A 43,414-nucleotide genomic window follows, 5' to 3' on the forward strand; every position below is an offset into this window, starting at 1 on the left:
ATTACACTGATGCCCGCATCAAGAATATCGGCCACATCCTGCCAGCGCTTCCCGTTCTTGCTGCCCTCTACATTGGTATGTGCAAGCTCGTCAACAATTACCACTTCAGGATGCAGATTGATGACCGCCTGCACATCCATTTCTTCGAGTTCCTTACCCTTATAAAAGATCTTTCTTCGTTTGATCAGCGGAATACCGTTCAAAAGTGCATGGGTTTCCTCACGGTTATGGGTTTCGATATAGCCGATCTGTATATCAATCCCGTTTTTCAACAGCGCATGCGCTTCCTGAAGCATCCGGTAGGTTTTTCCCACGCCCGCGCTCATGCCGATATACACTTTAAACTTTCCCCTTCTGGATTTCTTTACCAGATCAAGGAACTTCTTTACAGATCCTGCTTTATCGTCTTCCATCCTATTCAATTTACCATTTTAAAATAACGTATCCTTCTCTGACCAGATAACAGATGACGCCAAAAAATAACCCTATGCAAATGCATAGGATTAATTTCACAAGGGGTGTTTTTAAATATCCGGGTACCATTACTCATTGATTAAAATGACACTGCTATACTCGCTGTGAGCGTAGCACTATTTTTTACGGGATCCATATCCCTGACAAAGATTTTGTCTTTACTATCGTATACTTTACCTTCCAGGCGAACAACCGCATTACTTATCGGAGCATAATCAATGTTCATGGAATATCCGGTAGTTTTAAACCCATTCGGTGTACCTGTAGCTATGATCACGCCGTTTTTATCCTCATAATATTCAACCCTGCCAGCAAGTGCCCATTTGCTGTTGATCCTGTACTGGGCAATTGCTACCGGAGACATTACTTCGTTTTTGTCATCACTGCCTTTCGCTTTCTGTTGTGTTCCGTAATCAAGTCCGGCGGTTAAGCCAAAGTGGTCAGTAAGCTGGAATATGCCATATACATTGTGATAAAATCTTCTTACACGTACAGAGTCTGCTCCTTCGGTACCCAGGTAATTACTGTAATTGACTGTGATTTTACCTGTTGGTTTCCAGGTCAGCTGCAAACCACCGGCTGGCTGGCTGTTCCCGTTCTGGCGGGTAATCCTCTGCCATCCATTCAGATATAAGGCAGTGGCGGTAAACTTACCATCTTCCGTTACATACGTCATCTTCGCACCTGACTCATAGTACGGCGTATTATCCGAAGCTATATTTCTGGTGAGCACCCAGCAATCTTTTGAAACAGCACCTTCAAAACCGATATGCGAAGCGAAGATCCCGGCATCAACCCAGACGTTAGCAGTTTTGGAAAGTTTCAGTCCGGCGTTGGCTTCAAAAATATTCTTTAATACACCGGGCTCCGCTGCAAGATTGGCATTGGCATAAGTTCCCGCCATAACTGCAATGTTAGCTCTGATCATGTCACTTTCGTAGCTGCCTTTAATGAAACCGAGATTCAGGTTTACTTCGTTATGGCGGTTATGTGAGTAGACAAATCCGGGTCTGTTATTGTCGGCCGGCTTGTTAAAATCAAATCCGTAATAAGCTTCAAGATATCCTGTTACTTTTATTTTAGGGGCATCCTGTGCGTATGCAGCGGTACCTATGGTTAATCCTAAAGCTAGTACTAGTAGTTTTTTCATTTTCTATTAAGATTTTTATTCCTTGAAGCTGCCTGTTCCTGAGTTGGCAAACGCATATGGATCAGGCAGCGTGCAGGAAATTTGTTTTTAGATTATTTTTTTAATTCGTCAAGTGCGAGGTTTAGTTTCAAAACATTTACTGATGATGGGCCAAACAGGCCAAGCAATGGGCCCTGGGTGTTTTCTACAACCAGTTCAGCTACTTTCTTTTCATCGAGTTTACGGTAAGCGGCAATCCTTTTGATCTGTATAATTGCCCCCTGTTCGGATATATTTGGGTCAAGTCCGCTTCCCGATGCAGTGACCATATCGGCAGGGATATCAGATTTCCTGATACCAGAATTATATTTTAACAGGGTATCAATTCTGTCTGACACCTGTTTCAGGTAATCAGGATTGGAAGGGCCTTTGTTGGAACCGGCCGATCCGGCAGCATTATAACCTATGGCTGATGGCCTTCCCCAGAAATACTCTGGTTTGGTGAAAGACTGGCCAATAAGTGCATAGCCAACCACCTTACCATTTTTAGTGATCTTCTCACCACCTCCTTCACCTTTAGAGAATCTGCCGGCAAAGGCTACTAAGAGCGGGTAAACAACGCAAAGCAGTACCATTAAGACTACGGTTAAGCGTATAGATTGTATGATGTAATTTTTCATTAGTTTATATTTTTTTTAATGGATATGAAGCATGCAAGAACTTAGTTTCAAACTGAGGTATTCATATAAATTTTAAACAAATAAGCCTACTAGTAAATCGATGATTTTAATACCGATGAACGGCGCGATCACACCACCCAGACCATAGATAAGCAGGTTCCTGCGCAGCAATGCACTTGCACCAATTGGCTTGTACTCTACACCTTTCAGCGCCAGGGGGATCAGGATCGGAATGATGATCGCATTAAAGATCACTGCCGATAGAATCGCACTTTCAGGACTGTGCAACCCCATAATGTTTAGGCTTTGCAGGGCAGGAATAGACGCAATAAACAGCGCAGGAACGATAGCGAAGTATTTAGCCACATCATTGGCAATCGAGAAGGTGGTCAGCGTACCGCGGGTAATCAGCAATTGTTTACCAATCTCAACGATCTCGATCAGTTTGGTTGGGTCATTATCAAGGTCAACCATATTCCCGGCCTCTTTTGCAGCCTGTGTACCACTGTTCATTGCTACACCAACGTCTGCCTGCGCAAGAGCCGGCGCATCATTTGTTCCGTCGCCCATCATAGCAACCAGTTTACCCAGCGCCTGCTCATCCTTGATGTAATTCATTTTATCCTCAGGCTTGGCTTCGGCGATAAAATCATCCACACCAGCCTTTTCGGCAATAAATTTTGCAGTCAGGGGGTTATCACCGGTAACCATTACCGTTTTCACACCCATCTTGCGGAGGCGTTCAAAACGTTCGCTGATACCGGGTTTGATGATATCCTGTAATTCGATTACCCCCATTGTTTTCTCATTTACCGCAACTACAAGTGGTGTACCGCCGTTATTGGAGATTGCTTTCACCTGGTCCTCTGTTTCTGCGGGGAAAGGGTTCCCGGCAGTAAGCACAATATTCCTGATCGAATCAAAAGCACCTTTACGGGTTCTCTTACCGTCTAAAGTATCCAGACCGCTGGAACGGGTCTCCGCTGTGAATTTGATAAAAGCTGACCCTGCAGGCGCTGGCATCACTTTAAAATTCTGTGCTGTGGCCAGTTCCAGGATCGATTTTCCCTCAGGGGTTTCATCTGCGAGGGAGCTCATTACACAAGCTTCAATAAATGCGTTACTGTCAATTCCCGGAGCGGGATAAAAGTTGGTCGCTTTACGGTTACCGATGGTAATCGTGCCTGTTTTATCCAGCAATAATACGTCAATATCACCTGCGGTTTCTACTGCTTTACCTGATTTGGTAATTACATTGGCCCTTAAAGCCCTGTCCATACCCGCAATACCTATGGCTGATAACAATCCTCCGATAGTTGTAGGGATCAGACATACAAACAGTGAGATCAGCGCTGCAATTGTGATCGGTGTATTAGAGTAATCTGCAAATGGTTTTAGGGTAACGCATACGATAATAAACACCAGAGTAAAACTTGCCAGCAAGATCGTTAAGGCAATCTCATTAGGTGTTTTCTGACGGGATGCACCTTCTACCAGAGCAATCATCTTATCCAGAAAACTTTCACCCGGCTGGGTATTTACCTGCACTTTGATCTGGTCTGAAAGTACTTTTGTACCGCCGGTTACTGAGGATTTATCACCTCCGGACTCCCTGATTACCGGGGCAGATTCTCCTGTGATCGCAGACTCATCGATAGTAGCGATACCCTCAATGATCTCCCCATCTGTTGGAATGGTATCACCAGCCTCACAGATAAATACGTCGCCTTTTTTTAGTAAACTGGATGAGCGCACTTCTATATTTCCGTTTGGCATAACCACCTTTGCAGGAGTTTCTTCACGGGTTTTTCTTAATGAATCGGCTTGTGCCTTTCCTCTTGCCTCGGCTATGGCCTCAGCGAAATTTGCAAACAGTACAGTTAAAAATAAAACCAGGAAAATCACAAAGTTATAAGCAGGAGAACCCTGTCCGCTATGGCTCATGGAATATACCGTCACATAAGCCATCACGGCTGTTCCTATCTCTACTGTAAACATCACCGGGTTTTTGATCATCACCCGTGGATCAAGTTTGATGAACGACTCTTTAAGTGCAGTTTGCACTAAAGCAGATTCAAATAATTTATTTGATGAAGATTTCATTATAATCTATTTAAGCATAGTAAAATATTCTGCCAGAGGACCTAAGGCCAGTGCAGGGAAGTAAGAAAGTGCGTTGAGTACAACGATTACTGCGAAGGTCATCAAACCGAAAGTCAGCGTATCAGGTTTTAAGGTACCGGCAGATTCCGGGATGAACTTTTTAGCTCCCAGTAAACCAGCAATGGCAACCGGGCCAATAATTGGCAGGAATCTTCCGATCAGCAGAACAAAGCCGGTCAGCACATTCCAAAGCACGTTATTGTCACCCAGGCCTTCAAAACCAGATCCGTTATTTGCATTGGACGAAGTAACTTCATAAAGCATTTCGGAGAACCCATGGAAGCCCGGGTTATTGAGCCAGTTTTTAGGCTGTACCGCCCATGCCGCATCACCGTAGCTGGTAAATATGAAACTTGCAAGGGCAGTTCCTGCCAGAATCAGGAAGGGACTGAGCAAAGTGATCAGTGCTGCAATTTTCACCTCTCTTGCTTCTACCTTATGCCCCAGGAACTCCGGCGTTCTTCCCACCATTAATCCGGATATAAATACAGCAATAATCAGGTAAATAAAATAGTTGAGTATCCCCACACCGCAGCCTCCGTAAAAGGAGTTGACCATCATTCCCAGCAGCTGCCATGCACCTGTTAGAGGCATTGAGCTGTCGTGCATGTTGTTTACAGAACCTGTTGATATAATTGTAGTTACTGTACTCCAATAGGCTGATATTGCCGGTCCGAAACGGACTTCCTTGCCTTCCATAGCCCCGGTAGTCTGCGAAATTCCCATTTTTGCCAGTGCGGGATTACCGCCCAGTTCCGAGCTTATTGTTGGGATCAGCAGCAGGAACATGCCGATAGTCATCACTCCAAAAATAATCCAGCCAAGTTTCCTGCGCTTAATGAAAATACCAAAGGCGATAACCATAGCTATAGGGATAATCATCTGTGCAACCAACTCAACCGTATTAGTGAGGTAGTTGGGATTTTCCAGCGGATGCGCTGAGTTGGCACCAAACCATCCGCCTCCATTTGTTCCCAAATGTTTAATGGCGATCATACCCGCTGCAGGTCCTCTGGATACGTTTACCGTATCACCCTGTAGCGAAATAAACTGGTCTTTGGCTTCATAACTCGTCGGACTGCCATTGAAAGCAAGTATCAGGGCCATTATCAAGGATAAAGGCAAAAGCAACCGTGTGATCGCTTTCACGAAAAACTCCCAGAAGTTACCCAGCTTCTCACTTGTTTTATCCCTGAATGCTTTGAAGAATACCACTGCAGCAGCAATTCCTGTAGCACAACTTACAAACATCAAAAACATCATCACCACATGCTGTGTGAGGTAGGTAACACCACTTTCGCCTGAGTAGTGCTGCAAATCACAGTTCACTACAAAGCTGATGATCGTGTTAAATGACAGGTCTGGAGTCATACCCGGATTTCCGTCAGGATTCAATGGTAATTTGTCCTGGTAGATCAGGACAAAAAATCCGTAAACCAACCATACGAGGTTGATGGTAAGCAGTGCTTTCATATGCTGCTTCCAGTTCATTTCTTCTTTGGGATTGATACCCGAAAGTTTATATATTCCGGATTCAATAGGTTTTAAAAAGTCTGTCCAGACTCTTTGTCCGGCAAATACCTTAGCGAGGTATGTGCCCAGCGGAATAGCGATCACCAGCGTTAGCAGGAAGGTGGCTATAATTCCAAGTAATTCAGTGTTCATGGCGTTTAATTAAAATTTTTCGGGTTTAATGAGCACGTAAATCATATAAATGAAAACGGCGACGGCGATAATGAATAATGCGATCATAATTGTTAGATTTTTTCGAACCAGTCGATGGATTTGTAAACTACCCAGCAGAGGATCAGCAGGGCGAGAAATAATACGATTGTTAGCATGATATTTTTATTTTATAATCCCCCTATGCCAATCGGGATGCCACGATCCATCATAAAATGATAATTAACTCATCATCAATACGTTGAGGCTATAAATATTAGAATGAACTCCTGTTAGACGATAAAGACCCTTTCATAATGGAAGGGTCTTTATCATTTCGGAACTGCGCAGCATAAATTCAGTTTTCTGACTCATGGCAAAGGTTTAGCTGTCTGAAACCAGCCCTGATCAGTATCCGGGATTTCCTGCAGCTCTTCTCTGTAGCTGAAAGTGCAGAAGGTTTTCCTTTTGATCGTAGCCAGTATTTCATCACTGGTGTAACTTGCGTCATGACTGATTTCAACGGTAAACCTGCAATTGTCACTTTCTGTGATTTTTCCGGCATCAACCGAGGTAACTTCCATATGAACGGGATCGGTACAGTCAGGCGCTGAAGGGAAAATATATTCAGAAAACCACCGGATATCATTTAGACCGCTGCAGATAGCTTTGGTGCCTTCTGCGCCTTCAGCTAAGGCTAATCTTGGACGTGCGGTACAATCCAGGATCAGTACTGTCTTCTTAAAATTTAGAACTTGATCTTGCATAAAATACGTATTAATGGTGTTGTGATTGATAAGCCTGTATATTCAGCACAGGGTTATTCGCGAGATATGGAAAGATAGATTCCAGCAGGTCAATGTAAATGGCAATGCCCTCACTGATCTCTGAAAGGTAAATGTATTCATCAGCGGTTTGTGCGCGTGCCGGGTCACCGGGGCCCATCTTTAAAGAGGGCACATGAAGCCAGCCCTGATCGGAGCTGCTTGCAGAAAGATAAGTTTTCCTCCCAATCGCGATGCCTGTTTTTACTACCGGATGCAAAAGATCGATAGATGAAGGCAAAAGCACATTGTGCCTTAAAATAGTATCACAGAAAGTGTGGTTTTTAATTGTGTTGAGTATTTCTTTGGTAGTATAGCTGTGGTCAAACCTGATGTCTACCGTAAAGCTGCATTCTCCCGGGACAGCATTGTGCTGCAGTCCGGCCCTGATCTCTGTAACGGTCATCTTTACGGCCTGAGGCCTGTCTGGCTCTGTAGGGAAAACAAAAGTGCTGAACCAGTGTATATCAGTGATGGCCTTATAAATTGCATTGTCACTTTCATCTCTCGATGCGTGGCAGAAACGTCCTGTTGAAACGCAATCCAGCACCATTGCACCTTTCTCAGCAATAGCCAGATCCATATTGGTAGGTTCACCTACAATCGCGAAGGCAATAGGCATCAGGTCTTTTAAAATGCATCGGATTCCCTTCCGTCCCGCATTCTCTTCTTCTGCTGTAACTGCCAGACAAAGGTTAAAGGGCAGATCCTTTCGTTCATAAAAGTGCATGAATGTTGAAATAAGCGATACCAGCGCCCCTCCTGCGTCATTACTGCCCAGGCCATAGAGCTTCCCTTCTTTGATGAGCGGCTCAAAGGGATCGTTCCTGTACTGAGAATTCGGCCTCACTGTATCCAGGTGAGAGTTTAGCAGAATGGTAGGCTTTTTCTGACCGAAGTATTTATTGTAGCACCAGATGTTGTTGAACTTGCGAATGGTTGTTACTGAATGCGCTTTCAAAAAGTGTTCTACCTCAGCTGCAGCGATACTTTCTTCTCCGCTAAAAGAACGGATGCTGATCAAATTTTCAAGCAATATTATCGCCTGATCATATAACATTTTCATAGGGTATTATTGGTTTTTAAGTAAGAGAGAGTTGAATGTAGATTTGATTGATGCCAGCATTCAATTCCAATGCCCTGATCAGTAAAGCAGGCGAAATGGTCATTTAAATCAAATCACGCAACTATTGCAGATTGTTCATCCTATAACAACCCTTTCATTTTGGCAGGGTAAATTTCATATTGAAGGGAATGCTGATTAATTCTTTAATACGGGCTACCACTAAGTTTGCTAAATACAATTGCCCTGAGACAATTTAACTGATTGGCAATCAAACTAAACATCAGCGTATCCTGGTGGCCTGCATCTTTTAGTTTAATAAGCTGCTCAAGGAATTCCAGATCCTCCCTGATCTGCAAATAATGTAAATCTAAATTTTTATCAAGAAGTACGTCTGCCCAGATTTCTGCATATGCCGCAACCAGCTTATCTAGTTTCTTTTTCCTGTCTGTTGATTTGATTTGCTCCATAATACCGACAGTCCTATCAATTGAAGAACCTGATTATGATAAAAGCTGGAAATGTGGGAATAGAAGCTAAAAAAGAGGTATAAAATTTATTCAGCCCTTTCTGTTAACCGTCTGCATGCATCATAATGAAAGTACGTTTTTCATTTCGGAATGTTTACTTTCCCAATACTTGTGATGATCTGCAGAGCGCAGCTTTGAATATAATTTTTGAAGCACAGGCTTTAAGTCTACAAATTTAGTAGTAGTTTTGAGGCTTAAGCCAGTCTGCTTGAAATATAGCCGGATAGGATTAAATCAAATAGAGATCACATGACCAACAGAGTTAAAGTTATAATCAACCTTGCAATAGCAGCTTCAGTAATCTTGCCTAACAGGGGTTTTTCACAGATCAGTAAGGAAGCAGCTAAACGACCCAATGTTATCGTGATCTATTCAGATGATCAGGGTTCGCTCGATTTAAATATTTATGGTGCCACAGACCTGATCACCCCTAACCTCGACCGTTTGGCGCGCCGCGGAACAAGATTTACCAGTTTTTATGCTGCATCCCCTGTTTGTTCACCCTCCCGCGCATCTTTACTCACTGGCAGGTATCCACAAAGAGCAGGCCTCGATAACAATGCACCGAGCAGTTATGGCGATGGCGGCGGTATGCCGGGCAGCCAGTTTACAATGGCAGAGTTATTTAAAAGCGGCGGATATAAAACTGCCCACATTGGCAAATGGCACATCGGCTACTCGCCAGAAACTATGCCCAACCAGCAAGGGTTTGATTATTCATTCGGGTTTATGGGTGGCTGTATTGACAGTTACTCCCATTTCTTTTACTGGAGCGGCCCTAACCGGCACGATCTCTGGCGCAACGGTACAGAAATTTGGGAGGATGGCAAATATTTTCCTGACCTGATGGTTGATGAAGCCGGAAAGTTTCTTGAAGAAAATAAGAGCAGTCCTTTTTTTATGTACTTTGCTGTCAACATGCCGCACTACCCACTTCAGGGCGAAAAGAAATGGCGCGACTACTACAAAGATCTGCCGGCACCCAGAAGAATGTACGCCGCTTCTGTATCTACGATGGACGAGAAGGTCGGAATGCTATTAAAAAAAGTAGATGACCTGGGCCTTACTGACAATACAATCATTATTTTCCAGGCTGACCAGGGATACTCTAAAGAAGAACGAACCTTTGGTGGTGGCGGTTATGCCGGAGCACACCGCGGCTCAAAATTCAGCGTTTTTGAAGGGGGTGTGCTTGCACCAGCAGTTATCAGTTGGCCGGGGCACATACCCGTAAATGCCGTTCGTGAACAATTCTCTACCAATATCGATTGGTATCCCACACTCGCGGAATATTGCCGCCTCACATTGCCACAACGTAAGATAGACGGACAAAGCTTAGTGAAAGTGATCGCGTCGGCTAAAGCTAAATCAGTGCATCAGGATTTTTACTGGCAATTTGAAGGCACTAAAGAAAATCCGCAGTGGGCTGTACGTGAAGGCGACTGGAAGCTATTGCACAGCCCGAGGGAATCCAAACCGGAAGAGCTGGACGCAAATAAATTTATGCTGGTTAATATGAAAGATGGAGGTACCGAAAGTACCAACGTGGCAGCAGAGCATCCGGATATTGTGAAACGCCTGCAGAATAAGTATCAGCAATGGATCACTGAAGTATTTACTCAATAGAAGATCTCTGATTTATACTTATCATTTCTTTGATAACACTTATGATTTAGTTCATTTGTCGTATCTCTGCCTTTAACCTAATTTTGAGTAGAAGATATAAATGTAGATGCCAGCTGATAAAAGCGCTGGTCAAAAAAAACAGTCAAAGATGAACTATTCGGAACTGGCCTTTACGGAGGCTATCAAAAAACTACAGGAGAAGCTTGGAAGCCGCTTAAGTTATGAGCGAATGGAGAAGATGAGTGATGTGGATGGCTTAACCGATTACGAAACTGACTATATCGCACAGATTGATAGCTTTTACATTGCGTCATCCGGTGAAAATGGTTACCCCTACATCCAGCACCGGGGCGGCCCGAAGGGTTTTATCAGGGTGATCGACAAATCAACGATAGGGATAGTTGATTTTACAGGAAACCGGCAGTACATTTCTACCGGGAATATCTCCCTGAACCCTAAAGTTTCACTGATCTTGCTCTCCTATCCCTTAAAGGCAAGATTAAAGATATATGCAGAAGCGGAGATCGTTGAAATTGGCGAAGACAGCAATTTCTATGATTTCATGCGCCCTAAAGATTATAAGTTTAAGCCGGAGAACATACTTATCTTTCACATTAAAGCGTACGACTGGAATTGTTCGCAGCATATCAACCCGAAATACAGTATAGAAGAAGTTCGCGAATTAATGGAACCACAGCAGCAATACATCAGTACTCTGGAGCAGCAGATCAGGGAGCTAAAAGAAAAAATAACCCAATAACACGCATTTCAAATCAAATCTCTTTTTTATAATTCGCTGCTGAACTGTCCTGTCATCAGGCTGCTTCAAATCAATCAGTTCACTCTGATATTATTGGAGTTATTTGATCATATCTCCATGATTATCGGAGATATTTTGCAAAAATTAGCTGCGCTCCTGTTTATTAAAGAATTGCAACCCATTGATTCTCAAAAACTTATTTACCAAACGTTTTCTTCTTACTGCCATCAGCCATTACTGGCACATATTTGATACAAGGCTTGGTCTAAGCAACAGAAATTAAGCGTAACCATAATTTATCAAATTAATATTCAATGATGAAAACTAAACTTTTTTTAGCTGCCGTAACCGTTGTGCTTTTGGCCTGTAATTCACCACAAAACACACATTTACCTGTTGGTTCCCTGAAAACGGATAGTATCAAAACTGGTGGTAATAAAATGATCAGTATTGATGGAAAGTATAAAGTGTGGACCAAAAAGGTGGGTGACGGAAAAATTAAGGTGCTGCTGTTACATGGCGGCCCGGGTTTCTCGCACGATTACCTGGATTGTTTCGACGATTTTCTGCCGAAAGAAGGCATGGAGATTTATTACTATGATCAGCTGGGCTGTGGAAATTCTGATGTCCCAGCAGATACTTCGTTATGGACTATCCCACGTTATGTTGAAGAGGTAGAGCAAGTACGAAAAGGACTGCAACTGGATAACTTTTACATCCTTGGACACTCCTGGGGAAGTCTCCTGGCTATGGAATACCTGTATAAATACCAGTCGCACGTTAAAGGTGTGGTATTATCCAACATGACAGCCGGCATAAAAGATTATGTTGATTACTCAGCCACGCTGAAATCAAACCTGTTTACCCAAAAGGACAAGGCGCTTTATGACTCCCTCGACAGGCAGAAAGCGTATTCTTCGCCACAATATACCGACCTGCTGATGAACAAACTTTACACACAGGTAATTTGCCGTATGCCCGTAGAGCAATGGCCTGAGCCATTGGTACGTGGTTTTAAAAAGCTTAACCCAACCATTTACATGCAGATGCAGGGCGTTGATGAATTCCATGTTACCGGGAACTTTAAGAACTGGGAGTTCTGGGATAAACTGCCCGGTATCAAGGTACCGGCATTAGTTCTTGGCGGCCAGTATGACGAGATGAATCCTGAAAGCATGAAAAAGGAAGGCCGGCTGCTACCCAACAGCCGTACTTATTTGTGCCCTGAAGGCAGTCATATGTCCATGTATGACGACCAGCAGCGATATTTCAGAGCCCTCACTAGCTTTTTAAAGGATGTGGATAAAGGTACATTTAAGGCTGATGCCCGATAAACAGATTGCTGCTGATTAACGCTCAGTGCGGCTCAAAAATCATTTTTTTCATGCGAAAGTGCAATTAAGGCAATCGATAATAATAGATGGCCGCAAACGCGCCTTCGCTTGTTGTAAAATAACCTTCGCCGTCCGTCGTGAAACCAATGGCTTCGCCCTGCCGCTGAATATCATAAGGTAATGCTTCCGGCTTACGTTTCATGGTTTCCCAAACTGCTTCGTTTTCCCATCGCTCCCAGTAATATACTTTCCCATAACTTTTGAGTAACACTTTTTTTCCATCTTTTGATATATCACCGGCAGTAATATACTTAAAAGGTTTTAGGCCCGGAAAATGGATTTTGCTTCGCAGTGTAAGAATCCTTTTTTCATTGTCCTTAAAATTCAGTGGCGTGCTATACACCCTTATGGTATCTGTACGTTTATTCACTATATATAGGAGTCTTTCCAGTGGATCTACCATCAGCGTTTCTGCGTCCTGTGGACTGTCGGGATAAGACAGATGAAGCTGCACGGGACTAACATGGTTAACCTTAGTGTTTATCCACGATGGCCTTTCCTCAAAACGATAAACCGTTATGTATTTCCTTATGTTGTAATTATCACCTATATCGCCAAGATATACATAGCTTTTGCCAGATTTGGGCCCAACACTTACTGCTATATCTTCACAATCCAGCTGCCAGTTGGGTAACTGTTTATCTTTTTGAAAATAGAATGTAGAGACAAGATTTCCTTTTGGTGTAACCGCAAAAAAACGACTGGTATCACCACTGTCATTGTGGATATAATAGATATCACTAAAAATTCCGGACGATGCGATCCCTGACGTTTCTTTGGTATCCGGACTTTGCAGAAAGCCGGAAGTTTCTTTACTTCTGCGGCGTTTGATTTTATAATAACCATATCCTCCCGAAATGAGGATGGTGATCACCAGAAATAAAATGAGAAACCTCTTACTTTTAAGCATCATGAATTGCAGCTGAAATTTGCATCGTATGCCGGCAAAGATATATCATTTCGTAAAAACACCTGCCTAAAGATGATATTTACAGCACAAACTGAATAAAAAAGCGACTAATATATTATAAACAAGAATATTTACGGAATAACTCATAACTATTGCCACAAAAACTAATAATATGCATTTTTATCCTAACAATGCACATGTGTGTAATGATGATTGGTATCAATTCCAGTAAACAAATGAAAAAAATTATATTCTTAAGCATAACGCTACTGTTATTGAGCATAACTGCATTCAGTCAGATCCTTAAACCTGTTGCATGGAGTTATGCTGCAAAAAGAACCAGTCCTACCACAGCAACTTTATACTTGAAGGCGACTATTGATGAAGGATGGCACCTCTATTCACAGTTTGTAAAGGACGGCGGGCCAGTAAAAACAACTTTTACTTTTCCGTCATCAAAAGAATACACACTGGTAGGAAAAACTATTGAACCTAGACCAATCAGCAGGTTTGAGTCAACATTTGGAATGAACGTGGGTTTTTATGAACACTCGGTAATCTTCCAGCAGAAAATCAAATTGAGTTCAAAAAGCACGCCTGTAAAAGGAACCGTTCAGTTTATGGTTTGCGACGACAAGCAGTGCCTGCCTCCAGAAGATATTGACTTTACGATCACTGTTAAATAAACAATCTCAAGTTAAATTTCTGAAGAGCCTGCGAAGGAATCCTCAGTAGAAAAGCACTTATGCCGGGTTCATGCCTGCCAGAGTTAAATAGGCAATAATAGTTAATAATCTAATGGGCAGTACCGGATGGTCTGCCCATTTGTTTAATATTTGATCATCTTTAGCTTCAGCGGCTCCAGCAATCCTGAAGGTTGCAGTTTACTGTCAGACTTATAAGGATTAACACTCAGCCAGGTTCCCTTTTTATTGTCCGGTAATTTACTATCCCCAATCAGGCGGTTTACCCATGTGTTGATCACTTTGATTTCCAGTTCGTTTTTGCCCGACTTCAGTAGTTTCGTAATATTCACTTCATAAGGTGCAGTCCACACGCCGCCAGCATCTATACCATTAACTTTAACTTTAGCTATTGCAGCCACCCTGCCCAGATCGAGCATTACCTGCATCCCCTTTGCCGGCAGTACCAGATTAACAGTAGTCCGGTAAACAGCAGCACCAGAATAATACTTAACACTATCATTTGTACTTTGCGTCCAGTCTGTTAAAGTTTTCAAAACAAGGGGCTGAGCAGGCCCGCGCATACTTTTATCAAAAGTAACCGTCCATGGTGATGTAACCGTCATTGTTTGAACAGCTTCAGGATAATTCACTTTTACCTGACCTGCAGTAGTTTTTACCACATCCTTTCTAAAGATCACAAAAGCACTGCCTGTAGCATCCAGTTCTAAAGGAACCGAAGTTGTATTTGAGTTTTGGGTGTAGGCTGGTAGATTGCGGATACTGCCTGCTACAGGATCCCACAGTTCCGGAACTTTTCCTCCTAAGCGGAAAGTCGCGTCAAGCTTCACAGGGGAATTTTTTTGATTAGAAATGAAATAGATATCCCCATCCGGCAAAGTTCGGTGGATAAACAATATAGAATCAGCCTTTAGATCAGGTTTTACTTTTATCAGGTCAAGCACCTCCTGCAAATCCATACCATTGATCACCATTCCTTTGCCAACTCGATTTACTTTCGCATTTGTATTTCCCCACAACTGCGAAGCAAGTTCCTGCACCTCTTTATCAGCTTTGCCAAAGTTCTGTAAGCTGGGTGACCTCAACGGTTTAGCGCCCAGCACAACTGCTCCCTGGTTTACCAGTTCTTTGATTTTCAGCAATACTTCAGGACGGATGCTTTCCATTTTTGGAAGTACCAAAACCCCATAGCTCAATCCATCCGGCAATGTCAGTCTTCCGTTTTTAACTGTTAGCCTTGATTTAATTACCTCTGCATTGATATAATCGAAGGAATATCCTTTTGGCATTTGCGGGTCTTGTACACCGGTCATTTTCGGTGCATCTTCGCCAATGAAATAAGCCACATCAGCCACATATCTGCCTTGCTGAAGCATCAGGTTACAGCGTTTCAAATATCTGAGGAAGATATCCATATCATAAAACCAGGTATTATGCCGGTTAAATTCATTCCCAAAGGGAGCATTTACACCTGGCAATCTTTCATCAGGCTGTTCAATAAATACATGCAGCAGCGTGTTGTTGATACCTTCAGTAAAAAACCTGTCCGCCCGCTGCTTCATCTGCGCAGGATAACGTGAAAAGGCGGGATCACCACTGGTAAATGATTCGGCAGAAACTTTAGTTTTACCATAGATATGTGCACTCGAAGACGCAGCCCTGTTTTCGATATTTCCAAGATCGCCCACACTCCAGAACTCGCCACCTATCTCATCACTCTGACCTCCATATTGAAGGAACTCGCCGGGGAAACCCCAGTGTCCATAGTTTTCCAGCCATGTGGTTAATCCGTTCTGGTGGCTTACCTCACGTAAGCCCGCTACATATTCATAGGCTACTTTATCTGCAACAAAACGTCTCAGATCCCATAAAAAGCGATCGGACATATCTGTACTGCCAACAACTTTCCCCTGCAGTACAGGAAGATATGGAGTCGGATCGTAACCATAGCTTGCTCCAAACTTTTCAATTAAGCCATCCGTCCAGTTTTGTCCTCCGGTTTCGTAGCTGTCCTCGACAGTAACTTTCCAGGTTTTACGGTCTTCGGCAGGGATGCGTTTGATAATCTGACCCAGAAAGGCATCAAAATGCGCGCTTATATGCTTTTTACTCATTTTATCGGCTTCCAACCCTGTGCCTTCAGGCGATGCTGGACTATTACGAACTCCTGTAGGGATCATTCCTGTACGTTCAATGATCCAATTACCTGCTGGTACATTCCAGCTTAAAGTACCGTCAGCATTCATATAACTGGAAATATCGGTCACTTTTCCGGGATCAATTATATATTTCTGATCCGTGCTGACCGGTTGCGCCTGCCATTGATAGGCTGTCCACAATGGGAAGGGTGTTTGCCACATCTTGGCCAGTGTTTTCTCGATATAGTCTTCTACAATGGGGCTGGACGAAATTTTCAATGAGGCAATACCTGGTCTTTGCGATACTTTAGTAAACACGATCCTGAATTCTTTTGCAGACGTTTCAGGAATGGAGATTGCAGCAGGTCCGTAAGGTTTGAAACCTACATTTAGCTGATCGTTGCTGCGGTCTACTATGAAATGTTTGATGGTGGCGTATGCCCCGTTTTGCTTTATCTGGATGTCACCTTCCAAAACCATTGCTGATTGCAGTGGTGTGATAGTTACGCTTCTTGCTGTGTATAACTCTTCAGCTGATATATCAATCGTGTATTGCTGCCCTGGTTTCAGTTTAATCCCAGTCTGATCATTATCATCGCCGATGCTGGCAAGGTCTTCTATCCCAGGACTGGCACTTAATTTTGGCTTTAATTTAAATATATCTGTCCCAAAATCTTCTGCCACCGGATAGGCTATTACCCGCACATCCTGGAAATCCTTAGCAGGGCTTTTCAGTTTATCTGTGTAGTGTAACGGCCCTTTCACAGTAATTTGCGAGGAGGTCAGATAGCGCATGGACTGCTCAGGTTTTACCCATGGCCCGCCCGACTGGCTCCAGCCGGGGCTATTGAAAATCCCTATTTCGATGTTCAGCCGCGTTGCAGTTTTCAAGGCTGTATGCATGATTTCCCACCATTCTTCTGAGAAGATTTTCACCTTTCCGCGGGGCACTTCATCGATCAGGACATTACCTATAAAAGCACGGTTGATGCCCACTTTCTTCATGGCTTCGAGATCTTTTATCACCCCCTCTTTGGAGATATTGTCAGACATCCAGTACCAGTATACACTTGTTTGAATGTTATCAGGCACAGTGATAAAGCCTGTTTCCAGTACCTTCATTTTTGCAAATGGCTGATTTATTAAACCAGTTGGGCTTGTAGCGGCAGCCTGTTTTGACGTTGCAGATTGTGCTGGGAATGAGGGTTCTTTTGACGCAGCCGGCTGTTTTGATGCAGTGGTGGACGATTTCTTTGAAACACCATGCATCGCGCTCTGCGCAAATACCCTACCATTGAACGGCGGACTAAGCGCTGCAGAAATGAATATGATGCACTGTAATTTTTTATAATCCTTGAATAACATGCTATTGCTTTTGAATCCTATCTCAACACTTTTACGCCCGCGGGTGCTTTAACGGTAGTTTCTACCTTACCGTTCTTTAATTTTATGTGTTTAATCTTCACAATTCCATAGGGCGTTGGAAAGGTTCCCTCAGCAAATGTAAGATCGCCCAGATTCGGTTTCACCCTGATGACCCTGCAGCCTGGCTCAACAACCTGCACACCGAGCACATGCTCAGTTAACCATGGCGTAGGGCCAGATGCCCATCCGTGCGCCAAACTGTGCCTGAAACCTTTGTAACAATACGCTCCATAATTGCCGTGAATATCTATTTTACCTTCGGGCACGAGTTCATCAATTCGCGAGCTGTTTGGCAGCCAGTCTATATTAAAATCTTCCCAGAAGGTAGTTGCGCCCAGTGCAAGCATTGGCCCCCAGTAATTTCGGATATCGTTAATCCCACCCTGGTAATCACCAGCTTTTGCCTTCGCCTGCAGCATATAATAGCCAAAAAAGGTAGAGTAGTCATGCACTCCATTTTCAGAGATCATTTCATTTGCTTTTTTTGCGGGCATCAGGCCGGATAAGCTGAGCATTGCCGCTGCCTGTTTAGAATGGTTTGCATCAGGTACATTTTTCTTTAAGCGGGCAACTGCCTCCCTGCATTGTTTTGCAGTTGCAGAATCTTTCAGCAAATCTAAAAGTTCCGCTCCTGTGGTTAGTGTCATCACTAGCATTGACTGCAGTCCTGCGTGGACAGCAGGGACATTCTCGCTTGATGGCCAGTCCAGAAACCTTGTACCATCATTTAATACTTCGCTGTTATTTGCATCAATTTTCCCTATATAGTGTTTGAGGAGTTGTTGCAAATAAGCTTTTTGCTGAATCAGATAGGTTAAATCGCCATTGTGCATGTACCAATCATGCTGAATGAGTACCCACCACATCGAGTAAGATACCATTCCGTTCATATAAGAAGGCAGCGGGGTAATATCACGCGCAAAATCCATTGTTTTTGGTACTACATTATTGTAGCCGAAAACAGCAGCTATAGTAGATGTTTCGGGATGCATATCCCCCACCCAGGCCAGGCGGTCGCGCTTAATTCCGTCCCACAGGTAATCCTGCATATTCAGGTGTACTGTGTAGGCACCGGTCATCCATATCTTATTGAGCAGTGTATCACTGCATTTGAATGATCCGAGATAAGGGATATCTCTGAAGATAAATATCGCGTTTACTTCTTTTAATTTCAGTTCCGTATTTTCATCAACGAGATCGATACGTACAAAACGGAAGCCTGTATTGCCTATTTCCAGTTTGCCCAACCAGGGTACAGAGATGATCATATCACGCATGGCGTGATCATTTGTAGCATTTTTAGCGGTATCCGCGATATCTGACATCGCTTCAGCGGCAGATTCACCAAATCGGACTCTTATCCTTATGGGTTTTCCGCCTCTTGACTGGTCTGTGATCAACTGCAGGCCTCCGTGTAATTCCTTTCCGTAGTCAAGTAAGATACCCGGTTTTCCTTTTCCTTTACTGCTGAGTATGCAGAGGTTTTTGCCCGACAGGTCTGCCTGGCCAGTTCCTTTTCTCAACAGGGTGTTCAGGTTTTTGATCTGTCCGTCAGCATTTTCCGTTTGCCAGAGTACGCGTACTGGCGGGAGATAGCGCCTTACTGTTTCTTCATTTCGCGATTGTGCTGTGCGCTGGCCGCTGAAAACTGGCGGCAATTGTGCTTTGCCAGTCATGGTTATGGCTACAAATAGTATTAGGAAAGCAGTATATCTTCTCATTTTATATTTATTGATATTGACTGATGATACTTGCGAATTGCATTATGCAGGTTCCATTATTCAATATTGTCAGTTAAACGCTATGCTAAATTGATAAAGCATTGCATTTGACTTTAAAAATGATGATTATAAAGTTCACTTCCGCGAAGGTTAGTACTTTTTTTACAAACAGTAGCTTCGGTGTCAGTCTATTTTGATTGGAATATTTTAAACTAAATTTTTGAATAGTTTATATTAAACCGCAAATTGTACTATGAGTACCGATAATCAGTCCAAAATAAACCAAATTTGCATTCTCAACCTTCGGGGACAGTATTCGCAAGTTCATGGCTGACAAATAAAGGTTATAAGAGTAATTTCTTAGCTCGATAGATCTCAAATCAGCTCACCCTATAAGCTTTGGGCACCTTTCCCGTCATTTTCTTAAAGAAATTACTGAAATAATTGGCGTATTCAAATCCCAGCGAGTAAGCGATATCTGCTACACTCCAGTCAGTATGTTCCAGCATGGTCACCGCTTCCATAGTCACACGGTCAGCAATATGCGCTGTTGTAGGTTTTCCTGTGATGCCTTTCACGGCACGGTTCAGGTAATTGACGTGTACAGACAAGCGGTCTGCATAATCCTGTGCAGTTTTCATCTTTAACCTTGCCTGCTGATTCTCCACTGGAAACTGTCTTTCCAGTAAATCAAGGAACATATTAGTTAATCTTAAAGAAGCATTCACTATTTCCGGGTCCTGATCCTGCGACTGCATACGTAACGCTTCGTGAATGATCAGATTGATGTAATTGCGCATCAGGTCTTCTTTATACTGATAATCTGATACCTGGTCGGCAATCATATTCTTAAAAATACCCGTTATCTTATTCTGCTGCTCGTCATTCAGTTTAAAGGCGGGCATACTGCTCACTTTAAACAAAGGCGATTGCTGCAAACTCTCCGAGCGTTCGAGTGGTTTGATGAACTCTTCAGTGAAAGTGCAGGAATATCCTGTTTGCCTTTCGCCGGGCATATCAACCGCAAATGGGATATGGGGATTGGCGAAAAACAGGTATGTACCATTAAGATCAATAGTGCGGTCAGCGAAATGCACTACTGCATGACCTGTGCTAAGCACAATCTTGTAGTAGTGCCTTCGGCTGAATGTTGTTATTGAGGTACGCGGGATATCAGTTTTGTATGCCTTAAAACCTTTCAGCTTCAGTTCTGCGGTAAATTTTGTAGCGGGTACCAGGACAGGTGCTTCCATATCAGCAAATCTATAAAATTCAAAACACATATACCCCATATCAAATGATTAGGCGAAACGTTCACCAGCGCCTTTCATTGATGTAAGGATCCCTTCAATTTCAACAAGCTCTGCTGCAGAAAGCTCAATGTCCACGGCGCCAATATTCTCTTCCAGACGGTGAAGCTTTGTCGTACCCGGAATTGGCACCATCCAGGGTTTCTGATGTAATACCCATGCCAGTGCAAGCTGAGCAGCTGTCACATTTTTCTGTTGGGCAAACCCAGTTAGTAAATTGATCAACTGTCCGTTAGCCTTTCTGCTTTCTTCAGAAAATCTTGGGATCCTGTTTCTTATATCGTTACCGGCAAACTTTGTATTGGCATCGATCGTTCCTGTCAGGAAGCCATGACCCAACGGCCCATATGGCACAAAACCGATACCCAGTTCCTCAAGCGTAGGTAAAACTGTAATTTCAGGCGCCCGGTCCCAAAGCGAATATGCACTTTGCAAAGCCGTAACAGGTTGTACAGCATGCGCCTTGCGAACGTTCAATGCATCTGCCTCAGACAGTCCAAAATATCTCACTTTACCTTCACTAATAAGGTCTTTTACTGCACCAGCCACATCTTCAATAGGTACATTAGGATCAATACGGTGTTGATAAAGCAAATCAATGTGATCTGTATTCATCCGCTTTAGCATAGCTTCGCAAACTTCCCGGATATGCTCCGGGCGACTATTGAAACCCTGATTTTCTTTCGTTGCGGGATCAAACTGAAACCCAAACTTGGTAGCTACCACTATTTTATCACGCATTGGAGCTAAAGCCTTACCTACTAATTCTTCATTGATGAATGGCCCATACATTTCTGCGGTATCAAAAAAGTTGATTCCCCGCTCTACCGCCTGGTGGATCAGCTTAACCATTTCCTGATCATCAACTTTATTACCGTATCCATGGCTCATACCCATGCAGCCAAGTCCTATAGCCGATACTTCCAATCCGCTGTTACCTAATTTTCTTTGCTTCATTATCTTAATCCTTTAAATTGTCAGATATGTACTGAATCATAATGATGATCCGGTGAAACAAAAGTAAGCAGGTAATCATTTTCTACAGCTAAGCTATTCAAACCAAAAAGTATAAATTTCAAACCTACATTAGATTAATTTTTGACGCCATCTGGGTAGCATTACGTCCAAATCAAACATTCGGCAAGGATGACTGTTTATGAGCAAGATAATCCAACCGAATATGAAACTACAGCAATTCAAAATTCTGCCGATCAGCTTATTGGCGATAGCAACACTGGCCCAGGCCTGCAATTCAAACCAAAAGAAAGACAGTGCTGACTCCACTACCATGACTGCTCACAGTATGGGACATGGTGCTGCTACGGGAGATACAACAGATAACATGAAAAATGGAACTCCGGTGAACCGTTTTTTTGAAGAAGCCTCTATCAGCGGAATGGTAGAAGTTGAAATGGGCAAAATCGGACAGAAGAAAGCTTCGATGCCAAGGATTAAAGAATTTGCTGCCATGATTGAAAAAGATCATACAGAAGCTAATGAAGAACTTATCAAGCTAGCCACATCGAAAAATTTCAAATTGCCTGTTGAGCTTCCTGCTTTGAAAAAGGAACATTTAACAGATTTGAACAGGGCTACAGGGAAAGACTTTGATAACTATTATATCAACATGATGGTTGAAGATCATATCAGCGACATCGCTTTATTTGAGGGGGCAACTAAAAGTCCTGATGCTGAAGTTAGCGCATTTGCAAAGAAGATCTTACCTGTATTGCAAAAGCATTATAAACAAGCCCGTGAGATTTCTTTGCTCTTTGATCAGAATAAAGACAGGAAATAAGCAGGAAAAGGACCAAAGTAAATAATGAAAGGGCAGCATATAACGTTGCCCTTTCATTTGCTAGTTGTTATCTAAACCTCTCCCGGTTTTATGCTGTAGTTCATCAATGCGTTTTGATGCTTCAGATTTACTGAGTGTTTCATCAAATTCTTCTTTTGCTTCATCAGACAGTGTTTTCAGATACGAATGCTGCGCACCGGTCATCGGCTCATCTCCGGTAGTCCATTCATCCGGATCTTTTACTGTGTTAGATCCTTTTAAATCGGCTTTTTGGTTTTCATTATCCTGTTCGTCGAACAGTTCTTCTTCTTGGTTTATCATATGCTTTTCAGTGTGGTAAATATTGGAGGATAAACAGATAGAATTGGGCATTGTTTTACTGATAATTTCATCTTATTGAAATATGATGTGGAAGGTGAGATATCAGGCCGATTTTAACAAACGTAATCCAATCAGGTAATACATTACAAAAGGGATTGCGGGGATGGAAACAATGTAACCAGCAGTGGCCAAAGGCTGTGGCCATGAGGATGGTACCAGCACCAGCAAAATCGCAAACAAACCACATACAAGGTACCAGCGAAATGCTGTTTTGCTGATTACGCCGGTAATTTTTAGCGAAGCTGCAAAAAGAATAGCACCCAAATAAATCAATATTACTTCTACTACGCTAATCACATAAAAAAGACTTTTTACAGGTAGATACCAATCCGGGCGCTCGGATGCAGCATGAGACGCAAAACTCCTAAAAGCAGCGGTAAGATAGTAGCCCCAAAACGCCATGTTAAATATAAACAATGGTATAGCTATACTCAGGGCGGCAAACGCCAATGCGGAATAGAAAGTTTCGCCCCTCGCTTGTAGCTGCACCTTCAACAGAGCTGTACCTGACAAAGCTGAAACGCCACCTCCTATGAGAATAGTGTATCGTGTTTGCTGTTCGGCAGCTGTGTTAAGCCAACCGGCTATCGTTACGGGCGGCGGCCCCATCCCCGCGAAAACAGGAAACAACAACCATGGTGTACATAATAATAGTGCTGTAACAGCGCATTGCCGACCATCCTTATTCCCGTACCAAAGTTTCTGCGCACCAAGATGATATGAAGCAAGAATCATTAAGCAGGAATTCAGCCCCCACAGGGGTAAATATAATTTATAGCTTACATGCCCTATCCCAAAACCAATAACAGCTGTTACGATTGGTACAACCCATAGGTACAGGAGGCTTAGTCTTTGTTTATAAAGGTAGAAATCTCTATTCATCACTTCTATTTTATTCCTTTTCAGGCTTTGCATTCTGACAGGCGAGTATCTTCTATGAGCCATCACTTTTATCAATACGATCAGCTTACAAAGTTCCGAAGTTTTCCGGAAAACCCTCTGTCTCTACGCATCCCAATTAATTCGGGGTGAATGGCGGTATTCAGGTTTCCTTTACAAGTTAGTTTTAAACGAAAGAAGGCTGCTTTCAGGAGCAGCCTTCTTCAATTCTAATGTAATCTGCTAGCATTGCCGATACTATAGTTAACCAAACCGTATGTTGTGCCTGCCCTTCGCGGATCACCCACTCACAGGACTTTTTTTCTATTTGAATTACTTATTACCAATTTAAGAATTGATTTCTCATCTTCCTATTTTAATTATTAACATTTATCCTCCATTGTGGAATACTCATTTTTCTGTTCTAAATAACTTCGATTTACACCCATTTCATTTTTTCCTGCGCAACAGACTGGAAATAGAAGGCAGTACTGAACACACATAAGATGATTGTAAAGCGAAATAACTACCATTTAACAGGCAGCCGTGGTTATGCATTAGCATTTCTTTAGAGGATTAAATGAATAAATCGGCCAAAAGCTCTCAAAGGCTAAAACTTCGCAATGCTTTAAAGAAAAAGAACCTATACCGGTTGATGAAGAAATAATTAAAGAACTATAATGCGGCAAACTTAGGCAAAAGTTCAGCCCGCTAGTTTTCTGATTTTAAATTATCGGATCAATCAACTAAATTACCTAAAATTAAGAAGTTATGGCGCTCCCTTCCATCCAGAATTTAGTACAGGATATAAAGTATGTACTCCTGCGTTTCCCGCTGGAAATATTGTTTGCCATCATAGGCACAACTGCAGCGCTGATCAGTATTAAAAATGGTTATCCGGATAATGCTGTATCCAACTGGTATACAAGAATAATCCTGACGGCCAATCTGGGCTTCCTGTTTAGTCTTTCTGCAAGCCTGTACCTCGAAAACAAAGCAGTAAAAGGCTTACAGCTGTATCTGTTCAAAGTTCCTGTTGCATTGCTGGCATCTTGCCTGATATTCGTACTGAACCCTTTTGAACGAAGTGATGATTACCTGAGGTTCTTGTTATTGAGCCTGGCAGGACATCTGCTGGTATCGTTTTCTGCTTATATCCATGCAGATTCAATACAGGGTTTCTGGCAGTTTAATAAAACCATCTTCATCCGCTTTTTAACAGCTATGCTGGATAGTGGTGTGCTCTATCTTGGGTTGGCCGCCGCATTAGGCGCTATAAAATTCCTGTTTAATCTTGATATTGGTTCTAAATCTTATACGACATTATTTGCACTCATCGCAGGAATTTTCAGCACTACATTTTTTCTTGCAGGTATTCCTAAAGATCTTGATACACTGAATGAAGATTTTACCTACCCAAAAGGATTGAAGATCTTTACACAGTATGTATTGATTCCGCTGGCAACTATTTATGTAATGATCTTACTGGCCTATGAGGTAAAAATCCTCATAGAATGGAACCTTCCTAAAGGACTGGTATCCAATTTAATATTAGGGTATGCCGTATTTGGCATTCTGGCGCTGCTGATGATATTTCCTATCCGTGATCATGAAGAAAATAGATGGATTAAAACCTACGCCCGCAGCTTTTACTTTTTGATGCTACCGCTGATTGTTTTGTTGTTCCTTGCAGTGGGCACACGGGTGTTTCGCTATGGCATCACAGAATCCCGGTACTTCCTGATCATGCTTGCAGTCTGGCTACTGATGGTAACAGTTTACTCGCTCCTGTCACGTAAACAGAATATAAAACTAATACCCATCTCTTTGTGTCTTTTTACGCTGTTTTCCATCTATGGGCCGCAGAGTGCATTCTCAGTTTCTGAATACTCGCAGATTAAAATCCTCACTAAGATTTTCAAAAGGAACAATGCTTTTAAGGATCATAAGATGATTGTGCCGAAGGACATATCGGTAAAAGATGGCAACCAAGCAGCCCGAACGTTAAGATATATTGTTGAGAACTACAACTATAGTGCACTGCAGTCTTATGTAAATGTAGACTTGCATCATGTAGCAGATTCACTGGCTAAAACAAAAGAAATAACAAAATCTAATGCTTATAGCCTGAAGTACGATCTGGGAAATCTAAAAATAAAATGGCTGCAAAATCACCTTGGCCTCCGACGGTTCAGCAGTTCCAATTTTAAGGACGAAGCAACTATTCAATATGTGCAGAACGATGAATGTTTCTTTGAAGACAGTGAATCTGACCTAATGGATATCGAAGGATATGACCTGTTACTGGATGCCACCTCACAGGAAACAATGGAAATTACTGCAAACGGTAAAATAAATGCTAAAAAAAGCATCAAGAGTAATGGAATGTTAACGCTCCAGCTAAACAACGACAGTACCTCATTTAATGTCAAAGCATTGCTAAATGGGTTGATCAAAAACCCTGAGCAATTGGAAAACTATAAAAAAACTGATGGTAACGCTTCAGCAAATGATTATAGCCTTCCTTCGGCGAAGCTAAGTTTAACACGGGAAACTAAAAATTTCAGGGTCACCTATAAAATAAAATATATCAGATTTGAGCGCGGTAAAGACAAATCAATTAAAGCTATTACGTTTCAAACCGGGATATTTTTGATTAAGCTTAAATGATCTGCATTTTTTGATATGGAATGTTTAAAGAAACAGCATCATGATTTAAACTAATCCTTACGATCATGGCCGAATTAAACACCACTTCCAGAGACAGAAAAGAAATTCCAAAAGTAGATCTGACAGCAATGGTTGATCTTGCTTTCCTGCTGATTACTTTCTTTATGCTCACTACCTCCCTGCAAAAAAATGAAGCAATGGACATCGTGAAACCAGATGAGAATGACGATTTTGCTTTTACTGAGTTGCCCGCCTCAAGAACGATGACAATTCTATTAGGAAAGAAGGATAAAGTTGCCTGGTATATGGGCGAAGCAGGAAAAGCTAGTCCACGCATCGCAGACTATAAACAAATCAGACAATCAATCCTGGCGAGTCAGTTAAAACTTAACTCAGGCAATAGAACCGGCAATAAATCTCTGATCGTGGTAATCAAACCAACATCCGGGGCAACTTATAAAAATTTTGTTGATATCATGGATGAATTACATGTCGCAAAGATCACCTCTGCACCAGCAATTGATGATGACCACATTACTCCAGAAGAGCAAACTTTTATGAAAGAGAAGAAGATCTTATAATCACAGAGCCTCGCATTAATATCAGTTGATATCCTCATTTAGAAAATGATAACAAGAATGACTATGCGATAAGGTTAAACCCCAGGTTTCCCTTCTCTTGCCCATTAACGATAATGGAAACCTGGTGTTCGCCAGGATGAAAAACACGGGTAGTAATCAATCTAAAGGATTGCTTCCTGTGAATGTTTACCGTTACACCAGGCTCATAAACCTTTTCGCTGATTTTGAAGACTTTCCTGGCAAGATGTCCCTTTGATTTTTGATAGTATATCCCATATTCCAGTCTCACAGTATGTTTTGCCAGGTTCTGGTTCGTAATAGAAAATGCAAATTCAACACTGTCCCCGATTTTTACTTCCGGGGTAAGTATCCTGAAATCCTGCACAGCTATATTTTCACTCTGCAGTCCGTACTGCTTTAAAATCTCTGAGTGTCCCTGCTTTAACAAGGTGCGGCATCCATGCTTAATAATTGCATCAGTTTCTTTACTGATCCCCCGCCAGCGCTTCGCCAGGGCAATCACTACATCAGGATGATCCTTAGCAATATCATTGATGCTGTTGGCAACGCTCCTTCTCACTGATTCCGAGGGATCTGTTTTGAGGTTTTCCAGGATAGGCATGATCGGTTCAGGATTGAGTTTCAATGCAGGAATTGCCATTGCCCATGGCAGCCTTGGCCGGCTACCCTCACTGGCAAGCCTCCTAACGGTATGCTTTTCATGGGTAGACCATTTGAGCATCTCGCTGATCATCAGATTCCCATATTTCAGGATAAACGGCCGTACGGCAAACTCGCAACTGATAAATTGGGTGATAAATTCAAAGGCTTGTACAGAATGGTCCAAATCATCAAGCCCATAAGTTTCAATATAATCCGGCAGAAATATATATTCCAGTCCGCCCTCCCCCGGTCTGTCTGCTCTTAGTTTTCCTATAATTTTCATGATCAACCGCACAGCTTCAGGAAAATCCACAGCCAGGAACTGATGGAAAACCCTTGTAGTATGTTTCATCCGGTCTTTCCACTCTTTGTCATCAAAGTTATCTCCAGATATTCCGTTGATAAACCCTTCCTTATCGAAAGCAGGAACTACATACTTAACGGCGTCTCCGAATTTATTGTAGAAAACAGGAGAATAGATATCTTTAATTAAGCCCATAAAACAAAGTTATCTTATTATCTTAAAATATAGAACAAAGGGACTGCAAAAGGGGTTTAGCATCAAATAGATATTTAAATACTACCTTGTGGTAAATAATCCCCCTCGGTCATTTACCACAGCAGCATGAATACAGATATCAATGTAATATTAAGACAACTCACAGATCAGTCGGACGAAATTTGTTTTATATACAATATAATTGACGGACGTATCGATTACGTCAACCAAGCATTTGAAACCATTACCAAAAGAGAACGCAAAGGACTGATTGAAGATCCAAAGGCTCTCCTGAAAATTGTTCATAAAGAGGATTTGGCTTATTTGAAAAATGCTCTTCAGCATTTGCTGGAAAAGAAAGAAGCCAGTCTATTAAACTTCAGGATCTTGCAGCCAGACCACAATGAGCGGTGGATCAGGCTAAAGATTTTGCCGATTATTGAAGAAGGTGAGCTCATGTACCTTACCGGTAAGGGCGAGGATGACTCTGCAAGGAAAGCAAGCATCTTCAACATGCAAAAAATAAATGGCTGGAAAGATGCCAATCTGGAAATCCTTTCTCATGATTTACGTGGTCCAATAGGATCAGTGCAGATGCTGACTTCCATTATCGACAAGAAAATACCCAATAACCCCGAACTTCAAAAGCTTACCAGTATGATCACAGATATTTCTAAACGTAATATCGATCTCATACAAACATTACTGACAAACGAGTTCCTGGCAACAGCAGAAGTAGAATTAAGCAAAGAGCGTTTAGATGTAGTTTGGGAGATCAATCAGGCTATGGATATATACATTCTGTCGAGAGAAAATATGCAAAAGCAGATTAAGTTTACGCATTCCCATGATCAGATCTATGCTGAGGTTGACAGTATGAAATTTCTTCAGATTATTAACAACCTTGTTTCTAATGCTATTAAGTTCACCGCTGAGAACGGGCATATAAAAATTCATGTAGAAAAACTGGAAACTTCATTCCTGGTTACCGTGCAAGATAATGGAATAGGCATTCCCAAGAGCCTTCAGCCTATCCTCTTCAAAAAATACACCAAAGCAGGAAGAGAAGGCTTAGAGGGCGAAGAATCCGTTGGTCTGGGTATGTGGATTGTAAAAACGCTGACAGAAGTTCATGATGGCAAAGTGTGGTTTGAAACGGAAACCAAAAAGGGCACTACTTTTTATGTCGAGATCCCTTTGGGCAACTTTCTACTTTGATATCGGCTTATAACTGACCGCCTCATTCTTTGGCGTAAAGTTTTTCCAATTTTTATTCAGCTCCTCTCCCTTTTGAACAGTTGCAACAATATCGCCTCAAGGATACGATCAGAAAATTTGCAGGAATGAAGCGTACATCACAAATTTTAGCTAAAGCGTTAACCCATCCTTTCAGATCAGATACCTGTGGCATTTTAGATTACCCTTTTGAATCGATTCTAGCCAAGTATCCCGATTTCAATAGAGTTGCCGGGATTATCTCATTGCCAGCGGCATTCGACGTTGCGGCGGAGGAAATGCCTGATCTAGCAGTGTAATCTCGTCGGTGGAAAGCACAATATCAAGCGCTGCCCGGTTTTCACGGATGTGTTTTGGGTCACTTGCTTTCGGGATGACTACTACTCCCTGCTGAATGAGCCAGGCTATGGCTATCTGGGCCGCGGATGCATTATGTTGTTCGGCGATTCCGGTAAGGGCAGGCCGATCCAGAAACCCTTTCTGATCACGAGGCGAACTCTCAATAGGTGAGTAACTCATAATGGGCAGGCCATTCTCTGCAGACCAGGGCAGCAGGTCCCATTCAATGCCGCGGTTTACCAGATTGTACATCACTTGATTTGTCGCAATCTCATAACCGCCCGTCAGGGACATAGCTTTCTGCATCCCTTTCAGATCAAAATTACTTACTCCATAATCCAGGATGAGCCCTTCTTTTTTAAGGGTCTGAAAAGCCGCAAGTGTTTCTGAAAGCGCAACTGATCCTGGCCAATGCAGCAGATAAAGATCGAGGTAATCTGTTTTTAACCTTTCCAGGCTTCGCTTGCAGGCTTCAACAGCCCCTTTCGCAGAAGCGTTATGGGGATAAACCTTACTTACCAGAAATACTTCCTCCCTCCTCCCCTCTATGGCTTCTGCAACTACCTTCTCGGCACCTCCTTCCCCGTACATCTCAGCAGTATCAATAAGGTTCATACCCAGGTCTAAACCGAGACTTAGACCATCTATCTCTGTCCGACGCTTTGCAGCATCTTCTCCCATTCGCCATGTACCCTGACCCAGAACGGGGATTGATTTTCCTGAAGGAAGTTTTAGTGTTTTCATACCAATCGAACAACAGCAATATGGTTTTGTTTATTTTTCTAATCAGGACATATGATTTCCATAATAAGTTGTCCGCGATCCAGAAGAAGTATAAGAACAAAAGGAATATGACCCGCCCCCTCTTTGCAAATAAATTTAAAATAGCGCAGCTGATACCGGAAAGGGAATTATCTGATGAAAAGAAGGGAATGCTATGAAATTTTTGTTTTATTGTATAAACTCTGAATTTCAGGAAGAGAGTAACAAATTTTATTACAAAGTTAAATTATCAATAAACAGGAATACCTAAGAAATAACATTTGATGAAATTATAATAGCACAGGTCAGATTACAGGGGAAAAGGCTTGGTACAATAGAAGTAAAAAGGCTCAGCTTCAAAGAAGCAGAAACAATAGCGAAAAAGATGAGATCAAAAGGATGATTAAAGATCAAGGATTCAAAAATGAAGAAATCGTTGATTTCGCAGAGACATCGTGAAGCCTGGTGAAAAGGCTGAAAAAAAAATGCCTCTTCTCATCAGTTACATTTCTGAGATCTATAGAAATCAGCAGATCAATGCTTACCTCAAAATAATGAGAGATCAGCTTTAGAATATCAAGCGGCGGTTCAGACTTCCCTTCTTCATATTTCGCATAACGGGCCCTACTAATAATCAAATCATTGGCTACACACAGCTGAGAGCATTTTTTCTGTGCCCTCAGGTATCGTAGATTTTCTGACAGTATTGACATATTGCTAATATTTATAGTACGAAAATAGCAATTAATACTAAATTAGATAGTATTTTTGTGAGATATTTTATTTACCTGTTATGGAAAGGGCGATTGTACACATGGACCTGGATACATTTTTTGTATCCTGTGAGAGAAAGATGAATTCTGAATTGAAAGGTATTCCCCTTATAATTGGCGGAGGCGACCGCGGTGTAGTAGCTTCATGCTCCTATGAAGCACGCTTTTTTGGCGTAAGGTCGGCCATGCCGATAAAAATGGCCATGATGCTTTGCCCCCAGGCTAAAGTTATCAAAGGAGATATGGGAGAATATTCAAAATTGTCCCACGATGTAACCAAGGTCATCGAAGAGAAGGCTCCTATAATGGAAAAAGCAAGTATTGACGAGTTTTACCTGGACATCACGGGAATGGATAAGTTTTACGGAGCCTATGCCTGGACGGATGAGCTATCGAAATCCGTCACTAAAGAAACAGGACTGCCTATGAGCTTTGCCCTGTCTGTCAATAAAACAGTATCAAAAATCGCTACCGGCGAAGGGAAGCCCCTGGGCAACCTGGAAATCCCGGAACGGAAAGTGCGGTCTTTCCTGAACCCCCTTTCCATCCGCAAGATCCCCATGCTCGGAGAGGTCACGTTTAATCTCCTCTCCAGGATTGGAATAAGGAACATTCAGACCTTGTCTGAAATGCCACCAGAAGTGCTGCAGCAGATGATCGGAAAAAACGGACTGGAATTATGGAAGAAAGCTAACGGTATAGACCACAACCCTGTAGAGCCCTACACGGAACGAAAATCCATTTCCACTGACCAAACCTTTGAGCAGGATACCATAGATATCCACAAAATCAGATCGCTGATGGTGGGCATGGTAGAAAAACTTGCTTTCCAGCTGCGCTCAGAGCAATGGCTCACTTCAACGGTAACGGTAAAAATCAGGTATGCGAACTTTGATACAGAGACCAGGCAATGCAAAGTGGCTTACACTTCTGCAGATCACACCCTGACAAGGGTGGTGAAGGAATTGTTTGAAAACCTGTACAAACGGCGCATGCGCATCAGGTTAGTCGGTATTAAACTCAGCGGATTAGTGAGGGGAACCTACCAGATCAACATCTTTGAAGATACAGTAGAGATGATGGCCCTGTACCAGGCTATGGACAAAATGAAAAAAAGGTTTGGCGAGAAAGCAGTGATGCGCTGTGCAGGCTTAAACACTAAAACGAAATAGCATGTATCTGAACTGTCACTCTTTCCATAGCCTGCGCTACGGCACAATCCCCTTGAACGAGTTAATAGCACAGGCGCTCGCCAATAAGGTTACTGCACTGGCTTTAACGGATATAAATACTGTTACCGGGATCTACGAACTCATTAAATTCTTCACAGATATCAGGAACAAGCTTGATGACATAGCCAAAAAACGGGCAAGAATTGGAGCCGACTATGACAAGTCGCTGAGCGAAGAACAAAAGGCAGAACTTTTGTACATGGAGGCTGCAATTCAGACAAAACCCCTGGCCGGCATAGAATTCAGGTATGAAAATCAGCTCCGCTATATCGGACTTGCAAAAAATCAGGCAGGACTTGGCGAAATGAACCGTTTTCTCACTCAGCATAATTTCGAAGGCACTCCCCTGCCCGCTGCTGCCCCTGATTTTGAAAATGTAATTATCATTTATCCGGTGGAAAACCTGCCTGAAGAGTTAAAATCACATGAATACGTGGGTATCAGGCCAGAGCAGCTCTTGTTATTGTATCATACAAAATGGTCTGCACTGCTTGATAAAATGGTGATACTCCAGCCCGTTACTTTTCGCAACAAAAAGGAATTTAACCTGCACAGAATACTCCGCGCAATAGATACAAACGTAATACTTTCGCGGTTGACCGAGGAGGATTACTGTAAAACAAGCGAGTTTATGCAGCCTCCGGAGATTCTGATTGCGCAGTACACAGATTACCCACAGATCATCGCCAATACCCAAAAGGTAGTTGAAGACTGCAACTTTGAATTTGATTTCAAAACACCAAAAAACAAGAGATTCTACACCCAGGACAAACAAAGTGATATTGACTTACTGCGCAACCTTGCCTATCACGGATTAGAAAAAAGATATGATAACAAACTCCCCGAAGAAAAACTAAGAGCCAGGGAAAGGGTAGACAAGGAACTAAAGGTAATAGACGAACTGGAATTCAGCGGTTACTTCCTCATTAACTGGGATATTATCAGGTATAGCAACAGCATGGGTTTCATGCATATCGGCAGGGGCAGCGGCGCCAACAGTATCGTGAGTTATTGCCTGGGGATCACTGAAATCTGCCCTCTCGAGCTGGATTTATACTTTGAGCGTTTCCTTAACCTGAACCGTAAAAGTCCGCCCGACTTTGATATAGACTGGAGCTGGAAAGAAAGGGATACGATCCTGGAATATATCTTCACCCGCTATGGGCGCGATCACGTGGCTTTCTGCGGTACAAATGTAGAATTCAAATACCGGTCGATCTTAAGAGAAGTAGGCAAGGTTTTCGGCCTTCCTAAAGAAGAACTGGATGCGCTGGCGATAAACCCTATGCACCTGCACGACAAAAACTCTATAGTGGCCCAGGTACATAAATATGGTGAAATGATGGAGAAATACCCCAATCAGCGGAGCATGCACTCCTGCGGGATCCTTATTTCTGATGAACCGATCACCAACTACACCGCACTGGAAATGCCGCCGAAGGGCTTCCCCATTGTACAGTTCGACATGCATGTGGCAGAAGAAATCGGCTTTGAGAAATTCGATATCCTGAGTCAGCGTGGTATAGGCCACATTGACGACAGTGTGAAGCTAATCGAAAAAAACCAGGGAGTAAGGATAAACATTAGAAACAACGCCATCTCCCTGAACAATGCCAGATGCAACACCTATCTTGAAAGCGGCAAAACTATTGGCTGTTTCTATATCGAAAGTCCAGCCATGCGCGGGCTGCTCCGCCGGTTGAAGTGTAACGACTACAAAATCCTGGTAGCTGCCTCTTCTATCATCCGCCCAGGAGTTGCCCAAAGCGGGATGATGAAGGAGTATATTTTCAGGCATAACTATCCGGATAAGTTTGATTACTTCCACCCTGTGTTTAAAGAACAACTTGGCGAAACCTATGGGATCATGGTTTACCAGGAGGATGTAATCAAGATAGCCCTGTACTATGGAGGCCTGCCAGCCGAAGATGGCGATATCCTGCGCAGGGCGATGAGCGGCAAGGGAAGGTCTAAAGCTGCACTGCAAAAGGTGAAAGACAACTTTTTTGATTCCTGTAAAGCACAGAGTCATCCCTTGCTACTGAGCCAGGAAATCTACCGCCAGATTGAGTCTTTCGCAGGATATTCCTTTTGCAAAGCGCATTCCGCATCCTACGCAGTGGAAAGTTACCAGAGTTTGTACCTCAAAGTACATTACCCGATCGAGTTTATGGTGGCGGTGATCAATAACCAGGGAGGTTTTTACCGGACAGAAGTTTATATACACGAGGCAAGGATGTGTGGAGCGGTGGTCCTTAACCCATGCGTTAATAAAAGTGAATACGAAACCACTTTATACGGAGTGGATGTTTACCTCGGGTTTATGCACCTGGAGGGTTTACAGTCGAAACTCGCAAAGCTAATTATCGAAGTCCGTGAGCGCAATGGCTTCTACCTCTCCCTGGAAGACTTCATTAACCGCGTGCCTATTGGAATTGAGGGGATCCAGATCCTGATTTTTATCGGCGCCTTCCGCTTTACCGGCAAAACAAAGAACCAGCTGCTGGTAATCGCAAGGTTGATCCTTGTGAACTTTAAACCAGAAAACCGGGGACTGATGCTGATCCAGGAACCACTGAAGGACTACAAATTGCCCGTACTGGAGCGTTCTATATTTGAAGACGCCTTCGATGAGATTGAACTGCTGAGTTTCCCAGTGTCCTGCAGCCCCTTTGACCTGCTGCAAACGAAGTTCAGGGGCGATGTAATGGCGAAAGACCTTGTGAACCACAAGAAGAAACAAGTGAAGATGATGGCTTACCTGATTTCCAGGAAACATGTCCCTACCAAAATTGGCGCAATGTATTTTGGGACATGGATAGATGTAGAGGGCGAATTATTTGATACTGCCCATTTTACAGACAGCCTGGCAAAATATCCTTTCCAGGGAGGCGGGTGTTACCTGCTGCTGGGAAATGTAGAGGTTGATTACCATTTCCCCACGGTGACCATTGTGAAAATGGCCAAGATGCCTTTTATTCCAGACCCGAGATTTTCTAATTCTGACGAACGGCAGTATAAGACACATCAAAATATTAAGGAGGATGTGAGCATGACCAACAGGGCACCTTATCCTCAGGCTCAGGACATCAATCTGCCGCGACAGAAGATGAGATAATGAAAGAACAGGAACTTTGGTTTAAACTATCCGCAGTGAATTGATGGCCATCACCCACTCGTCTTTACCACAATTTGGACAAGGCTGAGCGCTGGCAATAGTAAGCACATTGCCACAATATGTACAGGCATAGTTTCCTGCAAGGCTGATGTCTTTTGATTTTTCACTGTAAACCTTTGGAAATATAGGCAGTCCCATTTTCACCTCGTCCTGATCGAAAAAGAGAAAACTTACCTGCCCGTTAGATTCAAGCAAAGCAGTCTTTACCTGGCCCAAGTGTTCGATGCTTTGCGCCCGCATCTCAGCAAAGAACTCATCCTTCGCAAAATTTGAATCGCCTCCTTCTTCAAGACTAAATTTACCATCTTCAACGATGTATACAGGTTCTCCTTCCAGCAAATTTTCTATTTTCTCATTTTTAGCTGCCAGGTAAGTGATAACACGATACATTAACAGGATCACCACAAAAACAAGTAAGGATGGCAAAATCGCCGACTCACTATTTAGCATAGGATCACCGGCTGCAGAGCCCAGTGCGATAATGATAGCAACCTCAAAAATGCTGAGCTGCCTCACACCTTTCTTCCCCGTAGAACGGAGAAAGATCAGCACAAATAAAAACATCACAAATGTTCTTGTAATGATTTCTATCAGAAGGGAAAAATCAAAGTCCTTCAAAAAAACGTTATTCCAATCAATATTTAACATTTGATAATTTTATAAATTAATACCGGATTACAACACTATTTTACCAGGGTAAACAAATCTTTCCTGCCATCTTTATTGGCAGTGAGCAATCCTTTACTTTTTAATGAAGAGAGTACTGCACCTATTTGTTTGACAACTTTTGTAACATCGTTATCATCATAGACGGCCAGGACTTCTGCAATCTCATCTTTAGATAATTCCTTACCGGCTTCATCTAATATAAATGCTATCTTTTCATTCAGAGTTAGATTTGAATGATATTCCTCCGGTACAACCAGTAACGGATGTTCTTTCAAAACAGCTTTGGGTTTTTCTAATTTCACACCCAATGCTGCCAGGGCAGCGGTTAAATTTTCAATTGTTTTTAAATCGCTGTCAACATCTTTCTGAGATTCCTTCTTTATTTTATTGGCATGTTGTACTGCTTCTTTATATGCAGTTTCCAATTCACTTTGTTTAACAGCAGCAGCACTTTGTAATGTAAGTATTTCGCTCTTTATGAGTTCTGCAACTTTATTTGTTGATTCCATAACTTTGATTTATGGTTCAAGTATAAGGAATATAAATGACAATAAAAAAGAAATACAATGATTTTGTTTTACATGTTAAGTCCACATTGATTATATTACTTTTTAAAAGTATAAATCCAAAGTTTAGATATCTATAGAACCACAACGAAGATCAGGTGAATTTCAATATCACCTTCCAGATAAAACTTAATACAACAACTTATTATAAAATATAAAACGCAGAATAAGGTTATTCAATTCCACATATTAGATTATAACATACCAGCAGTAGTATGTTTTAATAAAAAATAATAAACTAAATACATCTTTTTATATTATATCATATAATATGTTTATATGATTTCTACTTACTCATTTATATGAGTTTTATAGTGATTTATCATAAACTAAATTACAAAATAACATAACAAAATAAATTCCATTGATTAACAACTACTTATAATTATAAACAAGATTTATATTTATATCAATAAATACATGTTTAATGAAGTTTTGATATCAATATAATTGAATATAATTACCTCAATAACATTCATAAAATCTTATTTTAGCACTACCCTACCCTATCAATCCTAGCTATATTTCCCGTCAATACACTGATTTAAAAAGGAAAATATGCTGCAGCATAATCAATCATTTCATTTATATAATAAAATCTATCAACTCAGAAATGAAAACAACATAAACAATACTTTACATGATTTTTTTAAATTCATAATCCTCATAATTAAGATCTGAAATACCGGTTCTACTATTGTCATTCCATATATATAACTATGTTAAATAATTCATATATTACAAATAATATATCAAACTTAAACCAATAAATTTTGTTGCTAATTAAGTATGACCAAAAAGCAAACCCCATCCTATCTTAATTTTGATATAGACAAATATCCATGGAAATCTGGAATTGATTACAGGAAAAATCCTGAAGCCTACCGTGTTGGAAAAGGTGAGCAGGGCGTATTAATATGTGAGCCCTATAAAACTGAAATTGGAATTCACTGGCGCTTTAAAACTCCGGATATTGCTACCGAAAGCAGTGAGTTTATATTTAAACTTTTTGAACAGTATATAAAAGACAGTGACTTTGTTGGGGCTGATATGGCAAGAAAGTTTTTACAGATGGGTTATACACGCGCGAGAAGATATGCCAATTATAAAGGTGGCAGGAAATATGATAAAACTAATGGATATGCCGAACTGGAACGCGGTACCGGCGAAGAACAGAAAGCAGCATCAGCTGCTATCTTTTACAAAAGATGGAAGGATGCAGAAGCTGATCCTTTATATATAGAAATGAAAGCAGACTGGAAAAACCAATGGGGATAAAATTGTAACTTTTTGCTCAGACACCCCCGCCCTACGTAGGTCAGACAAGACCATTAAGTGTTTCTTTATATTATCACTTAGCTTCAATAAAAGAGTCGTAATCCCCCTCGGACACCTTCTTCCGGCTCAATGCAATTTCAAAAAACTTATCGGTTACTATTCCGGCAAATTAATAAAAACCATTTCCTTAGGAACAGGGTTGTCTTATCAGTTTTAACATTAATTCAAGACAATGACTAATCAGCATATAAAAAAAGCCGCCAGGATCGCTTTAGGTGCAAACCTTGTTTTCGCCGGCATCAGCCATCTTACTTTTGCCAGAAAAGCTTTCAGGGCGCAGGTTCCCGACTTCGTTCCACTTAAGAAAGATGACACAGTAGTTTATTCTGGTTTCGTAGAAATAGCCATGGGGGCTGCACTTATATTCACACCTGAAAAACATGCACAAAAAGTTGGTCAGGTTGCTGCCGCTTTTTTCACCGCAGTATTACCGGGAAACATAGCTCAGCTTACCCATCACAGAGATGCATTTGGTTTGAACACCGATGAAAAACGTTTTTTGAGATTATTTTTTCAGCCCGTACTGGTTTACTGGGCGCTTAAAAGCACCTCGCCCGCCAAGCCTCTTCAAAGACTAAAGAAACTGTCTTAATGCAAAGCATGCCGCTTTGGTCAGCAAGGCTAATACAAGGTATTGAAGTCTTCCATCCGGCTGCCTTCGGCCACCAGCTGTTTAATCAGGTTACGGCCGCTCATCCACCGTTTTAAACGGTTGATTGTCTGAATCCCCGTCCTGTCCTTCAGCTCATTGTCCTGCAGGTAATAGTCTGGCATGAAAGTCTTCATTGCATTATGAATCTCGGCTATATTTCCATTTAATATCAGCTCGGGACTGACTTTTACCAGGTCAGCCAGCGCTTCGGCCATTGCTGCTGCATAATAAGGACAATTCCAGTCGTGCCTGTACGGCTCATCACCTTTGACATTTACCTTCTGAAGCGGATGTGACAGATCTTCTACAATTTCTATTATTGCCTCTCCAAATACCTGCGTGTATTCTGTAATAAAATGGTTCCACCATCTGGGATGCTGGGGTAGTTCTTTCAGCAAAGTATCGCATACCATCACCCTGCAGGGGAAGTCGGGCCGGGAAGGATCCATCACCAGAAGGGATACTCCAAAGTGGCCTTCCTGCGGTGAATGCCTGCTGCAGATCACAAAAATCTGAACTTGCGTTTCTCCGGCTTCGCCTAATACTGCAGTAAGCTCTCTTACTTCTTTCAGGCGGTCTTCCAGAAATCCGCGCTTAAAGACCACATGCAGGTTCCCCTCAGATTTCGCGGTACAGCGCTTACTGTGCTGATCAACTACATTTCCATTAGCTGATCTGCTGGTAAAGTGGTTGCCACTGTTGTAACGGATTTCTTCAGATCCAGCTGGATAGGTATTGATATCCGCTGTATCTCCAGCCGGTGTCTGTTTGTTTGGCTGCACCGAACGGAAGGGGATATGCATTTGTTCACTGTCCATTCTGCGGGCCAGGTTATATATCCGCTGTTCAGTACGCGAAAGTAATGGATCTCCGCTAAGGGGATCAAAATGCACAACTTCCACGCGCCTGCCCAAATGCCTGGCAATACACTTGTTTTCCAGGATTGCCTGGATAGGATGTGCCGTATGCAGGAAGAAGTCCCGCAAAGCATCATTCTCAAGGTACTGTTCAAGTGTCTGGTCGAACCGCAGGAGCGTTAAATCCCCGTTAAACTGAATCCAGGACCGCAAAAAGCGTTGGATTTCCCGTTCAAAACGACGATTAGCTGCTTCCGCAACGTGTTTGATGCAAATTTTTGGCTCCATAAAATTTTTTGAGGGAATAAAACAGACAGCAAGGACAAAAACTTAGTGACTGTGAGAAATCCACATCCAATATAACCAAGTTTTTATAGAAAAACCAATAAGAAATAAACATTTTTTATGATCTGCATTCATTATTCAGGACAAATAAATAATAATGAACCGGTTAGCTTTCAGAGGAAGAATTTGCGGAGTTTTTTGTATCTTATTGGTCATATGTTGCGAAATTTTGACACTTTCCAACTTGATCATGTTTTTCTTCAATTTTCCAAAATGCACATATAGCACTGTCCTCCAAAACAACAAGGGCCAAGATGTGTGCAGCAGGAGGTAGTTATAGCGTTCAGGAAAAAAGAATTTAATAGCTTTGCATCAAAAGCGGTTTTAAACATCAACGGCTTATTGAATTTATTTAACCAACATATGAACTGGATACTATTAATTATCGGTGGTTTGTGCGAAGTAGGTTTTGCCTTTTGTCTGGGCAAAGCGAAGGATACAACAGGCACCGGAATGTATGGCTGGTATGCCGGATTTTTGGTCATGCTTTTCTTAAGTATGGGCCTGCTGATCAAAGCTACGCAAACACTGCCTATCGGTACCGCTTATGCAGTTTGGACAGGAATTGGTGCGGTTGGTACAGTATTGGTTGGTATCCTCGTATTCAAAGAACCTGTCACTTTCCTGAGAATTCTGTTTCTCCTCACGCTCATTGGCTCAATTATCGGACTGAAAGCGGTCTCGCATTAGCAGCAGATTATGATTTTTCTACATTTAGGTTCAGACTTGCCCGCATGCCCTTTTCATAGCTTGTTGGTGTAAAGGAAAATGTTTCACAGAATTTGGTGCTGTCAAAAAAGTAATCCTGTTTGTTCTGATATTGCATCTCTACCAACTCTTTCATCGTCTTGTTAAAAATACCGATCAAAGACAATATAAATGTACTGAGCAGCAGATAGGAGTTCTTCACATGCGCCATTTCTGCGGCCATTTTTATAAACTGCCTTCCCGTAAGCCGTTCTGCGGATGTAGGCAAGTGCCAAACCTGACCGTATGCACTATCAGTGTTTCCCAGTAAAGCAGTTGCTTTCGCAGCATCAGGGCTATAAGTAAATGAATGAACTTTGTCAGCACTGCCCTGCCACATAGCCTTTTTACCAGTAGCTACATTATCCAGGACTAAAAGGTTGAGTATTCCATTCTTTGCATCAGGACCGTAAAAATCTGCGCATCTTGCAATCACTGCTTTCAGGTTTTTATGCAGAATAGCGTCATTGATCAGCGCTACATTCTGCGCCCTTACTTTCCCTTTTTCAGATGGCGGATTGATCTGGCTTTCTTCGGTCATGTAAGGAATAGCATCCTTATCATACATATATACATTGTCGAAAAAAACCAGTTTTGCATTGTATTGAAGACAGCCCTCAATCACATGCGTCACCAGAGTGTTCCATTGCGATTGCCACACCTTTAAATCATATCTGAAGCCCACAGTAAGATAAACTACGTCCGATCCTTCTATAGCCTTCAGTACATTTTCTCTTATTGATAAATCCAGCGCCATGAGCTCGTCATCTGCATTTACTATTTCAGGATGGCGAGAAACTAACCTGATTTGATCAGTGTACTGTTTTAATTCTTTTGCCAGGTAGCGCGAAATATCGCCTCCGGAACCTAATATCGTTTGCATAAATCTAAATTTTGATACAACAAAAGTAGCGGAAGCCCCCTGCTCAAAACGATGACTTAAGTTAAGCTTTTTCAGTAATTATAATTCTTTTGCGGATCCGGCTCAGGCTTTCAGGAGCTAAACCCAGGTATTGGGCAATGTACCTTTGCGGCACCCTTTGCAGCAAATGGGGGTTAAATTGTACCAGTTCCCGAAACAGGTTTTCCGGAGAAAGCGAAAGCATCGATTGTATTCGTTTGATATTATCTGTTGCTACCTTTTCAATAATAGCCCTGCAAAGCCCGGCGATTGCAGTGGATTGATTGAGCACTTGCATTAAATCTGAACACTTGATGACCAGGCATTCCGTCGGCTCCAATGTGATGAAATTTGTGACCGACCGGGATTTGCGCGAAAAGCTTTCTATATCAGTGAAAAATTCCGATTCAAAACTAAAACTAGATGTTTTATCCACACCGTCTTCCTTTGAAAAGTATTGTCTGACAGCTCCCTTCAGTATAAAATGAAGCTCATAAGCTATTTCTCCCTCCCGTAACAAAATGCTGTTCCTTTTATACTTACGGGGTTGAAATAAAGAGAATAACGGTGCAGCTTCCTCCTGTGTGATATCCGTCAATTTTCCAATGGCATCAAAAAACAACATGTTCATCCTGCAAAATTAACGTATTATTTTCTCGCCTGGACCAGAAGTTCGGTATTCAGTCGCACATACTCCGGAATTTTAGCTTCAGTTGCTAATTTTATGCCTGCAGCTGCACTCTCTGCTGCACCTTTTTTATCACCGTTTTTCAGTTGCATACGTCCTTTCCACAGTTTGGTCCATGGCCCTTTGGGATCTGCGATTTCGGCCTGATTCATCCATTCCAGCGCTTTGCTCAAATCTTTTCCATTTTCATAATAATACTGTGCAGCCTGGAAGTAAGGTTTCTTCTCCCCTTTCATCGCTTCATCAATGCTTGCCATTACTTTCGTATCAATCTCAGTAGTCAAGTCTATTTTTACAAGTGTAGTTTCCCAGGCCAGCAGCAACTCAGCTTTTGTTGGAAAAACACTGGCAAAACCTATGGTGAATGTTTCCACTTTATCTTTACTATCATTCGCTTTTACCTTAACCCTTAAAAAATCCTCCGCTTCCTTGTACTCATATGCGCCCCACTGTTTGGTGTTTTTGTTCAGGATCACCGTCCATTCCCCTTTTTCAGGAACGGTAAACAAAGCATATTCTCCGGCAGGAACGGGCTTTCCTGCAAAAGTAACATCATCGGTAAAACTAATCACTGTAGCACTGTTTGCACCTGTACGCCATACTGTTCCATAGGGTTCCATCTTACCAAAAATAGCGCGTCCCTTAGTATTTGGACGTGAATAAGTTATTGTAATCTTGCCCAGGCCAAAATCCTGAACGATAGTTTGTCCTGAACTTGCCTGAGGCATTTTAACTCCCTGTGCCTTTATTTTAGCATTGACACACAGGCATAATAGCAATAAGAGTGTGGTTTTGAATGTAGTTTTCATGATAGATCTTATTTGGTTGACACGAAAATACACATCTGTTTCAAGCTTATAAAATTTTGATCGTACATTGCGTATACCGGTAGATTATTTTAGTAGTTCGGGAGTTGAAAAACGTGCAGTTGCGAAACCGTAAAGCCGCTTGAGAGTTGTAGAGCTTACCCTTTGACACGTAGTGTTGAGGATCGCCATGGAAAGTGTTTCAAAATCTTTGGGTGCAACACTTTTGATTGAGGCCGTTGCTAACCTGAGTCCTAGCAAATCAATATTCTCTTCCTCGTTCATAGGTTAAATACTTGGTTATAAATAAGACAACAGACCCCTTAAGGTCTGTTGAATAC

General features: G+C 42.1%; 38 protein-coding genes. 13 read left to right on the plus strand and 25 right to left on the minus strand.

Annotated features, from left to right (window positions below; all coding sequences use genetic code 11):
- The 9 genes from ABWY16_RS20200 to ABWY16_RS20240 form a co-directional block, all read right to left on the minus strand.
- A partial coding sequence (locus ABWY16_RS20200) for a histidine kinase (protein ID WP_502931003.1) occupies positions 1-413 on the minus strand: 413 nt, incomplete at its 3' end.
- A gap of 140 nt (positions 414-553) precedes the next feature.
- Positions 554-1,624, minus strand: coding sequence for a porin (locus ABWY16_RS20205; protein ID WP_353906475.1), 1,071 nt, complete (start codon positions 1,622-1,624; stop codon positions 554-556).
- A 92-nt stretch (positions 1,625-1,716) separates the two neighbouring features.
- Positions 1,717-2,283: a K(+)-transporting ATPase subunit C gene (locus ABWY16_RS20210; RefSeq protein WP_353906476.1), complete on the minus strand. Its 567-nt coding sequence runs from the start codon at positions 2,281-2,283 to the stop codon at positions 1,717-1,719.
- 72 nt (positions 2,284-2,355) lie between these two features.
- Positions 2,356-4,386 carry a potassium-transporting ATPase subunit KdpB gene (gene kdpB, locus ABWY16_RS20215; protein WP_353906477.1) on the minus strand — a complete coding sequence of 677 codons (2,031 nt, stop codon included), beginning with the start codon at positions 4,384-4,386 and terminating at the stop codon, positions 2,356-2,358.
- A gap of 6 nt (positions 4,387-4,392) precedes the next feature.
- Complete coding sequence (gene kdpA / locus ABWY16_RS20220) at positions 4,393-6,111, minus strand: potassium-transporting ATPase subunit KdpA (protein WP_353906478.1); 1,719 nt, start codon at positions 6,109-6,111, stop codon at positions 4,393-4,395.
- A 9-nt stretch (positions 6,112-6,120) separates the two neighbouring features.
- Complete coding sequence (gene kdpF, locus ABWY16_RS20225) at positions 6,121-6,198, minus strand: K(+)-transporting ATPase subunit F (protein ID WP_133575248.1); 78 nt, start codon at positions 6,196-6,198, stop codon at positions 6,121-6,123.
- Between the two features lie 281 nt (positions 6,199-6,479).
- Complete coding sequence (locus tag ABWY16_RS20230) at positions 6,480-6,875, minus strand: zinc-binding metallopeptidase family protein (protein ID WP_353906479.1); 396 nt, start codon at positions 6,873-6,875, stop codon at positions 6,480-6,482.
- Between the two features lie 10 nt (positions 6,876-6,885).
- The gene (locus tag ABWY16_RS20235) at positions 6,886-7,998 is read right to left on the minus strand and encodes a M20/M25/M40 family metallo-hydrolase (protein ID WP_353906480.1); all 1,113 of its coding nucleotides are present in this window, start codon (positions 7,996-7,998) and stop codon (positions 6,886-6,888) included.
- A gap of 203 nt (positions 7,999-8,201) precedes the next feature.
- Positions 8,202-8,465, minus strand: a complete 264-nt coding sequence (locus ABWY16_RS20240) for a hypothetical protein (RefSeq protein ID WP_353906481.1) — start codon at positions 8,463-8,465, stop codon at positions 8,202-8,204.
- A gap of 309 nt (positions 8,466-8,774) precedes the next feature.
- On the opposite strand from ABWY16_RS20240, the gene ABWY16_RS20245 reads away from it, so the two are divergent.
- The 3 genes from ABWY16_RS20245 (at position 8,775) to ABWY16_RS20255 (ending at position 12,245) form a co-directional block, all read left to right on the plus strand.
- A complete protein-coding gene (locus ABWY16_RS20245) occupies positions 8,775-10,151 on the plus strand; it encodes a sulfatase family protein (protein ID WP_353906482.1) in 1,377 nt (458 codons plus the stop codon).
- Between the two features lie 148 nt (positions 10,152-10,299).
- Positions 10,300-10,911, plus strand: coding sequence for a pyridoxamine 5'-phosphate oxidase family protein (locus ABWY16_RS20250; protein ID WP_353906483.1), 612 nt, complete (start codon positions 10,300-10,302; stop codon positions 10,909-10,911).
- A 314-nt stretch (positions 10,912-11,225) separates the two neighbouring features.
- Positions 11,226-12,245, plus strand: a complete 1,020-nt coding sequence (locus ABWY16_RS20255) for a proline iminopeptidase-family hydrolase (protein WP_353906484.1) — start codon at positions 11,226-11,228, stop codon at positions 12,243-12,245.
- A gap of 64 nt (positions 12,246-12,309) precedes the next feature.
- Here ABWY16_RS20255 and ABWY16_RS20260 read toward each other — a convergent pair whose 3' ends face one another.
- Positions 12,310-13,218 carry a lactonase family protein gene (locus ABWY16_RS20260; RefSeq protein ID WP_353906485.1) on the minus strand — a complete coding sequence of 303 codons (909 nt, stop codon included), beginning with the start codon at positions 13,216-13,218 and terminating at the stop codon, positions 12,310-12,312.
- Positions 13,219-13,451: 233 nt separating this feature from the next.
- Between ABWY16_RS20260 and ABWY16_RS20265 the strand changes: the two genes are divergently transcribed.
- Positions 13,452-13,901 carry a protein-disulfide reductase DsbD domain-containing protein gene (locus ABWY16_RS20265; RefSeq protein WP_353906486.1) on the plus strand — a complete coding sequence of 150 codons (450 nt, stop codon included), beginning with the start codon at positions 13,452-13,454 and terminating at the stop codon, positions 13,899-13,901.
- A gap of 143 nt (positions 13,902-14,044) precedes the next feature.
- Here ABWY16_RS20265 and ABWY16_RS20270 read toward each other — a convergent pair whose 3' ends face one another.
- From ABWY16_RS20270 to ABWY16_RS20285, 4 genes are all read right to left on the minus strand, one after another.
- On the minus strand, positions 14,045-17,422 hold the full coding sequence (locus tag ABWY16_RS20270; RefSeq protein ID WP_353906487.1) for a glycosyl hydrolase: 3,378 nt from the start codon (positions 17,420-17,422) through the stop codon (positions 14,045-14,047).
- 17 nt (positions 17,423-17,439) lie between these two features.
- Positions 17,440-19,203, minus strand: coding sequence for an alpha-L-rhamnosidase-related protein (locus ABWY16_RS20275; protein ID WP_353906488.1), 1,764 nt, complete (start codon positions 19,201-19,203; stop codon positions 17,440-17,442).
- Between the two features lie 380 nt (positions 19,204-19,583).
- Positions 19,584-20,456 (minus strand): helix-turn-helix domain-containing protein, encoded by an 873-nt coding sequence (locus tag ABWY16_RS20280; RefSeq protein ID WP_353906489.1) that lies wholly within the window; start codon positions 20,454-20,456, stop codon positions 19,584-19,586.
- A gap of 48 nt (positions 20,457-20,504) precedes the next feature.
- On the minus strand, positions 20,505-21,470 hold the full coding sequence (locus ABWY16_RS20285; protein WP_353906490.1) for an aldo/keto reductase: 966 nt from the start codon (positions 21,468-21,470) through the stop codon (positions 20,505-20,507).
- A 223-nt stretch (positions 21,471-21,693) separates the two neighbouring features.
- Here ABWY16_RS20285 and ABWY16_RS20290 point away from each other — a divergent pair, with 223 nt between their 5' ends.
- A complete protein-coding gene (locus tag ABWY16_RS20290; protein ID WP_353906491.1) occupies positions 21,694-22,311 on the plus strand; it encodes a DUF4142 domain-containing protein in 618 nt (205 codons plus the stop codon).
- A gap of 60 nt (positions 22,312-22,371) precedes the next feature.
- Here the strand turns inward: ABWY16_RS20290 and ABWY16_RS20295 are convergent, their stop codons facing one another.
- Both ABWY16_RS20295 and ABWY16_RS20300 read right to left on the minus strand, forming a co-directional pair.
- A complete protein-coding gene (locus ABWY16_RS20295; RefSeq protein WP_353906492.1) occupies positions 22,372-22,632 on the minus strand; it encodes a DUF3072 domain-containing protein in 261 nt (86 codons plus the stop codon).
- Between the two features lie 102 nt (positions 22,633-22,734).
- Positions 22,735-23,649, minus strand: a complete 915-nt coding sequence (locus ABWY16_RS20300; RefSeq protein ID WP_353906493.1) for a hypothetical protein — start codon at positions 23,647-23,649, stop codon at positions 22,735-22,737.
- A 693-nt stretch (positions 23,650-24,342) separates the two neighbouring features.
- Between ABWY16_RS20300 and ABWY16_RS20305 the strand changes: the two genes are divergently transcribed.
- On the plus strand, positions 24,343-26,241 hold the full coding sequence (locus ABWY16_RS20305; RefSeq protein WP_353906494.1) for a DUF4153 domain-containing protein: 1,899 nt from the start codon (positions 24,343-24,345) through the stop codon (positions 26,239-26,241).
- A gap of 65 nt (positions 26,242-26,306) precedes the next feature.
- Entirely contained in the window at positions 26,307-26,822 is a 516-nt protein-coding gene (locus ABWY16_RS20310; RefSeq protein ID WP_353906495.1) for an ExbD/TolR family protein, read from the plus strand.
- Positions 26,823-26,883: 61 nt separating this feature from the next.
- Here ABWY16_RS20310 and ABWY16_RS20315 read toward each other — a convergent pair whose 3' ends face one another.
- Complete coding sequence (locus ABWY16_RS20315; RefSeq protein WP_353906496.1) at positions 26,884-27,984, minus strand: DNA alkylation repair protein; 1,101 nt, start codon at positions 27,982-27,984, stop codon at positions 26,884-26,886.
- Between the two features lie 126 nt (positions 27,985-28,110).
- On the opposite strand from ABWY16_RS20315, the gene ABWY16_RS20320 reads away from it, so the two are divergent.
- Positions 28,111-29,202: a PAS domain-containing sensor histidine kinase gene (locus ABWY16_RS20320; RefSeq protein WP_353906497.1), complete on the plus strand. Its 1,092-nt coding sequence runs from the start codon at positions 28,111-28,113 to the stop codon at positions 29,200-29,202.
- A gap of 255 nt (positions 29,203-29,457) precedes the next feature.
- On the opposite strand, the gene ABWY16_RS20325 is transcribed toward ABWY16_RS20320, so the two are convergent.
- Together ABWY16_RS20325 and ABWY16_RS20330 are read right to left on the minus strand one after the other, a co-directional pair.
- The gene (locus ABWY16_RS20325) at positions 29,458-30,303 is read right to left on the minus strand and encodes an aldo/keto reductase (RefSeq protein ID WP_353906498.1); all 846 of its coding nucleotides are present in this window, start codon (positions 30,301-30,303) and stop codon (positions 29,458-29,460) included.
- A gap of 428 nt (positions 30,304-30,731) precedes the next feature.
- Entirely contained in the window at positions 30,732-31,034 is a 303-nt protein-coding gene (locus ABWY16_RS20330) for a helix-turn-helix domain-containing protein (protein WP_353906499.1), read from the minus strand.
- 80 nt (positions 31,035-31,114) lie between these two features.
- Between ABWY16_RS20330 and dinB the strand changes: the two genes are divergently transcribed.
- The gene (gene dinB, locus ABWY16_RS20335; protein ID WP_353906500.1) at positions 31,115-32,266 is read left to right on the plus strand and encodes a DNA polymerase IV; all 1,152 of its coding nucleotides are present in this window, start codon (positions 31,115-31,117) and stop codon (positions 32,264-32,266) included.
- Position 32,267: 1 nt separating this feature from the next.
- On the plus strand, positions 32,268-35,444 hold the full coding sequence (locus tag ABWY16_RS20340) for a DNA polymerase III subunit alpha (protein WP_353906501.1): 3,177 nt from the start codon (positions 32,268-32,270) through the stop codon (positions 35,442-35,444).
- Between the two features lie 21 nt (positions 35,445-35,465).
- Here the strand turns inward: ABWY16_RS20340 and ABWY16_RS20345 are convergent, their stop codons facing one another.
- Both ABWY16_RS20345 and ABWY16_RS20350 read right to left on the minus strand, forming a co-directional pair.
- Positions 35,466-36,152, minus strand: coding sequence for a DUF421 domain-containing protein (locus tag ABWY16_RS20345; protein WP_353906502.1), 687 nt, complete (start codon positions 36,150-36,152; stop codon positions 35,466-35,468).
- A 35-nt stretch (positions 36,153-36,187) separates the two neighbouring features.
- Positions 36,188-36,682, minus strand: coding sequence for a hypothetical protein (locus tag ABWY16_RS20350; protein ID WP_353906503.1), 495 nt, complete (start codon positions 36,680-36,682; stop codon positions 36,188-36,190).
- Between the two features lie 846 nt (positions 36,683-37,528).
- Here ABWY16_RS20350 and ABWY16_RS20355 point away from each other — a divergent pair.
- Both ABWY16_RS20355 and ABWY16_RS20360 read left to right on the plus strand, forming a co-directional pair.
- Positions 37,529-38,017, plus strand: a complete 489-nt coding sequence (locus ABWY16_RS20355; protein WP_353906504.1) for a DUF4385 domain-containing protein — start codon at positions 37,529-37,531, stop codon at positions 38,015-38,017.
- A 232-nt stretch (positions 38,018-38,249) separates the two neighbouring features.
- The gene (locus tag ABWY16_RS20360; RefSeq protein WP_353906505.1) at positions 38,250-38,669 is read left to right on the plus strand and encodes a DoxX family protein; all 420 of its coding nucleotides are present in this window, start codon (positions 38,250-38,252) and stop codon (positions 38,667-38,669) included.
- Positions 38,670-38,698: 29 nt separating this feature from the next.
- Here ABWY16_RS20360 and ABWY16_RS20365 read toward each other — a convergent pair whose 3' ends face one another.
- Positions 38,699-39,874 carry a hypothetical protein gene (locus ABWY16_RS20365; RefSeq protein ID WP_353906506.1) on the minus strand — a complete coding sequence of 392 codons (1,176 nt, stop codon included), beginning with the start codon at positions 39,872-39,874 and terminating at the stop codon, positions 38,699-38,701.
- Between the two features lie 420 nt (positions 39,875-40,294).
- Between ABWY16_RS20365 and ABWY16_RS20370 the strand changes: the two genes are divergently transcribed.
- Entirely contained in the window at positions 40,295-40,621 is a 327-nt protein-coding gene (locus ABWY16_RS20370; RefSeq protein WP_353906507.1) for a DMT family transporter, read from the plus strand.
- A 7-nt stretch (positions 40,622-40,628) separates the two neighbouring features.
- Here ABWY16_RS20370 and ABWY16_RS20375 read toward each other — a convergent pair whose 3' ends face one another.
- The 3 genes from ABWY16_RS20375 to ABWY16_RS20385 all read right to left on the minus strand — a co-directional run bounded on the left by ABWY16_RS20375 (position 40,629) and on the right by ABWY16_RS20385 (position 43,076).
- Positions 40,629-41,561, minus strand: a complete 933-nt coding sequence (locus ABWY16_RS20375; protein WP_353906508.1) for an NAD-dependent epimerase/dehydratase family protein — start codon at positions 41,559-41,561, stop codon at positions 40,629-40,631.
- A 61-nt stretch (positions 41,562-41,622) separates the two neighbouring features.
- Positions 41,623-42,210: a Crp/Fnr family transcriptional regulator gene (locus tag ABWY16_RS20380; protein WP_353906509.1), complete on the minus strand. Its 588-nt coding sequence runs from the start codon at positions 42,208-42,210 to the stop codon at positions 41,623-41,625.
- Positions 42,211-42,227: 17 nt separating this feature from the next.
- Complete coding sequence (locus ABWY16_RS20385) at positions 42,228-43,076, minus strand: DUF2911 domain-containing protein (RefSeq protein WP_353906510.1); 849 nt, start codon at positions 43,074-43,076, stop codon at positions 42,228-42,230.
- Positions 43,077-43,414 lie beyond the last annotated feature (338 nt).

Source organism: Pedobacter sp., assembly GCF_040513095.1.
GTDB lineage: Bacteria > Bacteroidota > Bacteroidia > Sphingobacteriales > Sphingobacteriaceae > Pedobacter.

Excerpts from the sequence above, each read along its gene's own strand:
- ABWY16_RS20205 (WP_353906475.1), bottom strand. The coding sequence starts at position 1,624 with ATGAAAAAACTACTAGTACTAGCTTTAGGATTAACCATAGGTACCGCT.
- ABWY16_RS20210 (WP_353906476.1), bottom strand. The coding sequence starts at position 2,283 with ATGAAAAATTACATCATACAATCTATACGCTTAACCGTAGTCTTAATG.
- kdpB (WP_353906477.1), bottom strand. The coding sequence starts at position 4,386 with ATGAAATCTTCATCAAATAAATTATTTGAATCTGCTTTAGTGCAAACT.
- kdpA (WP_353906478.1), bottom strand. The coding sequence starts at position 6,111 with ATGAACACTGAATTACTTGGAATTATAGCCACCTTCCTGCTAACGCTG.
- kdpF (WP_133575248.1), bottom strand. The coding sequence starts at position 6,198 with ATGATCGCATTATTCATTATCGCCGTCGCCGTTTTCATTTATATGATT.
- ABWY16_RS20230 (WP_353906479.1), bottom strand. The coding sequence starts at position 6,875 with ATGCAAGATCAAGTTCTAAATTTTAAGAAGACAGTACTGATCCTGGAT.
- ABWY16_RS20235 (WP_353906480.1), bottom strand. The coding sequence starts at position 7,998 with ATGAAAATGTTATATGATCAGGCGATAATATTGCTTGAAAATTTGATC.
- ABWY16_RS20240 (WP_353906481.1), bottom strand. The coding sequence starts at position 8,465 with ATGGAGCAAATCAAATCAACAGACAGGAAAAAGAAACTAGATAAGCTG.
- ABWY16_RS20245 (WP_353906482.1), top strand. The coding sequence starts at position 8,775 with ATGACCAACAGAGTTAAAGTTATAATCAACCTTGCAATAGCAGCTTCA.
- ABWY16_RS20250 (WP_353906483.1), top strand. The coding sequence starts at position 10,300 with ATGAACTATTCGGAACTGGCCTTTACGGAGGCTATCAAAAAACTACAG.
- ABWY16_RS20255 (WP_353906484.1), top strand. The coding sequence starts at position 11,226 with ATGATGAAAACTAAACTTTTTTTAGCTGCCGTAACCGTTGTGCTTTTG.
- ABWY16_RS20260 (WP_353906485.1), bottom strand. The coding sequence starts at position 13,218 with ATGATGCTTAAAAGTAAGAGGTTTCTCATTTTATTTCTGGTGATCACC.
- ABWY16_RS20265 (WP_353906486.1), top strand. The coding sequence starts at position 13,452 with ATGAAAAAAATTATATTCTTAAGCATAACGCTACTGTTATTGAGCATA.
- ABWY16_RS20270 (WP_353906487.1), bottom strand. The coding sequence starts at position 17,422 with ATGTTATTCAAGGATTATAAAAAATTACAGTGCATCATATTCATTTCT.
- ABWY16_RS20275 (WP_353906488.1), bottom strand. The coding sequence starts at position 19,203 with ATGAGAAGATATACTGCTTTCCTAATACTATTTGTAGCCATAACCATG.
- ABWY16_RS20280 (WP_353906489.1), bottom strand. The coding sequence starts at position 20,456 with ATGGAAGCACCTGTCCTGGTACCCGCTACAAAATTTACCGCAGAACTG.
- ABWY16_RS20285 (WP_353906490.1), bottom strand. The coding sequence starts at position 21,470 with ATGAAGCAAAGAAAATTAGGTAACAGCGGATTGGAAGTATCGGCTATA.
- ABWY16_RS20290 (WP_353906491.1), top strand. The coding sequence starts at position 21,694 with ATGAAACTACAGCAATTCAAAATTCTGCCGATCAGCTTATTGGCGATA.
- ABWY16_RS20295 (WP_353906492.1), bottom strand. The coding sequence starts at position 22,632 with ATGATAAACCAAGAAGAAGAACTGTTCGACGAACAGGATAATGAAAAC.
- ABWY16_RS20305 (WP_353906494.1), top strand. The coding sequence starts at position 24,343 with ATGGCGCTCCCTTCCATCCAGAATTTAGTACAGGATATAAAGTATGTA.
- ABWY16_RS20310 (WP_353906495.1), top strand. The coding sequence starts at position 26,307 with ATGGCCGAATTAAACACCACTTCCAGAGACAGAAAAGAAATTCCAAAA.
- ABWY16_RS20315 (WP_353906496.1), bottom strand. The coding sequence starts at position 27,984 with ATGGGCTTAATTAAAGATATCTATTCTCCTGTTTTCTACAATAAATTC.
- ABWY16_RS20320 (WP_353906497.1), top strand. The coding sequence starts at position 28,111 with ATGAATACAGATATCAATGTAATATTAAGACAACTCACAGATCAGTCG.
- ABWY16_RS20325 (WP_353906498.1), bottom strand. The coding sequence starts at position 30,303 with ATGAAAACACTAAAACTTCCTTCAGGAAAATCAATCCCCGTTCTGGGT.
- ABWY16_RS20330 (WP_353906499.1), bottom strand. The coding sequence starts at position 31,034 with ATGTCAATACTGTCAGAAAATCTACGATACCTGAGGGCACAGAAAAAA.
- dinB (WP_353906500.1), top strand. The coding sequence starts at position 31,115 with ATGGAAAGGGCGATTGTACACATGGACCTGGATACATTTTTTGTATCC.
- ABWY16_RS20340 (WP_353906501.1), top strand. The coding sequence starts at position 32,268 with ATGTATCTGAACTGTCACTCTTTCCATAGCCTGCGCTACGGCACAATC.
- ABWY16_RS20345 (WP_353906502.1), bottom strand. The coding sequence starts at position 36,152 with ATGTTAAATATTGATTGGAATAACGTTTTTTTGAAGGACTTTGATTTT.
- ABWY16_RS20350 (WP_353906503.1), bottom strand. The coding sequence starts at position 36,682 with ATGGAATCAACAAATAAAGTTGCAGAACTCATAAAGAGCGAAATACTT.
- ABWY16_RS20355 (WP_353906504.1), top strand. The coding sequence starts at position 37,529 with ATGACCAAAAAGCAAACCCCATCCTATCTTAATTTTGATATAGACAAA.
- ABWY16_RS20360 (WP_353906505.1), top strand. The coding sequence starts at position 38,250 with ATGACTAATCAGCATATAAAAAAAGCCGCCAGGATCGCTTTAGGTGCA.
- ABWY16_RS20365 (WP_353906506.1), bottom strand. The coding sequence starts at position 39,874 with ATGGAGCCAAAAATTTGCATCAAACACGTTGCGGAAGCAGCTAATCGT.
- ABWY16_RS20370 (WP_353906507.1), top strand. The coding sequence starts at position 40,295 with ATGAACTGGATACTATTAATTATCGGTGGTTTGTGCGAAGTAGGTTTT.
- ABWY16_RS20375 (WP_353906508.1), bottom strand. The coding sequence starts at position 41,561 with ATGCAAACGATATTAGGTTCCGGAGGCGATATTTCGCGCTACCTGGCA.
- ABWY16_RS20380 (WP_353906509.1), bottom strand. The coding sequence starts at position 42,210 with ATGAACATGTTGTTTTTTGATGCCATTGGAAAATTGACGGATATCACA.
- ABWY16_RS20385 (WP_353906510.1), bottom strand. The coding sequence starts at position 43,076 with ATGAAAACTACATTCAAAACCACACTCTTATTGCTATTATGCCTGTGT.